The 57,671-nt window shown below is 56.2% G+C and carries 44 protein-coding genes (2 of these 44 only partly in view); 25 read left to right on the plus strand and 19 right to left on the minus strand.

The window, feature by feature from the left end:
* The 3 genes from DFO52_RS08915 to DFO52_RS08925 form a co-directional block, all read left to right on the plus strand.
* Positions 1-2,099, plus strand: partial view of a glycosyl hydrolase family 18 protein gene (locus DFO52_RS08915; RefSeq protein WP_133550162.1) — the 3' portion only. The gene continues 670 nt to the left of window position 1, outside the view; only the last 2,099 of its 2,769 coding nucleotides appear in the window; the start codon falls outside the window, past its left edge; the stop codon is at positions 2,097-2,099.
* A gap of 133 nt (positions 2,100-2,232) precedes the next feature.
* A complete protein-coding gene (iagB, locus tag DFO52_RS08920; protein WP_029739471.1) occupies positions 2,233-2,685 on the plus strand; it encodes a type III secretion system invasion protein IagB in 453 nt (150 codons plus the stop codon).
* A gap of 141 nt (positions 2,686-2,826) precedes the next feature.
* A complete protein-coding gene (locus tag DFO52_RS08925) occupies positions 2,827-4,656 on the plus strand; it encodes a chitinase (RefSeq protein ID WP_133550164.1) in 1,830 nt (609 codons plus the stop codon).
* Between the two features lie 69 nt (positions 4,657-4,725).
* On the opposite strand, the gene DFO52_RS08930 is transcribed toward DFO52_RS08925, so the two are convergent.
* The 4 genes from DFO52_RS08930 to poxB form a co-directional block, all read right to left on the minus strand.
* Positions 4,726-5,739 carry an NAD(P)-dependent oxidoreductase gene (locus DFO52_RS08930; RefSeq protein ID WP_029739473.1) on the minus strand — a complete coding sequence of 338 codons (1,014 nt, stop codon included), beginning with the start codon at positions 5,737-5,739 and terminating at the stop codon, positions 4,726-4,728.
* 92 nt (positions 5,740-5,831) lie between these two features.
* Positions 5,832-7,268, minus strand: a complete 1,437-nt coding sequence (locus DFO52_RS08935; RefSeq protein ID WP_133550166.1) for an SDR family oxidoreductase — start codon at positions 7,266-7,268, stop codon at positions 5,832-5,834.
* Positions 7,269-7,278: 10 nt separating this feature from the next.
* The gene (gene ltaE / locus DFO52_RS08940; RefSeq protein ID WP_047648197.1) at positions 7,279-8,280 is read right to left on the minus strand and encodes a low-specificity L-threonine aldolase; all 1,002 of its coding nucleotides are present in this window, start codon (positions 8,278-8,280) and stop codon (positions 7,279-7,281) included.
* 38 nt (positions 8,281-8,318) lie between these two features.
* Entirely contained in the window at positions 8,319-10,037 is a 1,719-nt protein-coding gene (poxB, locus tag DFO52_RS08945; RefSeq protein WP_047346936.1) for a ubiquinone-dependent pyruvate dehydrogenase, read from the minus strand.
* A 151-nt stretch (positions 10,038-10,188) separates the two neighbouring features.
* Between poxB and DFO52_RS08950 the strand changes: the two genes are divergently transcribed.
* On the plus strand, positions 10,189-10,623 hold the full coding sequence (locus DFO52_RS08950) for a DoxX family protein (protein WP_029739477.1): 435 nt from the start codon (positions 10,189-10,191) through the stop codon (positions 10,621-10,623).
* 90 nt (positions 10,624-10,713) lie between these two features.
* Here the strand turns inward: DFO52_RS08950 and hcr are convergent, their stop codons facing one another.
* The 4 genes from hcr to aqpZ all read right to left on the minus strand — a co-directional run bounded on the left by hcr (position 10,714) and on the right by aqpZ (position 15,266).
* Entirely contained in the window at positions 10,714-11,682 is a 969-nt protein-coding gene (gene hcr, locus DFO52_RS08955; RefSeq protein ID WP_133550168.1) for an NADH oxidoreductase, read from the minus strand.
* Positions 11,683-11,692: 10 nt separating this feature from the next.
* Positions 11,693-13,345, minus strand: coding sequence for a hydroxylamine reductase (gene hcp, locus DFO52_RS08960; RefSeq protein ID WP_133550170.1), 1,653 nt, complete (start codon positions 13,343-13,345; stop codon positions 11,693-11,695).
* A 144-nt stretch (positions 13,346-13,489) separates the two neighbouring features.
* Positions 13,490-14,389 carry a lysine exporter LysO family protein gene (locus DFO52_RS08965; protein ID WP_133550172.1) on the minus strand — a complete coding sequence of 300 codons (900 nt, stop codon included), beginning with the start codon at positions 14,387-14,389 and terminating at the stop codon, positions 13,490-13,492.
* A gap of 181 nt (positions 14,390-14,570) precedes the next feature.
* Positions 14,571-15,266 (minus strand): aquaporin Z, encoded by a 696-nt coding sequence (aqpZ, locus tag DFO52_RS08970; RefSeq protein WP_014883193.1) that lies wholly within the window; start codon positions 15,264-15,266, stop codon positions 14,571-14,573.
* A gap of 372 nt (positions 15,267-15,638) precedes the next feature.
* On the opposite strand from aqpZ, the gene DFO52_RS08975 reads away from it, so the two are divergent.
* Positions 15,639-17,297, plus strand: a complete 1,659-nt coding sequence (locus tag DFO52_RS08975) for an ATP-dependent endonuclease (RefSeq protein ID WP_029739481.1) — start codon at positions 15,639-15,641, stop codon at positions 17,295-17,297.
* On the opposite strand, the gene DFO52_RS08980 is transcribed toward DFO52_RS08975, so the two are convergent.
* Entirely contained in the window at positions 17,294-18,250 is a 957-nt protein-coding gene (locus tag DFO52_RS08980) for a VirK/YbjX family protein (RefSeq protein WP_047648190.1), read from the minus strand. The two genes, DFO52_RS08975 and DFO52_RS08980, sit on opposite strands and share 4 nt — an antisense overlap.
* Positions 18,251-18,409: 159 nt before the next feature.
* Between DFO52_RS08980 and macA the strand changes: the two genes are divergently transcribed.
* Both macA and macB read left to right on the plus strand, forming a co-directional pair.
* Positions 18,410-19,525, plus strand: a complete 1,116-nt coding sequence (gene macA, locus DFO52_RS08985) for a macrolide transporter subunit MacA (protein WP_133550174.1) — start codon at positions 18,410-18,412, stop codon at positions 19,523-19,525.
* Positions 19,522-21,462, plus strand: coding sequence for a macrolide ABC transporter ATP-binding protein/permease MacB (gene macB, locus DFO52_RS08990; RefSeq protein ID WP_133550176.1), 1,941 nt, complete (start codon positions 19,522-19,524; stop codon positions 21,460-21,462). The genes macA and macB overlap by 4 nt, the downstream gene beginning before the upstream one ends.
* A gap of 70 nt (positions 21,463-21,532) precedes the next feature.
* On the opposite strand, the gene cspD is transcribed toward macB, so the two are convergent.
* Complete coding sequence (gene cspD / locus DFO52_RS08995; protein ID WP_006809408.1) at positions 21,533-21,754, minus strand: cold shock-like protein CspD; 222 nt, start codon at positions 21,752-21,754, stop codon at positions 21,533-21,535.
* 267 nt (positions 21,755-22,021) lie between these two features.
* Between cspD and clpS the strand changes: the two genes are divergently transcribed.
* The 3 genes from clpS (at position 22,022) to DFO52_RS09010 (ending at position 25,530) form a co-directional block, all read left to right on the plus strand.
* Positions 22,022-22,342 (plus strand): ATP-dependent Clp protease adapter ClpS, encoded by a 321-nt coding sequence (gene clpS / locus DFO52_RS09000; RefSeq protein WP_006174393.1) that lies wholly within the window; start codon positions 22,022-22,024, stop codon positions 22,340-22,342.
* Positions 22,343-22,369: 27 nt separating this feature from the next.
* Positions 22,370-24,649 (plus strand): ATP-dependent Clp protease ATP-binding subunit ClpA, encoded by a 2,280-nt coding sequence (gene clpA / locus DFO52_RS09005; RefSeq protein ID WP_023335109.1) that lies wholly within the window; start codon positions 22,370-22,372, stop codon positions 24,647-24,649.
* Between the two features lie 434 nt (positions 24,650-25,083).
* Positions 25,084-25,530: a hypothetical protein gene (locus DFO52_RS09010; RefSeq protein WP_133550178.1), complete on the plus strand. Its 447-nt coding sequence runs from the start codon at positions 25,084-25,086 to the stop codon at positions 25,528-25,530.
* 71 nt (positions 25,531-25,601) lie between these two features.
* On the opposite strand, the gene infA is transcribed toward DFO52_RS09010, so the two are convergent.
* From infA to trxB, 5 genes are all read right to left on the minus strand, one after another.
* Complete coding sequence (infA, locus tag DFO52_RS09015; protein WP_002211347.1) at positions 25,602-25,820, minus strand: translation initiation factor IF-1; 219 nt, start codon at positions 25,818-25,820, stop codon at positions 25,602-25,604.
* A 284-nt stretch (positions 25,821-26,104) separates the two neighbouring features.
* On the minus strand, positions 26,105-26,809 hold the full coding sequence (gene aat / locus DFO52_RS09020; protein ID WP_029739486.1) for a leucyl/phenylalanyl-tRNA--protein transferase: 705 nt from the start codon (positions 26,807-26,809) through the stop codon (positions 26,105-26,107).
* A gap of 45 nt (positions 26,810-26,854) precedes the next feature.
* Positions 26,855-28,576, minus strand: a complete 1,722-nt coding sequence (gene cydC / locus DFO52_RS09025) for a cysteine/glutathione ABC transporter ATP-binding protein/permease CydC (protein ID WP_133550180.1) — start codon at positions 28,574-28,576, stop codon at positions 26,855-26,857.
* On the minus strand, positions 28,576-30,342 hold the full coding sequence (gene cydD / locus DFO52_RS09030; RefSeq protein WP_133550183.1) for a cysteine/glutathione ABC transporter permease/ATP-binding protein CydD: 1,767 nt from the start codon (positions 30,340-30,342) through the stop codon (positions 28,576-28,578). The genes cydC and cydD overlap by 1 nt, the downstream gene beginning before the upstream one ends.
* A gap of 114 nt (positions 30,343-30,456) precedes the next feature.
* Positions 30,457-31,425, minus strand: coding sequence for a thioredoxin-disulfide reductase (trxB, locus tag DFO52_RS09035; RefSeq protein ID WP_023616696.1), 969 nt, complete (start codon positions 31,423-31,425; stop codon positions 30,457-30,459).
* A gap of 545 nt (positions 31,426-31,970) precedes the next feature.
* On the opposite strand from trxB, the gene lrp reads away from it, so the two are divergent.
* The 10 genes from lrp to DFO52_RS09090 all read left to right on the plus strand — a co-directional run bounded on the left by lrp (position 31,971) and on the right by DFO52_RS09090 (position 45,983).
* Positions 31,971-32,465, plus strand: a complete 495-nt coding sequence (gene lrp, locus DFO52_RS09045; protein WP_000228469.1) for a leucine-responsive transcriptional regulator Lrp — start codon at positions 31,971-31,973, stop codon at positions 32,463-32,465.
* A 135-nt stretch (positions 32,466-32,600) separates the two neighbouring features.
* Positions 32,601-36,284 (plus strand): DNA translocase FtsK 4TM domain-containing protein, encoded by a 3,684-nt coding sequence (locus DFO52_RS09050; protein ID WP_133550185.1) that lies wholly within the window; start codon positions 32,601-32,603, stop codon positions 36,282-36,284.
* Between the two features lie 128 nt (positions 36,285-36,412).
* The gene (gene lolA / locus DFO52_RS09055) at positions 36,413-37,027 is read left to right on the plus strand and encodes an outer membrane lipoprotein chaperone LolA (RefSeq protein WP_023310983.1); all 615 of its coding nucleotides are present in this window, start codon (positions 36,413-36,415) and stop codon (positions 37,025-37,027) included.
* Between the two features lie 9 nt (positions 37,028-37,036).
* Positions 37,037-38,380, plus strand: a complete 1,344-nt coding sequence (gene rarA / locus DFO52_RS09060; protein WP_029739490.1) for a replication-associated recombination protein RarA — start codon at positions 37,037-37,039, stop codon at positions 38,378-38,380.
* A gap of 92 nt (positions 38,381-38,472) precedes the next feature.
* Positions 38,473-39,765, plus strand: coding sequence for a serine--tRNA ligase (serS, locus tag DFO52_RS09065; protein WP_133550187.1), 1,293 nt, complete (start codon positions 38,473-38,475; stop codon positions 39,763-39,765).
* A 211-nt stretch (positions 39,766-39,976) separates the two neighbouring features.
* Complete coding sequence (gene dmsA, locus DFO52_RS09070) at positions 39,977-42,421, plus strand: dimethylsulfoxide reductase subunit A (RefSeq protein ID WP_133550190.1); 2,445 nt, start codon at positions 39,977-39,979, stop codon at positions 42,419-42,421.
* A gap of 10 nt (positions 42,422-42,431) precedes the next feature.
* The gene (locus DFO52_RS09075; protein ID WP_133550192.1) at positions 42,432-43,049 is read left to right on the plus strand and encodes a DMSO/selenate family reductase complex B subunit; all 618 of its coding nucleotides are present in this window, start codon (positions 42,432-42,434) and stop codon (positions 43,047-43,049) included.
* Position 43,050: 1 nt separating this feature from the next.
* A complete protein-coding gene (locus tag DFO52_RS09080; RefSeq protein ID WP_029739492.1) occupies positions 43,051-43,914 on the plus strand; it encodes a dimethyl sulfoxide reductase anchor subunit family protein in 864 nt (287 codons plus the stop codon).
* Between the two features lie 275 nt (positions 43,915-44,189).
* Positions 44,190-45,338 carry an MFS transporter gene (locus tag DFO52_RS09085; RefSeq protein ID WP_133550194.1) on the plus strand — a complete coding sequence of 383 codons (1,149 nt, stop codon included), beginning with the start codon at positions 44,190-44,192 and terminating at the stop codon, positions 45,336-45,338.
* A gap of 123 nt (positions 45,339-45,461) precedes the next feature.
* Positions 45,462-45,983: an anti-virulence regulator CigR family protein gene (locus tag DFO52_RS09090; RefSeq protein ID WP_133550196.1), complete on the plus strand. Its 522-nt coding sequence runs from the start codon at positions 45,462-45,464 to the stop codon at positions 45,981-45,983.
* Positions 45,984-46,019: 36 nt separating this feature from the next.
* Here the strand turns inward: DFO52_RS09090 and pflA are convergent, their stop codons facing one another.
* The 4 genes from pflA to ycaO all read right to left on the minus strand — a co-directional run bounded on the left by pflA (position 46,020) and on the right by ycaO (position 52,323).
* Positions 46,020-46,760 carry a pyruvate formate lyase 1-activating protein gene (gene pflA, locus DFO52_RS09095; protein ID WP_023310991.1) on the minus strand — a complete coding sequence of 247 codons (741 nt, stop codon included), beginning with the start codon at positions 46,758-46,760 and terminating at the stop codon, positions 46,020-46,022.
* A 204-nt stretch (positions 46,761-46,964) separates the two neighbouring features.
* Positions 46,965-49,247, minus strand: a complete 2,283-nt coding sequence (gene pflB / locus DFO52_RS09100; RefSeq protein WP_029739495.1) for a formate C-acetyltransferase — start codon at positions 49,245-49,247, stop codon at positions 46,965-46,967.
* Positions 49,248-49,298: 51 nt separating this feature from the next.
* The gene (gene focA / locus DFO52_RS09105; RefSeq protein ID WP_008499974.1) at positions 49,299-50,156 is read right to left on the minus strand and encodes a formate transporter FocA; all 858 of its coding nucleotides are present in this window, start codon (positions 50,154-50,156) and stop codon (positions 49,299-49,301) included.
* Between the two features lie 406 nt (positions 50,157-50,562).
* On the minus strand, positions 50,563-52,323 hold the full coding sequence (gene ycaO, locus DFO52_RS09110; RefSeq protein WP_032658203.1) for a 30S ribosomal protein S12 methylthiotransferase accessory factor YcaO: 1,761 nt from the start codon (positions 52,321-52,323) through the stop codon (positions 50,563-50,565).
* Between the two features lie 127 nt (positions 52,324-52,450).
* On the opposite strand from ycaO, the gene DFO52_RS09115 reads away from it, so the two are divergent.
* From DFO52_RS09115 to rpsA, 5 genes are all read left to right on the plus strand, one after another.
* Positions 52,451-53,143 (plus strand): DUF421 domain-containing protein, encoded by a 693-nt coding sequence (locus DFO52_RS09115; RefSeq protein ID WP_023310994.1) that lies wholly within the window; start codon positions 52,451-52,453, stop codon positions 53,141-53,143.
* Between the two features lie 162 nt (positions 53,144-53,305).
* Positions 53,306-54,394, plus strand: a complete 1,089-nt coding sequence (gene serC, locus DFO52_RS09120) for a 3-phosphoserine/phosphohydroxythreonine transaminase (RefSeq protein WP_029739497.1) — start codon at positions 53,306-53,308, stop codon at positions 54,392-54,394.
* 69 nt (positions 54,395-54,463) lie between these two features.
* Complete coding sequence (gene aroA / locus DFO52_RS09125) at positions 54,464-55,747, plus strand: 3-phosphoshikimate 1-carboxyvinyltransferase (RefSeq protein WP_029739498.1); 1,284 nt, start codon at positions 54,464-54,466, stop codon at positions 55,745-55,747.
* 185 nt (positions 55,748-55,932) lie between these two features.
* Entirely contained in the window at positions 55,933-56,616 is a 684-nt protein-coding gene (cmk, locus tag DFO52_RS09130) for a (d)CMP kinase (protein WP_013097305.1), read from the plus strand.
* A 111-nt stretch (positions 56,617-56,727) separates the two neighbouring features.
* Positions 56,728-57,671: the 5' portion of a 30S ribosomal protein S1 gene (gene rpsA / locus DFO52_RS09135; RefSeq protein ID WP_014169387.1), read on the plus strand. It continues 730 nt past the right edge of the window; the window shows 944 of its 1,674 coding nt (coding positions 1-944); it begins with the start codon at positions 56,728-56,730; its stop codon lies off the right edge, out of view.

Below are 57,671 nucleotides of genomic sequence, written 5' to 3' on the forward strand. Positions count from 1 at the left end.
TCCAGGTGGCGATTCACGACCCGTGGGCCGCACTGCAGAAACCTCAGGCTGGCGTCAGCAGCTGGGACGACCCCTACAAAGGCAACTTCGGCCAGCTGATGGCAATGAAGAAAGCCAATCCAGGGCTGAAGGTACTGCCGTCTATCGGCGGTTGGACCCTCTCCGATCCGTTCTTCAAAATGCATGACAAAGCGATCCGCGATCGCTTTGTGGCTTCTGTGAAAGATTTCCTGAAAACCTGGAAATTCTTCGACGGCGTGGACATCGACTGGGAATTCCCGGGCGGCGGCGGTCAGAACGAAACGCTGGGCAACCCGCAGCAGGATAAAGAGACGTATACCGCACTGATGCGCGAACTGCGCGCCATGATGAATGAACTGTCAGCCGAAACCGGCCGTACCTTTGAGCTGACCTCAGCAATCGGTTCAGGCAGCGACAAAATTGAAGACGTTGATTACACCACTGCCCAGCAGTACATGGATCACATCTTCCTGATGAGCTACGACTTCTACGGCGGCTGGAGCAACACCGATCTGGGTCACCAGGCGGCACTGCGTGCGCCGGCAAACAAACCGGATACCAATTACACCACCGAAAACGGCGTGAATGCGCTGCTGGCGCAGGGTGTACAGCCCGGCAAAATCGTCGTGGGGACGGCCATGTATGGTCGCGGCTGGACCGGCGTTCACGGTTACAGCAATAACAACCCGTTCACCGGCACGGCAACGGGCATGGTGAAAGGGACCTGGGAACCGGGCGTGGTTGACTATCGTCAGATCGTTAACGAGTACAAAGGTAAAGCGGGCTGGGAATACAACTATGATGCTACCGCTGAAGCGCCGTATCTGTTTAACAAAACCACCGGCGATCTGATCACCTATGAAGATGCGCGTTCCGCAACGGCGAAAGGTCAGTATGTGCTGGCGAAAAATCTGGGCGGTCTGTTTGCCTGGTCTATCGACTCCGATACCGGAGACATTCTGAACGCGATGAATGAAAGCCTGACAGGCGGCGGCGCTGCGCCGGTTGATCCGGTGGTGACCAACCATGCGCCGGTGGCGACATCCGCTGACCAGAGCGTAACCGGTCCGGCGACGGTGACCCTGGACGGCTCGGCTTCCACCGATCCGGATGGCGATGCCATCACCTACAAGTGGACGCAGATCTCTGGCCCGTCGGTGACCATCACCAACAGCACCAAAGCGAAAGCGACCTTCAACGTTGCCGCTGTCACCAGTAACCAGACTCTGGCGTTCCGCCTGACGGTCACTGACGCGAAAGGGTTGAGCAGCACCGCTGACGTACAGGTCGTGAACAAAGCGCCGAAAGCAAACCAGGCGCCGGTCGTGAACCAGATGGAAGCCGTGACGCTGGAAGCGGGCCAGAGCTACTCTCTGCACGCTCAGGCTAACGATCCTGATGGCGACGCGCTGACCTACTCCTGGAGCGTTCCTGCGAATATGCAGGCCACAGGCGCAGATACCGCGAACCTGAACATCACCGCGCCGGACGTGGACACCGAATCTACTTACACGCTGACCGTGGTGGTAAGCGATGGCAAGTCCAGCGTACAGACTAACGTACAGGTGACGGTAACGCCTAAAGCGGCGGAAACCCCGTCTGACGAGGGCAATACCCCTTCCGATGAAGGCAACACTCCGTCTGACGAAGGCAATACCCCGTCTGACGAAGGCAATACCCCGTCTGACGAAGGTAACACCCCATCCGATGAAGGCAATACGCCGTCTGACGAAGGTTCTGCCTCCAATAGCTGCGATAAGCCTGTTGACGCCAACGCCAGTAAATATGCTGCCTGGAGCGCAAGCAAGGTTTACAACGCGGGCAATACCGTCAGCTTCGACAACCTGGTCTGGAAAGCAAAATACTGGACTCAGGGCAACCAGCCGGGCTTCGGCGTGGATGCATGGGAGCTGGTAAGTCAGGTGAAATTCAACTGGCGCTCCGACGTGGTCTATAACGGCGGCGACACCACTACCTACAACGGTTACACCTACACCGCGAAATGGTGGACGAAAGGTGATAAACCCGGTAGCAGCGATGTCTGGGTGAAAAAAGGCCCTGCGGCTGACTGCCAGTAAGTCACTGCCATAACGATGCGGGTAAGGAACTTGCCCGCCATCACGGTCCACGTCCCGTGACGGACGTGGACCGTAAATCAGGAAACAGAGCAATAAGCGCGTAAGGAGACAATGAAAAAGAGCCGGACTGAAAATGAAAACGTTATTTTTATTGTTGCTGATAATAAGTCATAGCGTCTTTGCCAACTGCTGGGATAAAGCCGCCAGTTATTACCATGTGGATCCTTATCTGCTGTATGCCATTGCTAATGTTGAATCGGGAATGAATCCCAATGCGATTGGACAGAATAATGATGGCACGCGTGATGTCGGCCTGATGCAGATTAACAGTTCACATTTTTCCGAGCTGGAGCGAAAAGGCATTAATGAGTACCGGTTAATTACCGAGCCCTGCACCTCGATTATGGTTGGCGCATCGATATTATCCGGAATGATTAAAGTTTATGGCTATAACTGGGAGGCGGTCGGCGCCTATAACGCGGGTCTGAAAAAAGAGAATTACCCGCAGCGTATGGTCTATGCCCGTAAGGTCTGGAATAAATATCAGAAGTTAAAACGTAGCACCCGTAACCGTTATTATTATTGATTTTTGTTTTTTGAAGAGTACCGGCTGGTGTTCTTCATAAAACGAAAACTGCTCCCGGGTTTATTTATTAAATGATTAATAAATAAACCGCGAAACAATTAACTTTTATAGACCCTTAATATAATTAAGAGGACCATTGACATGAACAAAAGAACATTACTCAGTGTTCTTATTGCGGGCGCATGTGTTGCACCGTTTATGGCTCAGGCAACCCAGCTGCAGGCCAGCAGCGAACCTTACACCGTTAAGGCCAGCGATCTGCAGAAGAAAGAGCAGGAGTTGACCAACTTCCCGCTGATGGCTTCAGTGAAGTCAACCATCCGCACGCTGGACAACAGCCTGGTGGAACAAATTGAGCCGGGTAAATCGACAAACCCGGAAAACGTCAAGCGCGTGGAAGGGATTATCAAGGCCAGCGACTGGGAATACCTCTTCCCACTGCGTGCGCCGGAATATACCTACAGCAACTTCCTGAAAGCGGTCGGTAAATTCCCGGCGCTGTGCCAGACCTATACCGATGGTCGTAACAGCGATGCCATCTGCCGTAAGTCTCTGGCAACCATGTTCGCGCACTTCGCGCAGGAAACCGGCGGCCACGAGTCCTGGCGTCCGGAAGCCGAGTGGCGTCAGGCGCTGGTTTACGTGCGTGAGATGGGCTGGAGCGAAGGTCAGAAGGGTGGCTATAACGGCGAATGTAACCCGGATGTCTGGCAGGGGCAGACCTGGCCGTGCGGTAAAGACAAAGATGGTGATTTCGTTAGCTACTTTGGTCGCGGTGCGAAACAGCTCTCCTATAACTACAACTACGGCCCGTTCTCTGAAGCGATGTACGGCGACGTCCGCGTACTGCTGGACAAACCTGAGCTGGTGGCGGACACCTGGCTGAACCTTGCTTCCGCGATCTTCTTCTTCGCCTACCCGCAGCCGCCAAAACCGAGCATGCTGCAGGTTATCGACGGCACCTGGCAGCCGAACGATCACGATAAGGCGAATGGTCTGGTTCCAGGCTTCGGCGTAACCACGCAGATCATCAACGGCGGCGTGGAGTGCGGTGGTCCGACAGAGATCGCCCAGTCTCAAAACCGTATCAAATACTACAAAGAGTTCGCCAACTATCTGAAAGTGCCTGTTCCGTCTAACGAAGTGCTGGGCTGCGCCAACATGAAGCAGTTCGACGAAGGCGGTGCCGGCGCGCTGAAGATCTACTGGGAACAGGACTGGGGATGGAGCGCGGATACCCCGTCAGGCCAGACCTACTCTTGCCAGCTGGTGGGTTACCAGACGCCATTCAGCGCCTTTAAAGAGGGTGACTACACCAAATGCGTGAAGCATTACTTCAACGTCAACGTGGTGGGTGAAGACGGGACTTCCGACGGCGGTAGCGTCACGCCAGCCCCGACGCCAACCCCTGTCGACCCAACGGACGAAGGCAATACCACGCCGGTGCCGGACGATAACACCCCGGCTCCGGAGGATACTACGCCAGCGCCGGTAAACCATGCGCCGGTAGCAAAAATCGCCGGTCCGGTGGGGGCGGTTGAAGCGGGTAAATCTGTTTCTCTGAACGCGTCTGGCTCGACTGACGAAGACGGTAACCACCTGACTTATACCTGGACGGCTCCGAACGGCCAGACCGTAAGCGGCGATGATAAAGCGATTATTACGTTCAATGCACCGGAAGTGGCGGCGGCGACGCAGTACCCGATCAACCTTACCGTCAGTGACGGCGAGCTGAGCAGCACCACAACCTATACGCTGAACGTACAGGCTAAGCAGACCAACGGCGGCCAGACCGGGACTTACCCGACCTGGACTTCCAAAACCAAATGGAAAGCAGGCGATATCGTTAACAACCGCGGCCAGCTGTTCCAGTGCAAACCTTATCCGTACAGCGGCTGGTGCAATAACGCGCCATCCTACTACGAGCCAGGTAAAGGGATTGCATGGCAGGACGCGTGGACTGCGCTGTAATCGGCAAAATGACAAACGGCAACCTTCGGGTTGCCGTTTTTTTCTCATCGCAAAAAGGCAGGACCCGATCTACCGATGGAGCTTCCCGTGATCCCGCAGCCACGCCGCCGTACGCGTAATCCCTTCATCCAGCGTCACAACCGGTTTATACCCAAGCTCGTTCTCCGCCCGCGAAATATCCAGCGTGAAATCAAAGTTAAGCTTTGATACGCCGTAATGCGTCAGCGCAGGCTCTTTGGCCGATTTACTGCCAAAACGCTCCATACTGCGGGCAATCATATCCAGCATCGGGTAAGGAACTGAACGGATGCGGCAGTCGATCTGCAGCTCATCAATTAAGCGCTGCACAATGCTGCGCAGCGTGCAGGGTTCGCCGTTCGTGATGTTGTAGGCGCGACCGGAGATCAGCTTATCGCAGTCCGGCTGGCTTGCCAGCCACATGGCGTGGACGGCGTTTTCGTAATAGGTCATATCCACCAGCGCATCGCCGCCGCGCGGCAGCAGCACGCTGCCGTAGTGGTGCATCATCTGCGCCAGGCGCGGAATAAACACTTTGTCGTGCGGCCCGAACAGGCTCTGGGGGCGCAGCACGGTAAAGCGCGTATGAGGGTTGGACTGTGCCAGCAGGTCAATCACCTCTTCGCTGGCCGCCTTGCTGCGGGCAAACTCACAGGCAAAGCGAGCAGGGCGGAAATCTTCCTGCACGTCACGATGGTGGTGATAGTCAAAATAGAGCGACGGTGACGAGATATGAATAAAGTTGCGCACGCCCCAGGCGACGGCCCATTCGCCCAGACGGCGGGTTGCCCGCACGTTGGCGAGATCGAAGGCTTCCTGGGTACCCCACGGGGAGGTGAAACTGGAGCAGTGCCACAGCGTGTCGATACCGGCAAGCATCACTTTCGCCTGAGAGGAAACCAGCTCCGTCAGGTCAGCATGGACGAACTCCGCGCCCATTTTTTGCAGCAGTTTTCCCATCGCTTCGTTGCGACCGGTAGCCCTGACGCTGATGCCCTTGTTGCGCAGAAATTCGACCGCATTTCGGCCTAAGCCGCTGGTCGCCCCGGTAACCAGTACCTTCATATCAATCCACTGTGTTGAAAAGAATTTCGTGCGCATTCTTTCGTGAATTACGGCGCTATGCAATGGGAAAGGTGAAAGAAAGAGAGTTTTATTTAGATCTTTTCCGTCTTTTGTTCTGCCCGTTGCGCAATCCGCTTTGCCATCCCGCGGAAGATAAACAGGTGTGCGGGGATCATCAACAGCCAGTAGAACAGACCGGGCATTCCGTGGGGATGCCACCAGGCGCGGACGTCCAGTTCACGACGATCGCCTTTGTCTTTCAGGGTAAAGCAGAGCCGGCCCAGCCCCGGGGCTTTCATGCCGAACAGCATCGCCAGCTGTTTTTCCGGCTCGACGATGATGACCTTCCAGCTGTCGACCGCATCGCCCACCTCAAGATACGGGCGTGCCGGGCGGCCTTTTGCCAGCCTGTGCCCCACCAGCAGATCCATTGCCCCGCGCGTTTGCCAGAGGATATTGCCGAAGAAATAACCGTCTTTGCCGCCAATCTGGTTCACGACTTCCCACAGATCTGCAAGGCTGGCGGAAGTTTTCACCGTGCAGCCCGCCTGTTTCGGGTAATAGCCGTACTCCGGCCGCCAGCGGGCAAACGCCTGGGCGTCGTAGCCCCAGTCGCTGGAGTTCACCAGCTGCTCTTCCTCTTTCAGCGTATTGCGCACGGCATCGTCAAAGCGGATCAGGTCCTGGGGAATGAGTGCCCTCAGCGCGCGATCGTCCGCCAGTAAATCGTGTTTGAGCCCCTGGATCAGCGCTTTGGCGGTCGTCGGCGGCACCGAGGTGATCACATTCAAAAACCACACCGAAATCCAGCGGGTTGGAAAGGGGATGGGGATCAGCCAGCGGCGGCGGCCGCTGACGCGCATGAAATGTTCGAACTGCTCCTGATAGCTCAGCACTTCAGGGCCTGCCGCCTCCAGCACGCGGTGTTGCTCCGCCGGGTGATCCAGCAGGGCCACCAGATAATGCAGTAAATTCTCCAGCGCAATCGGCGTGGTGCGCGAGCGCACCCAGCGCGGCGGCGTGAGTACCGGCAGGTTGTAGACCATATCGCGCATCACTTCGAAGGCGGCGGAGCCTGCACCGACGATGATCCCGGCGCGCAGTTCGGTGACGGGGATATTCGCCCCGCGCAGGGTTTCAGCCGTCAGCTGGCGGGCGCGCAGGTGATCGGACTGCTCGTGTTCAGGCGCCTGGAGCGAGCTTAAAAAAATGACCTGCTTCACCGGGGTTTGCAGCAGGGCATCGCGGACGTTCATCGCCACCTGCCGCTCGTGGGCGATAAAATCCCCGCCTTCGCCCATGCTGTGCACCAGGTAGTAAAGCGTGTCGACCCCTTCCAGCAGCGCGGGAAGCTCCTTCGGCCAGTTGAGGTCAATGCTGTGGCAGGTGACGCCGGGCAAGCTGAGTTTTTGCAGGCGTTCGGTGTTGCGTGCCGCTGCCAGCACCCGGTGTCCCTGCTGGCTTAACGCCGCGGTGAGATGCTGACCGATATACCCGCTGGCGCCGAGCACCAGAATGCGTTGCGGCACGTGATGCTCCTTATCGCTGTAAAAACGCCTGCCAGTGTTTCACCACGTCCGCCAGCTGTTCGCGGCTCACGTCGAGATGCATAACCAGGCGCACGACAGGTGAGGCGTTGATCAGCACGCCACGTGATTTCATAAATTCGCCCAGCGCGGCGGCGCGATCATCGCCCACGCGAACAAACAGCATGTTGGTGTCGTGGCGCATCACGTCGGCGCCAATTTCGCGCAGCTGCGTAGCCATCCACGCGGCGTTGTCGTGATCGTCCTTCAGGCGCGCCACGTTGTTTTTCAGGGCATACAGCCCGGCCGCCGCCAGAATACCCGCCTGACGCATGCCGCCGCCGGTCATTTTGCGCCAGCGGTTGGCGCGCTTGATGTAGTCCGCGTTGCCCACCAGCAGAGAGCCCACCGGCGTGCCCAGACCTTTAGAGAGGCAGATGGTGAACGAGTCGCAGTATTGCGCAATCTCTTTCAGCTCGCAGCCATACTCCACGATGGCGTTAAAGATACGCGCGCCGTCAACGTGCAGGCCGAGCCCGCGCTCGCGGGTGAATTCCCACGCTGCTTTCAGGTATTCGCGCGGCAGCACTTTGCCGTTGTGGGTGTTTTCGAGGCTGAGCAGCCGGGTGCGGGCGAAGTGAATATCGTCGGCTTTGATTTTCGCCGCGACCTTATCGAGCGGCAGGGAGCCGTCCGGCGCGGCGTCAATCGGCTGCGGCTGAATGCTGCCGAGCACCGCGGCACCGCCTGCTTCATACAGATAGTTATGCGCGCCCTGGCCGACGATATACTCTTCCCCGCGCTCGCAGTGGCTGAGCAGCGCCACCAGGTTAGCCTGCGTACCGGTTGGCAGGAACAGCGCGGCCTCCTTGCCGCTCAGTTCAGCCGCGTAGCGCTGCAGCTCGTTGACCGTCGGGTCATCGCCGTAGACGTCGTCCCCGACCGGGGCGGCCATCATCTCTTCGAGCATGGCGCGGCTCGGGCGGGTTACGGTATCACTGCGTAAATCGATCATGGCATGTCCTTATTATTAAAAAGGCGATGCCAGATGTTTTACCTGAGCCAGTTGGTTTTTGCCAGTTCGATCACCTCATCGCCGCGTCCGCTGATGATGGCGCGCAGCATATACAGGCTAAAGCCTTTGGCCTGTTCCAGCTTGATCTGCGGCGGGATCGCCAGCTCTTCTTTGGCGACGACGACATCCACCAGCACCGGACCGTCGATGGAAAACGCGCGCTGCAGGGCTTCATCCACCTCTGAGGCTTTCTCCACGCGAATACCGGTGATGCCGCAGGCCTCGGCGATGCGCGCGAAGTTGGTGTCGTGCAGCTCGGTGCCGTCCGTCAGGTAGCCTCCGGCCTTCATCTCCATCGCCACGAAGCCCAGCACGCTGTTGTTGAAGACCACAATTTTCAGCGGGAGCTTCATCTGCACCACCGACAGGAAATCCCCCATCAGCATGCTGAACCCGCCGTCGCCGCACATCGCTACCACCTGACGCTCCGGGGCCGTCGCTTTTGCGCCCAGCGCCTGCGGCATGGCGTTGGCCATCGAGCCGTGGTTAAACGAGCCGAGCAGGCGGCGCTTGCCGTTCATCTTCAGATAGCGTGCCGCCCAGACGGTTGGCGTGCCCACGTCGCAGGTAAAGATGGCGTCGTCGTCCGCGAAATGGCTGATCTGCTGCGCCAGATACTGCGGGTGAATGGCTTTGTCGCTCGGTTTGGCGAGGTCGTCCAGCCCCTTGCGGGCGTCGCGATAGTCACTCAGGGCCTTATCAAGGAACTTGCGGTCCGTTTTTTCTTCCAGCAGCGGCAGCAGGGCGGCAAGGGTAGATTTGATGTCGCCCACCAGCGCCATATCGACCTTGCTGTGCGCGCCGATGCTGGCCGGGTTGATATCAATCTGAATGATTTTGGCATCCGCCGGATAGAACGGACGATACGGGAACTGGGTGCCGAGCAGGATCAGCGTGTCGGCGTTCATCATGGTGTGGAAGCCGCTGGAAAAACCGATCAGCCCGGTCATCCCCACGTCGTAAGGGTTGTCGTACTCGACGTGCTCTTTGCCGCGCAGGGCGTGGACAATCGGCGATTTCAGCTTACCGGCAAATTCAAGCAGCTCCTTGTGGGCGCCAGCGCAGCCGCTGCCGCACATCAGGGCGATATTGCTGGAGTACCGCAGCAGCTGAGCCAGCTTTTTCAGCTCCTCTTCGGCAGGCGTTACCACGGGCTGTGGGGCGTGATACCAGTGGGTGCTGGCCCCTTCCGGCGCGGCCTTGAGGGCCACATCGCCCGGGATAACGACCACGGAAACGCCGCGGTTCAGCACGGCCTTGCGCATGGCGATCGCCAGCACCTGCGGGATCTGCTCCGGGGATGAAACCAGCTCGCAATAGTGGCTGCATTCACGGAACAGCTCCTGCGGATGCGTCTCCTGAAAATAGCCGCTGCCGATTTCGGAAGAGGGGATATGGGCGGCAATCGCCAGCACCGGCACGTGATTGCGGTGACAGTCGAACAGCCCGTTGATCAGATGCAGGTTGCCGGGACCGCACGAGCCCGCACACACGGCCAGTTCCCCCGTAAGCTGTGCTTCAGCGCCTGCGGCGAAGGCGGCAACCTCTTCATGGCGGGTTGGCATCCATTCGATAGTCTTCATCTTGTTGAGGCTGTCGCTAAGTCCGTTCAGGGAATCGCCGGTTACGCCCCAGATACGTTTCACGCCAGCCTGTTCGAGCGTTTTCGCTATATATGCAGCCACGGTTTGTTTCATGGTTTTCCGTCTCCTTTTTGTGATTTCGCTTACAAGCTTAGAAGAAAGTCTCCGTATTGCCCGTCGCATCCCCCCAATTAAAAGGTGCTTTTCACGCGCAATTATTCGGCATAATCTGGTGATGTCTCGGTGAAAACAGGAATAATTTCAAATGGTTAAATCATTGTTAATTGCTGTTAATGAAAAGCTATCGTGCGACGATCTTGGCAAACTCTTGTTACGACTTGCCGTCGGCGGGCTGATGCTTTTTCACGGTTTGCACAAGCTTTTTGGCGGCGTGGGCTTTATTAGCGGCATGCTGGTGGAAAAAGGGCTGCCGGGATTTATCGCCTACGGCGTGTTGGTTGGAGAAGTGGTGGCACCGGTTCTGATTATTGTCGGGCTTTTTACGCGTCCGGCCGCGCTGGTGCTGGCCTTTACGATGATTGTGGCGTGGCTGATGGTGGGAATGGGTGAAACGCTCGCCCTCGATAAAGTAGGCGCATGGGCGATTGAAAGCCTGGTGTACTTCTTTATCGGCTCGCTGGCGGTCGCGTTTTTAGGCGCAGGGCGGTTTGCGCTGGGTAAAGCGCCCGCATGGCGGTAGGGTTGTTGTAGGTCGGGTAAACGTAGCGCCACCCGACAAAAAGCCCGGTGGCGCTAACGCTTACCGGGCCTACGATCGAACGTTTAACCCTTATGCGAGGACCAGATCGCCCTGCGGGTGGCACGAGCACGCCAGCACGTAACCCTCGGCAATTTCCGCGTCGGACAGCGTCATGGTGCTGGTGACGGTATATTTTCCGGAAACGACCTTCGTCTTACAGCAGCCGCACACGCCCGCGCGGCAGGCCGCCGCTACCGGCACCTTGTTGCTTTCCAGCGCCTCCAGCAGCGTGGTACCCACGCGACCAAAGAAGGTCTGCGCAGGCTGCAGCTTGGTGAACTTCACGCCGCTGGTTGCGGCTTCCGCCACCGGCGTGAAGAACTGCTCTTTGAAGAAGCGGGTCACGCCAAGCGCTTTCACCTCTTTCTCGACGATATCCATGTAAGGCGCCGGGCCACAGGTCATCACGGTGCGGTTCGCCATATCCGGCACGCTTTGCAGCAGCTCGCGGCTCAGGCGACCGGGCACAAAGCCGTGGGTCGCGTTGTGCTCCGCCACCAGCGTCACTGGATAATCACGCCACTCCTCGGCAAAAATCACGTCTTCCGGGGAACGTACGCTGAAAATAACCTGCACGTCGGCCAGCGGGCGGTTCTTCGCCAGCCAGCGGCGCATCGACATAATCGGCGTCACGCCACAGCCCGCCGCCAGCAGCAGGAATTTATCGTCTGCTTTGTCGTCACAGGTGAAATCACCCTGCGCGTCAGACAGCCAGATATAATCCCCGCGCTTCACGTCCCGCGTCAGCCACTGCGAGCCCGCGCCGTCCTCAATGCGGCGGACGGTGAGCGTAATGTACTCGCTCACCCCCGGCGTTGAGGAGATCGTGTAGGCGCGCAGGGTGTCCGCCGAATTGCGAACGCTGACCAGCGCGTACTGGCCTGAACGGTACGGATAGTAGTCATGGCACAGCAGCGACAGCGTCCACACATCCGGCGTCTCCTGATGGATGTGATGAACCTGCATCCGCCATGGACATTGTGAGGTTGGCATGGTCATGAATAACTCCTTACGCGCTCAGCAGCTGTTTCATATCATCTTCAACGTTGGTCACGGAACGCAGGCCGAATTTCTCGTTCAGCACCGCCAGCAGGTCCGGCGTCAGGAAGCCTGGCGCGGTCGGGCCGGTCACGATGTTAGTGACGCCGAGAGAGAGCAGGGTCAGCAGGATGACAATCGCTTTCTGCTCGAACCATGACAGCACCAGCGACAGCGGCAGGTCGTTCACGCCGCAGCCCAGTTTCTCCGCCAGGGTGACCGCCAGAATGATGGCCGAGTAAGCATCGTTACACTGGCCCGCATCGATCAGGCGCGGCAGACCTTCGATCTCGCCGAAGTCCAGCTTGTTGAAACGGTATTTGCCGCACGCCAGGGTCAGGATCAGGCAGTCTTCCGGCACGCTTGTGGCGAAATCGGTGAAGTAGTTACGCTCGCCGCGCGCGCCGTCGCAGCCGCCGACGAGGAAAATGTGGCGCAGCTTTTCACGGCTGACGAGATCGATCAGCGAATCAGCGGCGCCGAGCAGGGTTTCACGACCAAAGCCGACGGTAATGAGGTGCGGGATCTCGCTGTACGGGAAGCCTGCCATCTGCTGCGCCTGGGCGATAACCGGACCGAAATCGTCACCTTCAAGATGGCTCACGCCAGGCCAGCCGACGATGCTGCGGGTCCAGATGCGGTCATCATACGCGCCGACGGTAGGGTCGATGATGCAGTTAGAGGTCATCACGATAGGGCCAGGGAAGCGGGCAAACTCCATCTGCTGGTTCTGCCAGCCGCTCCCGTAGTTACCGATCAGATGCTTAAATTTACGCAGCTCCGGGTAGCCGTGCGCCGGGAGCATTTCGCCGTGGGTATAGACGTTAACGCCGGTGCCTTCGGTTTGCTTCAGCAGGTTGTAGAGATCTTTCAGGTCGTGACCGGAAATCAGGATGCACTTGCCTTCGGTCGCCTTGACGTTGACCTGAGTCGGCGTCGGGTGGCCGTAGGTGCTGGTTTCACCGGCATCCAGAATGCTCATCACGCGGAAGTTCATCTGACCGATTTCCATTGAGCATTCCAGCAGCGCGTTCATATCGGCAGGCCAGGTGCCCAGCCACGCCATGATTTTGTGGTACCGGGCGTAGATGTCGTTGTCGTACTGGCCGAGCACGTGCGCGTGTTCCATATAGGCCGCAGCGCCTTTCAGGCCGTACAGGCACAGCAGGCGCAGGCCGAGAATGTTCTCGCCAATCGCCGCTTTGTCTTTATTCGGGGTGAATTCTGCCGCCTGACGCTGGAGCTCGCCGAGATCGTCGCTGACCAGCTGCAGTTCAGACATCGGATTTTCCACGCGCGCGCCGGCATCCGCCTTCAGGCACTGGGCTTTCAGCGCTTCACGCAGGGCAATCGCTTCGCGGGCGTAGCCGACAATGCGCGGAGAGTCGAAGTTAACGTTGGTCAGCGTGGAGAAAAACGCGCGCGGGGCGAAGCTGTCGACGTAGTGGTCGACAATGCCGTATTCGCGGGCTTTGAACGCCCATGCGGAAAGGCCTTGCAGGGCGGCAATCAGCAGGTCCTGCAGGTCAGATGTTTCTGCGGTTTTGCCGCACATACCCTGTGCGTAAGAGCAGCCATTGCCTGCCGGGGTACGGATGGTTTGTTCACATTGCACACAAAACATAATCACACCTGTTAAAGTTATATTTGATATACATGTTTAAGATTATGCCTGTGCCAGAACGGAGAAAAGGGCTTTCTGCTACAAAATAGAGGGAGATTGATATAGCGCAATTTTGGCGGCAGGAAACCTACCGCCAAAGAAGTATCAGGCAGAGAAGAAGGCCATCATGATCGGAACCAGCAGGCTTAAAATAAAGCCGTGCACGATAGCCGCGGGCACCATCTCCAGCCCTCCGGAGCGCTGGAGTACCGGCAGGGTAAAGTCCATCGACGTCGCGCCGCACAGGCCCAGCGCGGTAGAACGACTGCGGCGAACCAGGCCTGGGATCAGCATGATGGCAATCAGCTCGCGCGCCAGATCGTTAAAGAAGGCGGCGCTGCCGATCACCGGGCCGAATGATTCGGTTAGCAGAATACCGGAGAGGGAGTACCAGCCAAAACCTGACGCCATCGCCAGGCCGGTTTTCAGCGGCAGATCGAGAATAAAGGCATTAATGACGCCCGCCACCATTGAACTGGCGACAACAATCACCGCAACCATCATTCCCCGACGGTTCAGGACAATTTGTTTCAGCGTCATGCCATTATTTCGCAGCTGAATACCAATCAGGAACAGCAGGAAGATCAGCGTATATTCACTGGCCTCTGTCGCGTGCTGTAAAAATGCCCAACCGGTCAGCCCAAGAAGAAAGCCGAGCACCACGACGCCGCATAATTTTAATGATTCAAGCGCCATTGCAATTCGAGAAGGGAGCTTTTCCTGATGATGGTGATTTTTCCATGGAATAGTGCGTTCCAGCCACAGCAGCGCGGCAATATTGCACAGCAAAATAACCACCACGGTGACGACAGAATAATGGAGGATGGAGAGTAAATTCGCCGACAGGTTGTCCAGAAATGCCAGGCTAATCCCCATAAAGAAAAGAATAACGTAAACAATCCAGCTGAGAAAACGGTTGATAAGCCGTAATGCGGATTCCTGATGCAGTGGGATAAGGTAGCCCGCAATCAGGGGCAGCAGAATAATGAGGAGTCCTGAAAACATGAACAGCCGGTCCTTTTTAGTATCGGTTAAGCGCCAGTGACACTACCCAATAAAGGCTGTTCAGTAAAGCGGCAAAAGAAAGCCGGGTGGCGGCTGCGCCTTACCCGGCTTGTGTCAATGTGGGGTGTGCGGCCTGTGGCCCTCACCCCGGCCCTCTCCCACGGGGAGAGGGAGGGAAAGATTAATCGCGTTTTTCCAGCAGGGTGCGATACAGCACGCCGCCCAGGATACCGCCGATAATTGGCATTACCCAGAACAGCCACAGCTGCTCAAGCGCCCAGCCGCCCTGGAAGATAGCGACGGCGGTGCTGCGTGCCGGGTTAACGGAGGTGTTGGTGACCGGAATAGAAATCAGGTGGATCAGCGTCAGCGCCAGACCAATCGCAATCGGGGCAAAACCGGCCGGCGCGTGTTTGTCCGTTGCGCCGTGGATCACCAGCAGGAAGCCGGCGGTAAGCACGATTTCAATCACGATGGCAGACAGCATGGAGTAGCCGCCCGGAGAGTGTTCGCCGAAGCCGTTAGAGGCAAAGCCGCTGGCCGCCGCGTCGAAGCCGGCTTTACCGCTGGCAATCACGTACAGAACGCCTGCCGCAATAATACCGCCAACTACCTGCGCCACAATGTAGCCAATCACGTCTTTCGCCGGGAAACGGCCGCCCGCCCATAAACCTAACGTCACTGCCGGGTTAAAATGACCGCCGGAAATATGTCCCACGGCAAACGCCATGGTTAATACGGTTAAACCAAACGCCAGCGCGACGCCGACAAAACCGATACCTAATTCCGGGAATGCTGCTGCCAGAACGGCGCTACCGCAGCCACCAAATACCAGCCAGAATGTACCAAAGCATTCTGCTGCCAATTTTCTAAACATAACCACCTCAAATAATTATCCGCACGCATTCCCGCGTGGGGGATATATCGCCATAAAGGGATGACGACTCAAAGAGCTCGTATTTTAAAAACCAACAACACCCCTTCGCCACTTAAATAAATTCGATTAATTTGATTTAAGGCAATGTGATGTCAATCCTTGTTCAAACTGGAGGTAAATAGAGCATAGTCCAATTTGCGGGCGGTAGTATCTTGCGAGATGAGGGTTATTTCAAATGAAACCTGATGGATAAATTCTGAATTTTTCGTGCTTCCGCCAGGTTATGGAGGCGGATTGCAGTGTCAAGCCTGTATGCATCCCGCTATACTGCTGATTACTTGAAGGAAAAAGTGATCATTTGTCGGGGGATTTATGCTTCTCGAACGTGTGGAAATTGTCGGGTTTCGCGGTATTAACCGTCTGTCGCTGCAGCTGGAGCAGAACAACGTCCTGATCGGCGAGAACGCGTGGGGTAAGTCCAGCCTGCTGGATGCGTTGACGCTACTGCTTTCGCCCGAAGACGATCTGTATCACTTCGTCCGCGACGATTTCTGGTTCCCGCCCGGCGACGTGACGGGGCGCGAGAAGCACCTGCATATCATCCTGACGTTCCGCGAATCCGAGCCCGGACGTCACCGCGTGCGTCGCTTCCGCCCGCTGTCACCCTGCTGGGTGCCGTGCGACGACGGTTTCCACCGGATTTTCTATCGGCTGGAAGGCGAGATGGCGGAGAACGAAGGGGTACTCACCCTGCGTGATTTTCTCGATGAGAAAGCCAACCCGATCCCGCTGGACAATATCGACGATCTGGCCCGTCACCTGATCCGCCTGACGCCGGTTTTACGCCTGCGCGATGCGCGTTTTATGCGGCGTATTCGTAACGGTACCGTACCCAATATGCCGGAAGTGGAGGTCACCGCCCGCGAGCTGGATTTTCTGGCAAGAGAGCTGGTGTCGCGTCCGCAGAATCTGACCGATGGTCAAATCCGACAGGGGTTGTCCGCAATGGTGCAACTTCTGGAGCACTATTTTTCCGAGCAGGGAACCTCGGAGTCGCGCCATCGTCTGATGCGCCGCCGCTCTCATGATGAGCAGCGAAGCTGGCGTTATCTCGACATCATTAACCGGATGATCGACCGGCCCGGCGGTCGTACCCATCGGGTGATTCTGCTGGGGCTGTTTTCTACGCTTCTGCAGGCCAAAGGCACCGTTCGTCTTGACCGGGACGCCCGGCCGCTGCTGCTGGTGGAAGACCCGGAAACGCGCCTGCATCCCATCATGCTCTCCGTGGCCTGGCATCTGCTGAATCTGCTGCCGCTCCAGCGCATTACGACCACCAATTCCGGAGAGTTATTATCGCTGACGCCGGTAGAACACGTCTGTCGCCTGGTGCGTGAATCCTCCCGCGTCTCCGCTTTCCGGCTTGGGCCGGGCGGTTTGAATGCGGAAGACGGGCGACGCATCGCGTTTCATATTCGCTTTAATCGGGCGTCGTCGCTCTTTGCCCGCTGCTGGCTGCTGGTGGAGGGGGAAACGGAAACCTGGGTCATCAACGAGCTGGCGCGCCAGTGCGGCCACCATTTTGATGCGGAAGGCATTAAGGTGATTGAATTCGCCCAGTCGGGATTAAAGCCGCTGATAAAATTTGCCCGCCGGATGGGGATCGAGTGGCACGTGCTGGTAGACGGTGATGAGGCGGGTAAAAAATATGCCTCGACCGTGCGGAGCCTGCTGAATAACGAGCGCGAGGAAGAGCGCGATCATTTAACCATGCTCCCCGCGATGGACATGGAACACTTTATGTATCGTCAGGGGTTCGACGACGTCTTCCACCGCATTGCCATGGTGCCGGTCGATGTCCCGATGAACATGCGGCGGGTGATCGCCAAAGCCATTCACCGTTCGTCAAAACCGGATTTAGCCATTGAAGTGGCGACGGAAGCGGGTAGGCGGGGCGTGGAGGCGGTACCGACCCTGCTGCGGAAGATGTTCTCCCGCGTGCTGTGGCTGGCACGCGGGAAAGCGGATTAGCGTTGGGTCGCCTGTTTCATCTGCTGAATCAGGCTATCCAGCAGCGCGTAGCGGCGGCGATATTCGGCGCGTTTTTTGCTGGCGATCTCTTCCATCGGTTTACGCGGCATGACGAGCGGCAGCATAAAGTTACCGTTGTCCTGTTTTTCACCGCCGATGGAGAGCCAGAAACTGTCGTAATCGGCCAACAGTTTGCCCTCTTTTTTCTTGCGGTAGCGCCAGCTGCGATAAATATGGGTATCGTTACTGACGGCGACAATCTGCTCTACCGGGAACGCGGCGCCGAGCGTCATTGCGGCCTCGACCAGCAGACGTTTCGGGAACAGACCGTGGCAGGCTTTCGTCGCTCCCTGGATCAGCTCATGGGGAACATGCGCTTTTGCGCCCTGCAAACCGCCAATGAACAGCGTCGATTTTCCCTCAAACTGGCACAGCGTAAAGGTCATCTCCGCCAGCGCCGTATTTTGACCGTCACAGAAAACGAGGGTAGCTTCTCCCTCTTTATCCATAAACGCGTCGGCACACAGGCGGACGCTAAATTGCTGTTCATCTTTTCCGGTTAAGGTCAGCAGAGTCACGCCCTGTTTTGAAAGGTAACCATGAGTCAGCGTCGCCGGCAGCTGACGACACATCGTCTGATAGTGCCAGGACAGCGATTCCAGCACATGCTGTCGATCCATATTGACCGTCAGCCACGGGCGATGAAGGCGGCAGGGCAGCCCTGGCTGAACCTGGAGCATTTGCATCAGGTGCGGATGTTTCGCAAGATCAGACAGCAGGCGAGCGGTGCTGAGCGGTGTCGCCAGTGAACGCAGCATGAACTTGCGTCGATAGGCGGTTTTTTCCCATGCCAGCCCGGGTGCGATCTCACCGAAAGCCAGGTTTTTGAAGAGCTGCCAGCCGGATTTTGGCTGCGGCAGGTTTGAAAGTGATGTATCGACGATAGAAGACATGGTAGATCCTGATCCTTTTGGAATATCGCTATTTCAGCAGGAGAAATGTCAACATCTCGTAAACAAATTAGGACGATTTCGGATAACAGGGCTTTCGTTGAAGAGTCGTTTAGTTAGAATCAACGCTTATCATTGCCAGAACATTTATTTGGAATATTTATGAACCTCAAGGGAAAACGCAGAACGCTGTTTCTGCTGCTGGCGGTCGCGATTTTAGCCGGTGGGTACTGGCTATGGCAGGTGCTGAATGCGCCGGTGCCGCAGTATCAGACACTGATTGTTCGCCCGGGCGAACTGCAGCAAAACGTCCTCGCGACGGGCAAGCTTGACGCGCTGCGCAAGGTTGACGTCGGCGCTCAGGTCAGCGGCCAGCTGAAAACGCTGTCGGTTGAGATTGGCGACAAGGTGAAAAAAGGCCAGCTGCTAGGCGTTATCGATCCTGAGCAGGCTGAGAACCAGATCCGCGAGGTGGAAGCCACGCTGATGGAGCTGCGCGCGCAGCGTGCGCAGGCGCAGGCAGAACGTAACCTGGCCCAGGTAACGCTGACCCGTCAGCAGGCGCTGGCCAAAACCCAGGCTATTTCGAAACAGGATTTAGATACTGCCACCACTGAACTGGCGGTGAAACAGGCGCAGATTGGCACGATTGACGCGCAGATCAAACGCAATCAGGCCTCGCTGGATACGGCAAAAACCAACCTCGATTACACCAAAATCGTCGCGCCGATGGCGGGCGAAGTCACCCAGATCACCACGCTGCAGGGCCAGACGGTGATTGCCGCGCAGCAGGCGCCAAACATCCTGACGCTGGCTGACATGAGCACCATGCTGGTCAAAGCCCAGGTCTCAGAGGCGGATGTGATCCATCTTAAGCCGGGGCAGAACGCCTGGTTTACGGTGCTTGGCGACCCGCAGACGCGCTACGAAGGCGTGCTGAAAGACATTCTGCCGACGCCGGAAAAAGTGAACGACGCAATCTTCTACTATGCCCGCTTTGAGGTGCCAAACCCTCAGGGCGTGCTGCGTCTGGATATGACCGCGCAGGTGCATATCCAGCTGACCGGCGTGAAGAACGTGCTGACCATTCCGCTCTCTGCGCTCGGTGAATCCGCCGGGGAGAGCCGTTATAAAGTGAAAGTGCTGCGCAACGGCGAAACGCGCGAGCGCGAGGTCGTGATTGGCGCGCGCAACGACACCGACGTGGTGGTGGTGAAAGGGCTGGAAGAGGGCGAGGAGGTTGTTGTCAGCGAAAGCCTGCCCGGAGCCGCTAAATGACGGCGCTGCTTGAGCTGAATAACATTCGTCGCAGCTATCCGTCAGGCGACGGCCCGGTGGAGGTGCTGAAGGGCATCTCCCTGCGCGTGGAGGCGGGCGAGATGGTGGCCATTGTCGGCGCGTCGGGTTCCGGTAAATCGACGCTGATGAACATTCTCGGCTGCCTGGATAAACCGACCAGCGGGACCTATCGCGTGGCCGGGACGGATGTCTCCACGCTGGACGGCGACGCGCTGGCGAAGCTGCGCCGGGAACACTTCGGCTTTATCTTCCAGCGTTACCATCTGCTTTCTCACCTTAACGCGGCCCAGAACGTGGAAGTGCCTGCGGTGTATGCGGGCGTCGAGCGTAAAAAGCGCCTTGAGCGCGCGCAGATGCTGCTGACGCGTCTGGGGCTGGCGGAGCGGGTGGAGTATCAGCCCTCGCAGCTTTCCGGCGGCCAGCAGCAGCGCGTGAGTATTGCCCGCGCCCTGATGAACGGCGGGCAGGTGATCCTCGCGGATGAACCGACCGGCGCGCTCGACAGCCATTCCGGCGAAGAGGTGATGGCGATCCTCCATCAGCTTCGCGATCAGGGGCACACGGTGATTATCGTTACCCACGATCCGCAGGTAGCGGCGCAGGCGGAACGCATTATTGAGATCCACGACGGCGAGCTGGTCAGCAACCCGCCGCCGCGTGAGTCCAGGGCTGCGGCGCCGAAAGAAGTGCTACCGGCATCAACCGGATGGGGACAGTTCTCCAGCGGCTTTCGCGAGGCGCTGACCATGGCCTGGCTGGCGATGGCGGCCAACAAAATGCGCACCCTGCTGACGATGCTCGGCATCATAATCGGTATCGCCTCGGTGGTGTCGATCGTGGTGGTGGGCGACGCGGCCAAGCAGCTGGTGCTGGCCGATATCCGCGCCATCGGCACTAATACCATTGACGTTTATCCCGGCAAAGACTTTGGCGACGACGAGCCGCAGTATCAGCAGGCGCTAAAATACGACGACCTGGCGGCGATTCAGAAGCAGCCGTGGGTGAACTCCGCCACGCCTGCGGTTTCGCAGAACCTGCGTCTGCGCGTGGGCAACGTTGACGTGGCCGCCAGCGCTAATGGCGTGAGCGGAGACTATTTCAACGTCTACGGCATGACCTTCAGCGAAGGCGCCACCTTCAACGCCGAGCAGCTGGCGGGCAGGGCGCAGGTGGTGGTGCTCGACGCCAACTCGCGCAGGCAGCTTTTCCCCAATAAAGCCAGCGTGGTAGGCGAAGTGATCCTGGTTGGCAACATGCCTGCCACGGTCATCGGCGTGGCGGAAGAGAAGCAGTCGATGTTTGGCAGCAGCAAGATCCTGCGCGTCTGGCTGCCCTACACCACCATCTCAGGGCGGATTATGGGGCAGTCCTGGCTCAACTCCATCACCGTGCGCGTGAAGGAGGGCTACGATAGCGCGCTCGCCGAACAGCAGCTTGAGCGGCTGTTAACCCTGCGTCACGGGAAGAAAGATTTCTTCACCTGGAATATGGACGGCCTCTTGAAAACGGCGGAAAAGACCACACGTACTCTTCAGCTGTTCCTCACGCTGGTGGCGGTGATCTCGCTGGTCGTCGGCGGCATCGGGGTGATGAATATCATGCTGGTGTCGGTAACCGAGCGCACCCGGGAGATCGGCATCCGCATGGCGGTCGGGGCCCGGGCCAGCGACGTGCTGCAGCAGTTTTTGATTGAAGCGGTACTGGTGTGTCTGGTCGGCGGGGCGATGGGCATTGCGCTTTCGATGATGATCGCCTTTGCGCTCCAGATCTTTTTACCCGGCTGGGAGATTGGCTTCTCGCCGGTTGCCATTATTACCGCATTTTTGTGTTCGACCTTTACCGGCATTTTGTTTGGCTGGTTGCCCGCCCGCAACGCGGCGCGACTGGATCCGGTGGACGCGCTGGCTCGGGAATAACCCGAAAATAAAAATGCCAGCCGATCGGGCTGGCATTTTGACTGCGGGATGTACACAATAAAACAGAGAGCTATGCAACCGTCTCTGCTTCAACGGGTACGATTAGGCTGGCATGATTGCCTTTTGGACCCTGATGTACATCGAACCGGACGGACTGCCCGGCTTTGAGCGTTCTGTAACCATCCATCTGAATGGTGGAATAGTGAGCGAAGATATCCTCGCCGCCGCCTTCGGGGCAGATGAAGCCAAACCCTTTGGCGTTGTTGAACCACTTAACAGTACCCATTTCCATGCTTCGACATCCTTCGTAAATCTTATAAGTTAAGATGGAATGAACCGGTGGTGGAGTGGGGGCTGTTCAAAACCTCGCCATCTCACGCTTGTACAATTTAGAGAAACGAAAGAAGTCGTCAAGCGTTTGGCGCTGGAGATGGGACAATAATCAACCAAAGTTTGAAGCAGTTAACGCTATTGCAACAGTTTGTGACAGACATCGCGGATGACAGTAATAGATGATTGTTATCTAACATCTGAGGTAGATTCAAAGTGGTTATGCATAATGGGTAAGACCAACGATTGGCTGGATTTTGACCAGCTGGCGGAAGATAAAGTGCGCGACGCGCTAAAACCGCCATCTATGTATAAAGTTATGTTAATGAACGATGATTACACGCCGATGGAATTTGTTATTGACGTGCTACAAAAGTTCTTTTCTTATGATGTAGAACGTGCAACGCAACTGATGCTTACCGTTCATTATCGTGGCAAAGCTATCTGCGGCATCTTCACAGCCGAAGTGGCGGAAACCAAAGTGGCGATGGTGAACGACTATGCGAGGGAGAACGAGCATCCGTTGCTGTGTACGCTGGAAAAGGCCTGATAAGGCATAAAATTGGGGGAGGTGCCTATGCTCAATCAAGAACTGGAACTCAGTTTAAACATGGCTTTCGCCAGAGCGCGTGAGCACCGACATGAGTTTATGACCGTCGAGCATTTACTGCTCGCACTGCTTAGCAACCCATCTGCCCGCGAAGCGCTGGAAGCCTGCTCCGTGGATCTGGTGGCGCTACGTCAGGAACTCGAAGCCTTCATCGAACAAACCACACCGGTGCTGCCAGCCAGTGAAGAAGAGCGCGACACGCAGCCGACGCTCAGCTTCCAGCGCGTGCTGCAGCGCGCGGTATTCCACGTCCAGTCTTCCGGACGTAGCGAAGTGACTGGCGCAAACGTCTTAGTCGCCATCTTCAGCGAGCAGGAGTCACAGGCTGCCTACCTGCTGCGCAAACACGAAGTCAGCCGCCTCGACGTGGTTAACTTTATTTCTCACGGAACGCGCAAAGACGAGCCTAACCAGGCATCGGATTCCAGCAATCAGGTCAATAACAATGAAGAGCAAGCAGGCGGGGAGGATCGTATGGAAAACTTCACCACCAACCTTAACCAGCTTGCTCGCGTTGGCGGTATCGACCCGCTGATTGGTCGCGATAAAGAGCTGGAGCGCGCGATCCAGGTGCTGTGCCGTCGCCGCAAGAACAACCCGCTGCTGGTGGGTGAGTCAGGCGTGGGTAAAACCGCGATTGCCGAAGGGCTTGCCTGGCGCATCGTGCAGGGCGACGTGCCGGAAGTGATTGCCGACTGCACCATCTACTCGCTGGATATCGGCTCGCTGCTGGCGGGCACCAAATACCGCGGTGATTTTGAAAAACGCTTCAAGGCGCTGTTAAAACAGCTGGAGCAGGACACCAACAGCATCCTGTTTATCGATGAGATCCACACCATCATCGGCGCAGGTGCGGCCTCCGGTGGCCAGGTGGATGCCGCGAACCTGATCAAACCGCTGCTCTCCAGCGGCAAGATCCGCGTGATTGGCTCCACGACCTACCAGGAGTTCAGCAACATCTTTGAGAAAGACCGTGCGCTGGCGCGCCGCTTCCAGAAAATCGACGTGACCGAGCCGTCCGTCGAGGAAACGGTGCAGATCATCAACGGCCTGAAGCCGAAGTACGAAGCGCACCACGACGTGCGTTACACCGCGAAAGCGGTCCGTGCGGCGGTGGAGCTGGCGGTGAAATACATCAACGACCGTCATCTGCCGGATAAGGCGATTGACGTGATTGATGAGGCAGGGGCGCGTGCGCGCCTGATGCCGGCCAGCAAGCGTAAGAAAACCGTTAACGTGGCGGATATCGAGTCCGTGGTGGCCCGCATCGCGCGTATCCCTGAGAAGAGCGTTTCTCAGAGCGACCGCGACACGCTGCGCACCCTCGGCAATCGCCTGAAAATGCTGGTCTTTGGTCAGGATAAGGCCATTGAGGCCTTAACCGAAGCGATCAAGATGGCCCGCGCCGGACTGGGGCATGACCACAAGCCTGTCGGTTCTTTCCTGTTCGCTGGCCCGACCGGCGTGGGGAAAACCGAGGTGACGGTTCAGCTCTCCAAAGCGCTGGGCATTGAGCTGCTGCGCTTTGATATGTCCGAGTATATGGAGCGTCACACCGTCAGCCGTTTGATTGGTGCGCCTCCGGGCTACGTGGGCTTTGACCAGGGCGGCCTGCTCACCGACGCGGTGATCAAGCATCCGCATGCGGTCCTGCTGCTCGATGAAATCGAGAAGGCGCACCCGGACGTGTTCAACATCCTGTTACAGGTGATGGACAACGGGACGCTGACCGACAACAACGGGCGCAAGGCGGACTTCCGCAACGTGGTGCTGGTGATGACCACCAACGCCGGGGTGCGTGAAACCGAGCGTAAATCCATCGGCCTGATCCACCAGGATAACAGCACCGATGCGATGGAGGAGATCAAGAAGATCTTCACGCCTGAGTTCCGTAACCGTCTGGACAACATTATCTGGTTCGATCACCTGTCTACCGACGTGATCCATCAGGTGGTGGACAAGTTCATCGTCGAACTGCAGGTTCAGCTGGATCAGAAAGGCGTGTCGCTGGAAGTGAGCCAGGAGGCCCGCAACTGGCTGGCCGAGAAAGGCTACGACCGTGCGATGGGTGCCCGTCCGATGGCGCGCGTGATTCAGGACAACCTGAAGAAACCGCTGGCGAACGAGCTGCTGTTTGGCTCGCTGGTGGACGGCGGCCAGGTGACCGTGGCGCTGGATCAGGCGAAGAACGAACTGACGTACGATTTCCAGAGTGCGGCGAAGCACAAGCCGGAAGCGGCTCACTGAGTTGTAAGATAAAAGCAAAACGGCAACTTCGGTTGCCGTTTTTTTTGTTTTCTCCCTCTACCCGTGGGAGAGGGCCGGGGTGAGGGCATCAGGCCGCAGAGGAATTTTGCGAGGCGCTTTCCAGTTTCTTTCGAAGTCAGTTGCTGGATAAATCCACAGTAATAAAATGGCGGCGCACCTGCAAAATCAGGTGCCGGGATTGGCGTCCTGATTACACACGAGAAATGATATTGATACGTCAACTATCATCAGGTTCGTTCACACTTTTGAAAGCTAGCGATATAATCCGCAGACTCAATTATGGTGGGCTGAACCGGGGCTTCTTTTGAAGCGCCGATTTTCCCGTGTGGGTCGGTACGCCAAACCGGTTCAGTCTGCCACCTGAGTTGGCGTTCGGGTGGAGATCTCATCATTTCACACGGAGTCATAATCAAATGGAACATAACAATCTTTCTCTGCTCTACACCGAACTCTCCCTCAACCCCGATCTCCCAACCCTGGCCGAGCGCTGCAAACTGCTCACCGAAATCCTCCTCGACTGCAAATCACTCCCGCAAACGCAGCCCGTTTGCCGCTGTCTCGGAGCCTACCTGGAAGAGATGAAATCCGGCCTCACAGAATCCATGCGTGATTTTCAGATAGTGGAATTTGAGGGAGAAGCGGAACAACCGCGACAAAAAGAGTGGTTACTTGAAGATACAGAAACGAAATGTGACTACTGCCGGGCGTTAAACCATGTGCTGCTGGTATCTCATTTTGACCGCGATATGTTGCCGCACCTTACGGGATTACTCCATGACATGGCTCATTCTATGGCGGGGGATTTAATCGCTCCTATACAACCGTGGATGACAATACATCTTCCTACTCAGCAACACTAAAGCCATAAATAAAAAAGGCCGGGATAATCCCGACCTTTTAAATATTCATCTGCCATTACAGGCGAAAACAATTAGCGACTACGGAAGACAATGCGGCCTTTGCTCAGGTCGTACGGGGTCAGTTCAACAGTCACTTTGTCGCCCGTCAAAATGCGGATATAGTTTTTGCGCATTTTACCGGAGATGTGCGCAGTTACCACGTGACCGTTTTCCAGCTCTACGCGAAACATGGTATTAGGCAACGTATCAAGTACGGTACCCTGCATTTCAATATTGTCTTCTTTGGCCATCTAATCCTCTGGGGTATCACTACCAAGTTTTGAACCGGCAAGATAATGCCGAAATTCATCAATTAAGTAAAGAATTGCGCGATTAAAACGCAGCAAAACAGTTTCGGCGCATTGCCCAAGCGTCACGGTACAACCGAACAGGAAGCGCATTCGTAAAGGGGAGACAACAGGATAAACGTCAGGACGTTATCTGAAGCGAGGGTCCCAAACGGCGGCGGGGCAACAGGCAGAAGCTACTCTGCGGCATAATTATAACACCCTCACAAAAAATATGCGGAAAACATTTAGGCATTGGGCATAAAGAGCGTTCCCGGTATCCAGAAGTCGCGCGGGAGCTTCTCCTGACGGCTGGCATCCAGTTGTTCGATGTACTGGCGTCGCGGAATTTCAACCGCACCCAGGGAGGCCGTATGCTCGTTGAGCACCTGACAATCGATCAGGCGTCCGCCGCGCTGAGCAAACGCCTCGCAGAAGACCAGCAGCGCGGTTTTCGAGGCGTTAACCGCACGAGAGAACATCGACTCGCCGCAAAACAGCGTCCCCTGCGCCACGCCGTACATGCCGCCGACGAGCGCTCCGCCTTCCCACACCTCTATGGAGTGGGCGTAGCCAAGCTCATGGAGCTGGTGGTAGGCGGTAATGATATCGCGGGTTATCCATGTCCCTTCATAGCGGTCTTCAGCGCAGCCTTCAATGACCTGACCAAAAGCGTGGTTGAGGGTGACGCGATAGGGTGATTTCGCATGGAAACGCTTCATGCTGCGGCTCACGTGAAACTGCGCTGGCCACAGCACGGCGCGCGGATCGGGGGACCACCATAAAATCGGATCGCCGGGGGAAAACCAGGGGAAGATACCGCGCTGGTACGCCATTAATAGCCGCGCGGGACTGAGGTCACCACCAAGGGCCAGCAGCCCGTTGGGCTCACGCAGCGCCCCTTCCGGAGAAGGGAACGCGATGTTATGACGAGAAAGCTGGACCAGGCGCATGACAGCAAAACTCCAGTACGCGAGTAAGGACGCTACAAATATAGTCTACAGACGCTGTTTAAACTGGTAGTAGCGACCCTGTTTCGCCAACAGCTCTGCGTGACTACCTTGCTCAATAATGTGTCCGTTGTCCATCACAATTATCTGATCAAAACTAGCCAGTCCGCGCAGGCGGTGTGTGACCATCAGCACGGTTTTGCCGGCCATGACATTCGCCAGTAAATCAAGGATTTGGCTCTCAGTCGTGGCGTCCAGCCCTTCGGTGGGTTCGTCGAGTAGCATCAGCGGCGCATCGTGCAGCAGCGCGCGCGCAATGGCCAGACGGCGCAGCTCGCCGCCGGAGAGCTGACGGCCGCCTTCGCCCAGCCAGCCGTTCAGCCCGTCGTCCTCAAGCAGTTTTTGCAGTCCGACCTGCTCCAGCACGGCGCGAAGCGCATCATCAGAGGCCCCTGGCGCGGCCAGCAGCAGGTTATCACGCAGGGTGGCGCTAAACAGATGCACGCGCTGCGGAACGACGCTCACCGTCTTGCGCAGGGCCTGCTCGCTGAAATCGGTCAGCAACGTGTTATTAAAACGAATATGACCGCGCTGCGGATCCCAGGCGCGGGTCAGCAACTGCAGCAGCGTCGATTTACCGCAGCCGGTACGGCCGAGGATCGCAATCCGCTGTCCTGCCTTAACAGAAAGGTTGATACCTTCCAGCGCGTTCTGCGCCTGCTTGTCGTAGGCGAAGGTGACATCTTCAAGCGTCAGCGCAACCTGCTCTGGTACAGCGGTTTGCCCGGCACTGAACGTAACTTCGGGCTCCTGCTCCGCAATCTGGGTGATGCGCAGGGCAGAGGCGATCACCTGACCCAGATGCTGGAAGGCGCCCGTCACCGGGGCCAGCGCTTCAAACGCCGCCAGCGCGCAGAAGACGAAAAGGGCAATAAGAGGACCCGGCTGTGAATTTCCCCCGACATCGCCGGAAGCCAGCCACAGCATGGCAATCACCGCCACGCCGCCGATTAACATCATCAGCGCCTGAGAGAAGGCCGTCAGCTCCGACTGGCGGCGCTGGGCCTCATGCCAGTTAAGCTCCGTACTTTCCATTCGCGCACGGTAGCGCTTGCTGGCGCCAAAAATCGTCAGCTCTGCCTGCCCCTGAAGCCAGGAGGTGAGCTGCTGGCGGTAGTCCCCGCGCAGGCGCGTCAGGTTTTCCCCGGTGGATTTCCCGGCGCGGTAAAACAGCGGCGGCAGAATGATGAGCGTCAGCAGCATGATCCCGCCCAGCGTCAGCGCAACGGGAACATCCAGAACAGACAGCCCCAGCGTGACTACCACAATCACCACAAACGCGCCCACGATCGGGGAAATCACGCGCAGGTAAAGGTGATCCAGCGTGTCGACATCCGCAACAACACGGTTAAGTAATTCACCCTGACGAAAACGCGCCAGCCCGGCAGGGGAGAGGGGCTGCAGTTTGCTGAAGGTGTAGATGCGCAGATGCTGCAGCACGCGGAAAGTGGCGTCGTGGCTGACCAGCCGTTCGAAATAGCGTCCGGCAGTCCGCGTGATGGCGGTACCGCGAACACCGGCAGCCGGGAGCATATAGTTGAAGCTGTATAAACCGGCAAAGCCCGCGACGGCCGAGGCCGACAGGAACCAGCCGGAAAGCGTGAGCAGGCCAATGCTGGCGAGCAGCGTGACAATCGCCAGCACAATCCCCAGCGTCAGCATCCATTTGTGGCGTTTATAGAGCGCAAGATAAGGCAGCAGAGCACGCATCAGATGTCCTCCTGACGGTTCGCCAGCAGGGCGGCAAACGGTCCCTGCGCGGCAACGAGAGAGGCGTAATCGCCTTGCTCAACAATACGGCCGTTCTCCATGACCCAGATCTGGTCCCAGTCGGCAATCCCCTCAAGCTGATGGGTAACCATCAGGGTGGTTTGCTGCCGGGAGGCGGCGTTCAGGGCCTCCATTACGCGCTGCTCGCTGTGGGCGTCCAGGCTGGAAGCGGGCTCATCCAGCAGCATCAGCTGGCATGGATTAAGCAGTGCGCGGGCAACGGCTACGCGCTGCGCCTGTCCGACCGACAGCCCGGCGGATTGATCGCCGACCACGGTATCTACCCCCTGCGGAAGCAGCGGCAGAAACTCGCTGACCCAGGCGCGGTCGAGCACCGATTGCAGTTCATCTTCACGCGCGTCCGGGCGCGCCAGCAGAACGTTTTCACGCAGCGTAGAGGCTGGAAGCTGTGGGTTTTGTCCTACCCAACTGAGCTGTTTACGCCAGGCGTCAGGATCGAGGTTGCGCAGTTCGGTTTTGTTGATCCGCAGTGAACCCGTGTAGGCCATAAAACCGGATAGCGCATTCAGCAGAGAACTTTTCCCGGAACCGCTGGTGCCGACGAGCACCACCCGTTGTCCGGCAGGTAAGGTAAAGTTCAGCGGACCCGCGAGCACTTTGCCTTCCGGTGACAGAATAGAAAAGTCCTGCGCTTCAATGGTCACGGGGTCTTTAGCATTCAGCGTCACGTCCCCCCGCTCCGGGTGAGCCAGCGGCGTTTCAAGGAACGTTTTCAGGCTATCGGCTGCGCCAACCGCCTGCGCTTTGGCGTGATAGAAGGTTCCCAGATCGCGAAGCGGCTGGAAAAACTCCGGGGCCAGGATCAGCGCCAGGAAACCGGCAGAAAGGGTCACCGCCGTGCCGTAATGGCCGAAATCCAGCGCGCCAAGGTAGGAGAAGCCAAAGTAGACCGCCACGAGGGCAATCGACAGTGAGGTAAAGAATTCCAGTACGCCGGAAGACAGGAAGGCGAGGCGTAACACTTCCATGGTGCGCTGACGGAAGTCCTGCGATGCCTGGCGAATATTTTCGGTTTCCGCTTCACCGCGGCCAAAAATGCGTAACGTCTCCATGCCGCGCAGACGATCGAGGAAATGGCCGCTCAGGCGACCCAGTGCCAGGAAGTTACGGCGGTTGGCATCCGCTGCCCCCATGCCGACCAGCGCCATAAACAGCGGGATCAGCGGGGCGGTGCCCATCAGAATCAGCGCAGCCATCCAGTTCACCGGGAAGATGGCGATTACGATCAGCAGCGGAAAGAAGACGGCAAGGGCCATTTGCGGCAGATAGCGCGCATAGTAGTCGTGCATATCGTCAATCTGCTCAAGGATCAGCGTCGCCCAGCTACCGGCCGGTTTACCCTGGATCCACGCGGGCCCGGCTTCCTGAAGGCGATCCAGCACCTGACGGCGGATCTCGTAGCGGATATGCTGTCCGGCGTGAAAACCGACGCGCTCACGCAGCCACACCACCCAGGCGCGCAGGATAAAAATCAGGATCAGGACAATAAAGGGCAGCAACAGCGCTTCGCGCGGGATGTTCTCCATGATCATGTGATTAAGAATGCGGGCCAGCAGCCATGCCTGGGCAACAATCAACAGACCGCTAACGAATCCCAGGAGACGGGAAATCGTAAGCCAGCGGCGGGAAATAACGCTTTGCTGTTTCAGCCAGCGTGTTAACTCTTGTTGACGGGTTTTTTCCATTGCGTACTTTGCAGGTGACGTTATTAGAAATTGGGCAGCGCAATGTTACAACGGGGAGACAATAAAGGCGACTTATCGCCGCCTTTATTTACGTTTGTTACTGACTTGTAAAGATTATTTACCTTGTTCAGCCAGTCCATCGAGGTAGCGTTCAGCGTCCAGAGCGGCCATACAGCCGGTGCCCGCAGAGGTAATCGCCTGACGATAAATGTGGTCCATCACGTCGCCAGCCGCGAACACGCCCGGGATGCTGGTCTGGGTCGCATTACCGTGAATGCCGGACTGCACTTTGATGTAGCCGTTTTCCAGCTCCAGCTGACCGTCGAAGATTGCGGTGTTCGGGCTGTGGCCGATCGCCACAAACAGACCCGCCACTTCAAGCGTTTCGACGTTATCGGTGTTCTGGGTATCACGGATACGCAGACCGGCAACGCCCATCTGGTCGCCCGTCACCTCTTCCAGGGTACGGTTGGTATGCAGCACGATGTTGCCGCTTGCCACTTTATCCATCAGGCGTTTGATCAGGATCTTCTCCGCGCGGAAGGTTTCGCGACGGTGGATCAGGTGCACTTCAGAGGCAATGTTCGCCAGGTAGAGCGCTTCTTCCACTGCGGTGTTGCCGCCGCCGATGACCGCGACTTTCTGATTACGGTAGAAGAAACCGTCACAGGTTGCGCAGGCAGAGACGCCGCGGCCTTTGAATGCTTCTTCGGATGGCAGACCGAGGTAACGGGCAGAGGCGCCGGTGGCGACGATCAGCGCATCACAGGTGTATTCGCCGCTGTCGCCCGTCAGGCGGAACGGACGGTTCTGCAGATCGACCTTATTGATGTGGTCGAACAGAATTTCAGTTTCGAATTTAGCGGCATGCTCGTGCATACGTTCCATCAGCAGCGGCCCGGTCAGGTCGTTCGGGTCCCCTGGCCAGTTTTCCACTTCGGTGGTGGTGGTCAGCTGACCGCCTTTTTCCATACCGGTGATGAGTACCGGGTGCAGGTTAGCGCGTGCAGCATAGACCGCTGCGGTATATCCCGCAGGTCCAGAACCAAGGATTAGCAGCTTACTGTGTTTGGCCGTGCCCATGAGATCCCCATTGTTGTTGGCAGACATTTGGCTGGATTGTAGGGAATTTGTTGTCGTAAAAAAAGAGCGCAGCAATTTTGATATCAATCTGTGTAATAGCCACGGACGATGAGTGGCGCGCTATAACATCACGCTTTCGCCTGAAAACCGGTCGTTTGTAAGGCAATAAAATGAGGATTAATACCCTGCCGTAATGAATATCCGGCATGTTGTACTAAAAAACGATGTTTTGCTTTGACAATCCCCTGCGCTTTTGCGAAAACATTCAAGGAAGAAAAAAAAACCGCGTTAACCGTATGCCGCATAGGCATGCACGTAAATGCCATTTTTACCGGGTCAGTGAAATCTACGCATGGCGTGGACAGACGCCATACGTGATGTCGGTGACTGCCTTCGGGCAACGGTCTTCTTACCAACAGAACCCGAATCCGCATCGCGTCTAATACAAAACCAGGCGATGTGATGACTAACGGGTACAGGCTCTGAACAGTGATGTGCACAGGGTCCAGGCAGGAGTAGGGAAGGAATACAGAGAGACAATAATAATGGTAGATAGCAAGAAGCGCCCTGGCAAAGATCTCGACCGTATCGATCGTAACATTCTTAATGAATTGCAAAAGGATGGGCGTATTTCCAACGTCGAGCTTTCAAAACGTGTGGGACTTTCCCCGACGCCGTGCCTTGAGCGTGTGCGCCGACTGGAAAGACAGGGTTTCATTCAGGGCTATACTGCTCTGCTGAACCCGCATTATCTGGATGCCTCACTTCTGGTATTTGTTGAGATTACTCTGAATCGTGGTGCGCCGGATGTGTTTGAGCAATTTAACGCCGCTGTACAAAAACTTGAAGAAATTCAAGAGTGTCACCTGGTGTCCGGTGATTTCGACTACCTGTTGAAAACCCGTGTGCCTGATATGTCCGCCTACCGTAAGCTGCTGGGGGAAACCCTGCTGCGTCTGCCAGGCGTGAACGACACCCGTACGTATGTGGTGATGGAAGAGGTCAAACAGAGCAATCGTCTGGTTATTAAGACGCGCTAACACGGAACAGGTGCAAAATCAGCGTAGTTTGATTACACTCCTGTTAATCCATACAGCAACAGTGCCGGGGAGTCCCGGCGCTGTTGTCCGTTTTAGCAAAAAGGCAGGATATGCCTGATACCTGGAGAGCCTTTTTTGAGCCAGGAATACACTGAAGACAAAGAAGTCACACTATCGAAGCTAAGCAGCGGACGTCGTCTCCTCGAGGCTTTGCTGATTGTTATTGCCCTTTTTGCCGTCTGGCTGATGGCAGCCTTACTCAGTTTCAACCCCTCAGATCCCAGCTGGTCACAAACTGCATGGCATGAGCCTATCCATAATTTAGGCGGTGTCCCCGGTGCCTGGCTGGCGGACACGCTGTTCTTCATTTTCGGTGTGATGGCCTACACCCTTCCCGTCATTATCATTGGCGGATGCTGGTTTGCGTGGCGTCATCGTCAGAACGATGATTACATCGACTATTTTGCCGTGTCGCTGCGCCTGATTGGCGCGCTGGCGCTGATCCTCACCTCGTGCGGGCTGGCGGCAATCAATGCGGATGATATCTGGTACTTCGCCTCTGGCGGGGTGATCGGCAGTTTACTCAGTTCTGCGCTGCAGCCGATGCTGCACAGCAGCGGCGGCACGCTGGCGCTGCTGTGTATCTGGGCGGCCGGGCTGACGCTGTTTACCGGCTGGTCCTGGGTGAGCATTGCCGAGAAGATCGGAAGTTTTATCCTCACCATTCTGACTTTCGCCAGCAACCGTACTCGCCGTGACGATACGTGGGTTGATGAAGAAGAATACGAAGATGAAGAGGAAGATGACGCGCCTGTGAAGCGTCGCGAGTCTCGTCGTGCGCGTATTCTGCGCGGCGCGCTGGCCCGTCGTCAGCGTGTTGCTGAGAAATTTGCCAACCCGCTGGGTCGTAAAACCGATGCGGCGCTCTTCTCCGGTAAACGCATGGATGAAGACGAGCAGGTAGCGTATCGCGCGGCGGGTGTCGCCGTCGATCCTGACGATGTGCTCTTCTCCGGCAGCCGGGCCACTCCGGGTGACTTCGACGAATACGATCCGCTGTTAAATGGCCATTCGGTTACCGAGCCGGTTGCGGCCGCCGCAGCCGCGACGACCGCTGCGCAGGCGTATGCCGCGCCTGTCGACGCCGTGATGCCATCCGCGCCGGTTTCGCCACCGGAATCCGTTATTCAGCAGCCTCAGGTTGACTGGCAGACTGCGCCAGGCGTTCACACGCCGGAGCCGGTTATCGCGCCTGAACCTGAAAGCTACATCCCTGTGCAGCAGGAGCAGTGGCAGCAGCCCGCGTATGAACCGCAAGATTACCCGCACTATGAACAGCCTGTGGCCCAACCTTATCAGGAGTATGTGCCTGAGCCGGTTGAACCTGTGCAGCTTTATGTAGAGCCGCAGCCTGAACCTGAAATCGTGGAAGAGGTAAAACCCTCTCGTCCACCGATGTACTATTTTGAAGAAGTTGAAGAGCGTCGTGCGCGTGAACGCGAGCAGCTGGCGGCCTGGTACCAGCCTGTGCCTGAACCGGTGCAGGAGCCGGTGACGAAAGCGCCTTCTGTTTCCGTTCCACCGATCGACCCGACGCCTGCAGTCGCACCCGTAGCGGAAAGCTTGAAGCAGGCTACCGCGGCCGCTGCCGTAGCTGCACCTGTCTTTAGCCTGGCAACCGGGGGCACGCCACGTCCTCAGGTGAAGGAGGGGATTGGTCCGCAACTGCCTCGCCCTAACCGCGTTCGCGTTCCAACCCGCCGTGAGCTTGCCTCTTATGGCATCAAGCTGCCTTCCCAGCGTATGGCCGAAGAGAAAGCGCGCGAGCCTGAGTACGAAGATGACGCCGATGAAATGCAGCAGGACGAGCTGGCCCGTCAGTTCGCTGCGCAGCAGAATCAGCGCTACGGTGAAGAATATCAGCACGATGAACCTATGCTGGAAGACGAAGAGGACGCGGCTGAAGCAGAACTGGCGCGCCAGTTCGCCGCCACCCAGCAGCAGCGCTATTCCGGTGAGCAACCGGCTGGCGCAAATCCGTTCTCGCTGTCTGATTTTGAATTCTCGCCAATGAAGGATCTGGTGGATGATGGCCCGAGCGAGCCTTTATTTACCCCGAGCGTGATGCCGGAAGCGGAGCCTGTGCGCCAGCAGCCAGCACCACAAGCCTACGTGCAGCCGCAGCAGCCTGTTCAGCAGCCGTATGCGCAGCCGCATCAACCTGTTCAGCAACCGCAGCAGCCACCACAGTTCCAGCAGCCTGCGCCTCAGCCGCAGGAAAGTCTGATTCACCCGCTGCTGATGCGTAACGGTGACAGCCGTCCGCTGCAGCGTCCAAGCACGCCGCTGCCGTCTCTGGATCTGTTAACGCCGCCGCCGTCAGAAGTGGAGCCGGTTGATACCTTCGCGCTTGAGCAGATGGCGCGTCTGGTGGAAGCGCGTCTGGCTGACTTCCGCATCAAGGCGGACGTGGTGAACTACTCCCCGGGTCCTGTTATCACCCGTTTTGAACTGAACCTGGCGCCTGGCGTTAAAGCCGCGCGTATTTCCAACCTGTCCCGCGACCTGGCGCGTTCTCTGTCGACCGTTGCGGTGCGTGTGGTGGAAGTGATCCCAGGCAAGCCTTACGTTGGCCTCGAGCTGCCGAACAAGAAACGTCAGACCGTCTACCTGCGTGAAGTGCTGGATAACACCAAGTTCCGCGATAACCCGTCCCCGCTGACCGTGGTGCTGGGTAAAGATATCGCGGGCGATCCGGTGGTGGCAGATCTCGCCAAAATGCCTCACCTGCTGGTCGCGGGTACTACCGGTTCCGGTAAGTCTGTCGGGGTGAACGCCATGATCCTCAGCATGCTCTATAAAGCGCAGCCGGAAGATGTGCGTTTCATCATGATCGACCCGAAAATGCTCGAACTGTCGGTCTACGAAGGCATCCCACATCTGCTGACCGAAGTGGTTACCGACATGAAGGACGCCGCCAACGCCTTGCGCTGGAGCGTCAACGAGATGGAACGCCGCTACAAGCTGATGTCTGCGTTGGGCGTGCGTAACCTGGCCGGCTATAACGAGAAAATTGCCCAGGCTGTGCGCATGGGACGTCCAATCCCGGATCCTTACTGGAAGCCGGGTGACAGCATGGATGCCCAGCATCCGGTGCTGGAAAAACTGCCTTATATCGTCGTGCTGGTCGATGAATTTGCTGACCTGATGATGACCGTCGGTAAGAAAGTGGAAGAGCTGATTGCCCGTCTGGCGCAGAAAGCGCGTGCGGCCGGTATTCACCTTGTGCTCGCGACCCAGCGTCCTTCCGTGGACGTTATCACCGGTCTTATCAAAGCGAACATCCCGACGCGTATCGCCTTTACCGTATCCAGTAAAATTGACTCACGTACCATTCTTGATCAGGGCGGCGCAGAGTCGCTGCTGGGTATGGGTGATATGCTCTATTCCGGCCCGAACTCCACCTCTCCGGTGCGTGTCCACGGTGCGTTCGTCCGCGATGAGGAAGTACACGCCGTCGTGCAGGACTGGAAGGCGCGCGGTCGTCCGCAATACGTTGACGGTATTACCAGCGACACGGAAAGCGAAGGCGGCGGCGGTGGCTTCGACGGCGGCGAAGAGCTGGATCCGTTATTCGATCAGGCGGTTAACTTCGTTACCGAAAAACGCAAAGCGTCCATCTCAGGCGTGCAGCGTCAGTTCCGCATCGGCTATAACCGCGCGGCGCGCATCATTGAGCAGATGGAAGCGCAGGGCATTGTGAGCGAGCAGGGGCATAACGGTAACCGCGAGGTGCTGGCGCCGCCGCCGTTTGATTAACCTTCAGCGATTGCAAAGAAGGGTAAATCAGCCAAAATTAAGCATTTTCTTCTGTCGCCTGCCTTCGGGCAGGTCCAGAATAGAAGACGGAAACCCCATATCGGGAAGACGTATTTTAAGGAATAACAATGAAAAAAATCGCCATCGCCTGTGCATTACTCACCAGTTTTGTCGCCAGCAGCGTCTGGGCTGATGCAGCCAGCGACCTTAAAAGCCGACTGGATAAAGTAAGCAGCTTCCACGCCAGCTTCACGCAAAAAGTGACGGACGGCAGCGGCAACGCGGTGCAGGAAGGTCAGGGAGATTTGTGGGTAAAACGCCCGAATCTGTTCAACTGGCACATGACCCAGCCGGATGAAAGCATCCTGGTCTCTGACGGTAAAACCTTATGGTTCTTCAACCCGTTCGTTGAGCAGGCAACGGCGACCTGGCTGAAAGATGCCACCAGCAATACACCGTTTATGCTGATTGCCCGTAACCAGTCCAGCGACTGGCAGCAGTACAATATTAAACAGACGGGTGACGAGTTTGTCCTGACGCCGAAAGGCAGCAACGGCAACCTGAAGCAGTTCACCATTAACGTAAGCACCAACGGTACCATTAATCAGTTCGGCGCGGTTGAGCAGGACGATCAGCGCAGCAGCTACCAGCTTAAATCTCAGCAGAACGGCGCCGTTGATGCATCGAAATTCACCTTTACCCCGCCGCAGGGCGTAACGGTGGACGACCAACGCAATAAGTAAGAGGCGTGAGTGGGCAATCTGTCGCTCGATTTTTCAGATAACGCGTTTCAACCTCTGGCCGCTCGTATGCGGCCAGAAAATTTAGCGCAGTACATCGGCCAGCAGCACCTGCTGGCTGCCGGTAAGCCATTGCCGCGCGCCATTGAGGCCGGGCATCTTCACTCCATGATTCTCTGGGGCCCCCCTGGCACCGGCAAGACCACGCTTGCAGAAGTGATCGCCCGCTATGCCAACGCGGACGTTGAACGCATTTCGGCGGTCACCTCCGGCGTGAAGGAGATCCGTGAGGCGATCGAGCGTGCGCGGCAGAACCGCAATGCCGGACGGCGCACCATCCTCTTCGTGGACGAAGTCCACCGCTTCAACAAGAGCCAGCAGGATGCCTTCCTGCCGCATATTGAAGACGGCACGATCTTCTTCATCGGTGCGACCACCGAAAACCCATCGTTTGAACTGAACTCGGCGCTGCTATCCCGCGCGCGCGTTTACCTGCTCAAATCGCTGACCACCGAGGATATCGAAAAGGTTCTCACCCAGGCGATGGACGACAAAGCGCGCGGCTACGGCGGGCAGGATATCGTTCTGCCTGACGACACGCGTCGTGCGATCGCCGAGCTGGTCAACGGCGATGCGCGTCGTGCGCTGAATACGCTGGAAATGATGGCCGATATGGCCGAAGTCGACGATGCCGGGAAGCGGGTGCTGAAGCAGGAACTGCTCACCGAAATTGCGGGTGAACGCAGCGCGCGTTTCGATAACAAAGGCGACCGTTTTTACGACCTGATCTCGGCGCTGCATAAGTCCGTGCGCGGCAGCGCGCCAGATGCGGCGCTTTACTGGTACGCGCGCATTATCACTGCGGGTGGCGATCCTTTATATGTCGCGCGTCGCTGTCTGGCGATTGCGTCAGAAGATGTCGGCAATGCCGATCCTCGCGCCATGCAGGTCGCGCTGTCGGCCTGGGACTGCTTCACCCGCGTTGGACCTGCGGAAGGCGAACGTGCCATTGCGCAGGCGATTGTGTATCTGGCCTGCGCGCCGAAAAGTAATGCAGTTTATACCGCTTTCAAAGCGGCGATGTCAGACGCGCGTGAACGCCCGGACTACGATGTGCCGGTTCATCTGCGTAACGCGCCGACTAAACTGATGAAAGAGATGGGGTATGGGCAGGAGTATCGTTACGCTCATGATGAACCCAACGCCTACGCTGCCGGAGAGGAATATTTCCCGCAGGAGATGGCACAAACGCGCTATTATCACCCCACAAACAGAGGTCTTGAAGGCAAGATTGGTGAAAAGCTCACCTGGCTCGCCGGACAGGATCAAAATAGCCCTATAAAACGCTACCGTTAGTTCAATCGTTGCGGTAATGTTGGCAATGTATCCTTGTGGCCGCAGGCTGTGGTCACATTTTCCTATTTTAATTCGATAAGCACAGGATAAGCATGCTCGATCCCAATCTGCTGCGTAATGAGCCAGACGCAGTCGCTGAAAAACTGGCACGCCGGGGCTTTAAGCTGGATGTAGATAAGCTGCGCGCTCTTGAAGAGCGTCGTAAAGTACTGCAGGTACAAACTGAAAATCTGCAGGCAGAGCGTAACTCTCGATCGAAATCCATCGGCCAGGCGAAAGCGCGCGGGGAAGATATTGAGCCATTACGCCTGGAAGTGAACAAACTGGGTGAAGAACTGGATCAGGCGAAAGCTGAGCTGGACGTTCTTCAGGCCGAGATTCGTGATATTGCCCTGGCTATCCCGAATATTCCTGACGACAGCGTGCCTGTCGGCAAAGATGAAAACGACAACGTTGAAGTGAAACGCTGGGGTACGCCTCGTGAGTTTGACTTCGAAGTGCGCGATCACGTGACGCTGGGCGAAATGCACGCGGGCCTGGACTTTGCGGCAGCGGTTAAGCTGACCGGCTCCCGTTTTGTGGTGCTGAAAGGCCAGATTGCCCATCTGCACCGCGCGCTGGCGCAGTTCATGCTGGATCTGCACACCGAGCAGCATGGCTACAGCGAAACCTACGTGCCGTATCTGGTCAACCACGATACGCTGTACGGTACGGGTCAGCTGCCGAAATTTGCAGGCGACCTGTTCCATACCCGTCCGCTGGACGAGGAAGCAGACAGCAGCAACTACGCGCTGATCCCAACCGCTGAAGTGCCGCTGACTAACCTCGTGCGTGATGAGATCATCGATGAAGACGACCTGCCAATTAAGCTGACGGCACACTCTCCGTGCTTCCGTTCTGAAGCAGGTTCTTACGGTCGCGACACGCGCGGTCTGATCCGTATGCACCAGTTCGACAAAGTTGAGATGGTGCAGATCGTCCGTCCCGAAGAGTCCATGGACGCGCTGGAAGAGATGACCGGCCACGCTGAAAAAGTGCTGGAGCTGCTGGGTCTGCCGTACCGTCGTATGGCCCTGTGCACCGGTGATATGGGCTTTGGCGCCTGCAAAACCTTCGATCTGGAAGTGTGGGTGCCTGCGCAGAACACCTACCGTGAAATCTCCTCCTGCTCTAACGTCTGGGATTTCCAGGCGCGTCGTATGCAGGCACGCTGCCGCAGCAAATCTGACAAGAAAACCCGTCTGGTGCATACCCTGAACGGTTCTGGTCTGGCTGTGGGCCGTACGCTGGTTGCCGTGCTGGAAAACTATCAGCAGGCAGACGGTCGTATTGAGATCCCTGAAGTGTTGCGTCCATACATGAAAGGCCAGCAGTACATCGGCTAATTCTTTGCCTCACAACAAAAAAGCGCCTTTAGGCGCTTTTTTTATGCCGCTGAATTGACACGACGCAATACCCCCTCCCTCTAAAGTAGTAATACTCCTCCGAATGAAAGTCAGTATAAAAAGCTGATTACGTAAAAATTCGTTGTATATAAAACTACATAGCGGTTTGCGCCGCCACTCTTTTCTTTGTGAGCAACCAAAGTGAGTCTCTATGAAAATCAACGCGCCTGAAGCATTAATGGCTGCCGAGGTCACTCGCCGTGGGTTGATGAAAACCACGGCAATAGGCGGCCTGGCCGTAGCCAGCAGCGCTTTCACGCTCCCTTTTACCCGACTGGCTTCAGCGGCGGATGCATTATCCCCCGCTTCAGCTCCGGAAAAAGTGGTGTGGAGTGCCTGTACCGTTAACTGCGGTAGCCGTTGTCCGCTGCGTATGCACGTGGTGGATGGCGAAATTAAATATGTCGAAACCGACAATACCGGGGACGATAACTATGAAGGGTTACATCAGGTTCGCGCCTGTCTGCGCGGCCGCTCCATGCGTCGTCGCGTGTATAATCCGGACCGCCTGAAATATCCGATGAAGCGCGTCGGTAAGCGTGGGGAAGGGAAGTTCGAGCGCATTAGCTGGGACGAAGCCTACGACATCATCGCCACCAATATGCAGCGCCTTATCAAAGAGTACGGCAACGAATCCATCTACCTGAACTACGGCACCGGGACGCTCGGCGGCACGCTGACCCGCTCCTGGCCGCCGGGAAAAACGCTGGTGGCGCGCCTGATGAACTGCTGCGGCGGTTATCTTAATCACTACGGCGACTACTCATCGGCGCAGATTGCTGCTGGCCTGAACTACACATACGGCGGCTGGGCGGACGGCAACAGCCCGTCCGATATCGAAAACAGTAAGCTGGTCGTGCTGTTTGGTAACAACCCGGGCGAAACCCGCATGAGCGGCGGCGGGGTAACCTACTACCTGGAACAGGCCCGCGCAAAATCCAATGCCCGCATGATCATCATCGATCCGCGCTATACCGACACCGGCGCCGGACGTGAAGACGAGTGGATCCCAATCCGTCCGGGTACCGATGCGGCATTAGTGTCAGCGCTGGCATGGGTGATGATCACTGAAAACCTCGTCGATCAGGCTTTCCTGGATAAATACTGCGTCGGCTATGACGAGAAAACCCTGCCAGCCAGCGCGCCTGCAAATGGCCATTACAAGGCCTATATTCTCGGTCAGGGCAGCGACGGCGTGGCGAAAACGCCCGAGTGGGCGTCCACCATCACCGGTATTCCGGCCGAGCGTATCGTTCAGCTGGCGCGCGAGATTGGCTCGGCCAAACCGGCCTATATCAGCCAGGGCTGGGGACCGCAGCGCCATGCGAACGGCGAAATCGCGACCCGTGCCATCTCCATGCTCTCCATTCTAACCGGCAACGTCGGTATTCACGGCGGTAACACCGGCGCGCGTGAAGGCTCGTATGAAGTGCCGTTTGAACGTATGCCGACGCTGGATAACCCTGTTCAGACCAGCATCTCCATGTTTATGTGGACCGATGCGATCGAACGCGGCCCGGAAATGACCGCCCTGCGCGACGGCGTGCGCGGCAAGGACAAGCTGGACGTGCCAATCAAGATGATCTGGAACTATGCCGGTAACTGTCTCATCAACCAGCACTCCGAAATAAACCGCACCCATGAAATCCTGCAGGATGATAAGAAGTGCGAGATGATTGTGGTGATCGACTGCCACATGACCTCCTCGGCGAAATACGCCGATATCCTGCTGCCGGACTGCACCGCCTCTGAGCAGATGGATTTCGCGCTGGACGCCTCCTGCGGCAACATGTCCTACGTGATTTTTACGGATCAGGCCATCAAACCGCGCTTCGAGTGCAAAACCATCTATGAGATGACCTCTGAGCTGGCGAAACGTCTTGGCGTTGAGCAGCAGTTTACCGAGGGGCGTACACAGGAAGGGTGGATGCGCCATCTGCATGAACTCTCCCGTAAGGCGGTCCCTGACCTGCCTGATTTCGATACCTTCCGCAAGCAGGGTATGTACAAACAGCGCGATCCGGAAGGGCACCACGTGGCGTACAAAGCGTTCCGTGAAGATCCGCAGGCGAACCCGCTGACCACGCCGTCGGGCAAAATCGAAATCTACTCCGAAGAGCTGGCAAAAATCGCGTCGACCTGGGAGCTGCCGGAAGGGGACGTTATCGATCCGCTGCCAATCTACACGCCGGGTTTTGAGAACTACAACGATCCGCTGACGGCGAAATTCCCGCTGCAGCTGACCGGTTTCCACTACAAAGCGCGCGTGCACTCCACCTACGGCAACGTCGACGTACTTAAGGCCGCCTGCCGTCAGGAGATGTGGATCAACCCGATGGATGCCAAAGCACGCGGCATCAGCAATGGCGATCGCGTGCGTATCTTCAACGGGCGCGGCGAGGTGCACATTGAAGCCAAAGTGACGCCGCGCATGATGCCAGGCGTGGTGGCGCTGGGGGAAGGGGCCTGGTACAGCCCTGATGCCAACCGCATCGACCAGGCGGGCAGTATTAACGTGCTGACCACGCAGCGTCCGTCGCCGCTGGCGAAGGGCAACCCATCCCACACAAACCTTGTCCAGGTTGAAAAGGTTTAAGGAGTAGCCGATGACAACCCAGTATGGATTTTTTATTGATTCCAGCCGTTGCACCGGGTGCAAAACCTGCGAGCTGGCCTGTAAAGATTACAAAGACCTGACTCCTGACGTCAGCTTCCGACGCATCTACGAATACGCCGGGGGCGACTGGCAGGAAGATAAGGGCGTCTGGCATCAGAACGTCTTTGCCTATTACCTGTCGATTGCCTGCAACCACTGTGAAGATCCGGCCTGCACCAAGGTCTGCCCGAGCGGGGCGATGCACAAGCGTGAAGACGGCTTTGTGGTGGTGGATGAAGATGTCTGCATCGGCTGTCGGTACTGCCACATGGCGTGCCCGTACGGCGCGCCGCAGTACAACGCCGCCAAAGGTCATATGACCAAATGCGACGGTTGCCACACCCGCGTGGCGGATGGCAAAAAGCCGATTTGCGTCGAGTCCTGCCCGCTGCGCGCGCTGGACTTCGGCCCGATTGAAGAGCTGCGTCAAAAACATGGTCAGCTTGCCGCAGTGGCGCCGCTGCCGTCTGCGCACTTCACGAAGCCGAGCATTGTGATTAAACCTAACGCCAACAGCCGTCCTACTGGTGACACCACCGGCTACCTGGCAAACCCGAAGGAGGTGTGAGATGGGAAGTGGATGGCATGAATGGCCGCTGATGATCTTCACGGTCTTTGGTCAGTGCGTGGCGGGCGGTTTCATTGTGCTCGCGCTGGCGCTGTTAAAAGGGAACCTCAATGCCGAACAGCAGCAGCGTCTGGTGTTGAGCATGTTTGGCCTGTGGGTGCTGATGGGAATTGGCTTTATCGCCTCTACGCTGCACCTGGGTTCGCCGATGCGCGCGTTTAACTCTCTGAACCGCGTAGGGGCATCGTCCCTCAGTAACGAGATTGCCAGCGGGGCAATTTTCTTTGCCGTCGGTGGGCTGGGCTGGCTGCTGGCCGCTTTGAAGAAATTGCCTGCGGGTCTGCGCAGCCTGTGGCTGATCGTGACGATGGTTCTGGGCGTGGTGTTCGTGTGGATGATGGTGCGCGTCTATAACACTATCGATACCGTTCCAACCTGGTACAGCGTCTGGACGCCGATGAGCTTCTTCCTGACGATGTTTATCGGCGGACCGCTGCTGGGCTACCTGCTGCTGCGCGTGGCGGGCGTAGACGGTTGGGCAATGCGTTTGCTGCCCGCTGTTTCGCTGCTGGCGCTGGTGGTGAGTGCGATGGTCGCCCTGATGCAGGGGGCTGAACTGGCAACCATTCACAGCTCTATTCAGCAGGCTTCTGCCCTGGTGCCGGACTACGGTTCTCTGATGGCCTGGCGCATCGTTCTGCTGGTCGCGGCGTTGGTATTCTGGATCGCTCCTCAGCTTAAAGGCTATCAGCCCGCACTGCCGCTGCTGTCCCTGGCCTTTGTGCTGGTCCTGGCGGGGGAACTGATTGGCCGCGGCGTGTTCTACGGGTTGCATATGACCGTAGGTATGGCTATCGCCAGCTAACGTTGCATTTCGTTATATCAAGCCGGGCCTGAGTGCCCGGCTTTTTCTTTTTTCGATCATGAAATTTTTCGACTGTCGTTTTGTTTTAATTTTGCCCATTAATAAATAAAAACAGACACATAATTAATATCTATAGCAGGCGTGGCATTAGCAGGATAAGTTTTTTAAATCGACAGGGAACATATTGTGCGAGGCGGCTAAGTCAGTGGATTGACTTTGTTTTTGCCAGTGGCATGATGCGCACGAAATCTGAACTTCCTCACGGTTTTTAATCCATGACCACCTATACCCGGCCAGTGCTTCTGTTGCTCTGTGGCCTGCTTCTGTTGACCCTGGCGATCGCAGTGTTAAATACGCTCGTCCCGCTGTGGCTCGCCCATGAAAACTTACCGACCTGGCAGGTGGGTATGGTCAGCTCGTCCTTTTTTACCGGGAACCTGCTGGGTACGCTGGTGACCGGGAGCCTGATTAAGCGCTTTGGCTTTAATCGCAGCTATTATATGGCTTCGCTGATTTTCGCCGCCGGGTGTGCCGGGCTGGGCCTGATGGTCGGCTTCTGGAGCTGGATGGCGTGGCGCTTTATCGCTGGCGTAGGCTGCGCGATGATTTGGGTGGTGGTTGAAAGTGCGCTGATGTGCAGCGGCACCTCCCGCAACCGCGGACGCCTGCTGGCGGCCTACATGATGGTTTATTATGTCGGCACCGTGCTGGGGCAACTGATGGTCAGCAAGCTGCCAACCGACCTGATGAGCGTTCTGCCGTGGGTCACGGGCATGGTGCTGGCCGCAATCCTGCCGCTGCTCTTCACGCGCATTGTGAACCAGAACAGCGAGCATCAGGAAGCGACCCACGTCTGGCCAATGCTCAGACTGCGCCAGGCGCGTCTGGGCGTTAACGGCTGCATTATCTCGGGGATTGTACTGGGCTCGCTCTACGGCCTGATGCCGCTCTATCTGAATCATCAGGGCGTCAGCGATTCCGGAATTGGTTTCTGGATGGCGGTCATGGTGAGTGCGGGGATCGTCGGGCAGTGGCCAATTGGCCGACTGGCGGATCGTTTCGGCCGTCTGCTGGTGCTGCGCGTTCAGGTCTTTGTGGTGATTATGGGATGCCTTGCCATGCTCAGCAACGCCGCGATGGCGCCTGCGCTGTTTATTCTCGGGGCCGCCGGCTTTACGCTCTATCCGGTTGCGATGGCCTGGGCCTGTGAGAAAGTTGAACATCACCAGCTGGTGGCAATGAACCAGGCGCTGTTACTGAGCTATACCATCGGCAGCTTATTAGGGCCGACGTTTACCGCGATGCTGATGCAGAATTACTCTGATAATTTATTGTTTATCATGATCGCCAGCGTATCGTTTATTTATCTCTTAATGCTGCTGCGCAAAGTGGGCGAACACCCAACGCCTGTGGCTCATGCCTGATTAATTAAAAGCCTGTCGATGACAGGCTTTTTTGTCCCTGTCACAACTAAGAGTTTTACTTATTGTTTGTTTATTGCGCCAGGCGATAATTCATGTGAGTCCTACCACTATAAGGCAGCAATCATGTCTATTCGTCGTTTTTCCACTACCGCACTTGCCGTAGTGTTGTCTTTAACGTTTGCAACGGCTCCGGTCATGGCTAATCCTGGAAACGGGAATGGCGGTGGTCACGGAAACGGTGGCGGGCAAGGTAATGGCGGCAATCATGGTAACGGGAATTCTGGTAACCATGGCAATAAGCAAAATAACGGTCAGGATAACCCTGGAAAATCGGATAAGAGCTTTAAAAACAGTAGAGATGTCGGTAACGATGTCGACGCGCGCGTGAGCTTCGATCATGCCCGCCATCTGGCGCTGAATTATGGCTTAACGGGCTATGATTCTCTGCCTCCGGGGATCGCGAAAAACCTGGCGCGCGGTAAGCCGTTGCCTCCGGGCATTGCGAAGAAAACCGTACCGGCCTCAATGCTGGGTCAGCTTCCTTCCTACCCAGGCTATGAATGGCGCGTGGTCGGAGACGACCTGGTCTTAATTGCGCTGAGCACTGCGATTGTGACGTCCGTTATTAACGGCGTCTTTAAATAGAATATAAAAAGGCCCGGTTCTCACCGGGCCTTTTCTTTAATACATCACCTTGTGGCCGTACTGTTCAAGAATACCTTTGACGCGTTCCATCGTCTCTTTCTTCGGCGGCTTCACGCCATCAAGTTTGTACTCTTCGCCCATCGCCACCCATTTATGTTTACCCAGCTCGTGATAGGGCAGAAGCTCGATTTTCTCGACGTTGCCCATGTCGCGGGTAAATTCCCCGAGGCGGTGCGCGGAGTCGTCGTCATCTGACCAGCCGGGAACAACTACGTAGCGGATCCAGGTTTTGATGCCTTTATCGGCAATGTATTTGGCGAATTCCAGCGTGCGGTGGTTGGAGACGCCAACGAGGTTCTGGTGGATCTCATCGTTCATCTGTTTAAGATCGAGCATGACCAGATCGGTCACTTCGAGCAGCTCGTCGATAACCGGATCGTAGCGGCGTACGAAGCCGTTGGTGTCCAGGCAGGTATGAATGCCTTCTTTGTGGCAGGCACGGAACCAGTCGCGGACAAATTCAGCCTGCAGAATGGCTTCACCCCCGGATGCGGTGACGCCGCCGCCGGATGCGTTCATAAAGTGGCGGTAGGTCACCACCTCTTTCATCAAGTCTTCAACGGTCACTTCTTTACCGCCGTGCGTATCCCAGGTGTCACGGTTATGGCAGTACAGGCAGCGCATCAGGCAGCCCTGGAAAAAAGTGATGAAGCGGATGCCCGGGCCATCGACGGTGCCACAGGATTCAAAGGAGTGAATGCGACCAATAATTGACATTGCGGTGATATCTCCAGCATCGGCCCGTCCGGGGCCTGAGTATGCACAGCTCAAAGCCGGCTGTGTTGAAGTCTGTTTTGGCTGATATCCATAGAGTATAGATAGCGGACAAAAGAGACTGAGGTGGAGAGGGTGCTAAAAAGGCCCCACTGACGTGGAGCCTTTATTGTACGCTTTTTAACGCGTGATTTCAGTCAATTCCACTTACATGGACTGAGTGAAAGTACGGGTGATAACGTCCTGCTGCTGTTCTTTAGTCAGGGAGTTAAAACGTACTGCGTAGCCAGATACGCGGATGGTCAGCTGAGGATATTTCTCAGGGTGTTCCATCGCGTCGAGCAACATTTCACGGTTCATTACGTTCACGTTCAGGTGCTGACCACCTTCGATGGACGCTTCGTGGTGGAAGTAACCATCCATCAGACCCGCGAGGTTAGTTTTACGCACTTCGTCGTCTTTACCCAGCGCGTTTGGCACGATAGAGAAGGTGTAAGAGATCCCATCTTTCGCGTAAGCAAACGGCAGTTTAGCAACGGAGGTCAGAGAGGCAACCGCACCTTTCTGGTCACGACCGTGCATTGGGTTAGCACCTGGGCCGAATGGCGCGCCAGCACGACGACCGTCTGGGGTGTTACCGGTTTTCTTACCATACACAACGTTTGAGGTGATGGTCAGAACAGACTGAGTCGGGATAGCGTTACGGTAAGTAGTCAGTTTCTGAATTTTCTTCATGAAACGTTCTACCAGGTCAACCGCCATGTCATCAACGCGAGAGTCGTTGTTACCAAACTGCGGATATTCACCTTCGATTTCGAAGTCTACAGCCAGGCCGTCTTCGTCACGAATTGGTTTAACTTTCGCATATTTGATTGCAGACAGGGAGTCAGCAGCAACGGACAGACCAGCGATACCACACGCCATGGTGCGGACAACGTCACGGTCGTGCAGCGCCATCAGAGAGGCTTCGTAGCTGTACTTGTCGTGCATGTAGTGGATAACGTTCAGTGCAGTGACGTACTGTTTAGCCAGCCAGTCCATGAAGTGATCCATACGCTCCATCACTTCGTCGAAGTTCAGAACGTCGCCTTTGATCGGCTCAGACTTAGGACCAACCTGCATTTTCAGTTTTTCATCAACGCCGCCGTTGATTGCGTACAGCATGGTTTTCGCCAGGTTTGCACGCGCACCGAAGAACTGCATTTGTTTACCAACAACCATTGGGCTTACGCAGCAAGCGATAGCGTAATCGTCGTTGTTGAAGTCCGGACGCATCAGGTCATCGTTCTCGTACTGCAGAGAAGAGGTATCGATGGACACTTTAGCGGCGAATTTCTTGAAGTTCAGAGGCAGTTTTTCAGACCACAGAACGGTGATGTTCGGCTCCGGAGAAGGACCCATGGTGTACAGGGTGTTCAGGAAGCGGAAGCTGTTTTTGGTTACCAGAGTACGGCCGTCAACGCCCATACCACCGATTGATTCTGTTGCCCAGATTGGGTCACCAGAGAACAGCTCATCGTATTCAGGGGTGCGCAGGAAGCGAACCATACGCAGTTTCATGACCAGGTGGTCAATCATTTCCTGAGCGTCTTGCTCGGTGATTTTGCCTGCTTTGATGTCGCGTTCGATGTATGCATCCAGGAAGGTGGATACGCGACCGAAGGACATGGCTGCACCGTTCTGAGACTTAACCGCGGCCAGGTAGCCGAAGTAGGTCCACTGGATAGCTTCCTGAGCGTTGGTCGCAGGACCAGAGATATCGCAGCCATATTTCGCCGCCATCTCTTTGATCTGACCCAGCGCGCGGTGCTGTTCAGCGATTTCTTCACGCAGACGGATAGTCGCTTCCAGGTTTACGCCGTTTTCCAGATCGGACTGCAGGGAAACAAACTGCGCGTACTTGTCTTTCATCAGGAAGTCGATACCGTACAGCGCAACGCGACGGTAGTCACCGATGATACGGCCACGGCCATACGCATCTGGCAGACCGGTCAGAACGCCAGATTTACGGCAGTTCAGAATGTCTTTGGTGTAAACATCGAATACGCCCTGGTTGTGGGTTTTGCGGTATTCGGTGAAGATTTTTTTCAGCATTGGGTCCAGCTCGCGGTTATACGCTTTGCAGGAACCTTCAACCATTTTAATACCACCGAACGGGATGATTGCGCGTTTCAGTGGTGCTTCAGTCTGCAGACCAACGATTTTCTCAAGGGCTTTGTTGATGTAGCCAGCATCGTGAGAAGTGATGGTGGAAGCAACGGAGGTGTCAAAATCAACTGGCGCGTGAGTGCGGTTTTCCAGTTTAACGCCTTCCATTACGCTGTCCCACAGCTTGGTGGTCGCGTCAGTTGCGCCAGCCAGGAAGGATTCGTCACCTTCATACGGGGTATAGTTTTTCTGAATGAAGTCACGTACGTTTACTTCATTCTGCCAGTCACCTTTCGCAAAACCTTCCCAGGCTGTGGCTAACTTTTCATTAAGCTCGGACATGTAACACCTACCTTCTTAAGTGGATTTTTTATTTACTGCCTGAGAAAACCATCAATGATGATCGTCGCCACGCAGGTAAATGACCCAGTATGTCAACCCAACTAACAGACCCCCACCGATAATGTTCCCGATAGTGACAGGGATCAGGTTATCAGTAATGAAATTCATAATAGTCAGGTGAGAGAAACTTTCCGGGGATGAACCAACTGCGGTCCAGAACTCCGGGCTCGCAAAGTCGCGGATAACAATGCCCATTGGGATCATGAACATATTCGCGATACTGTGCTCAAAGCCGCTGGCAACAAACATCGCAACCGGCAGAACCATAATTAAGGCTTTGTCCATCAGGCTACGACCCGAGTAGCTCATCCATACAGCCAGGCAGACCATCAGGTTAGCGAGGATGCCGAGAGCAACGGCTTCGATAAATGTGTGGTGCATTTTGTGGTCGGCGGTTTGCAGGACGTTAAGGCCCCAGCCACCGTTGGCGGTCATGTACTCGCCAGAAAGCCACATCAACAAAACAAAGAGCAGACAGCCAACCAGGTTACCCACGTAGACGTTAAGCCAGTTACGTGCCAGCTGACCCCAGGTAATTCTTCCGCTGGCCTTTGCCACGACAATCAGCACCGTTGAGGTGAAGAGGTCGGCGCCGCAGATGACGCAGAGAATCAGACCCAGTGAGAAGCAAATGCCGCCAATCAGTTTGGCCATGCCGAAAGGCATTCCGGCAGTACCGGTGGTGGCGGTGATGTAGAAGACGAAAGCGATAGAGATGAACACACCAGCCGTGATCGCCAGATAGAACGTCTTCATCGGGTGTTTCGTTGCTTTATAGACACCCGCTTCTTCGGCAACTTTGGCCATCGCAGCAGGGAGTAAAAGATCAAAAGGGTTGTCAGCTTTCACACTAACTCTCTCTTTATTAAGTCGGCGACGAGATACTAACAAAGCATTATAGAAGAGAAATTGATATAGATCATATCTCGCCTGGCTTATAGGCCCGCAGTGTGTATGGTTTTACAACAAATGCGGAGTAAGTAATTGATTATCCGTATAAAAATAAATTTTAAAAGTTATGAAAAGAGTTGAATTTTTTCGTTCGGCCACCCCTGACGCAGTTAATTAATATGGAGTATTTACCATAAAAAGTAACAGTAAAGCCCAGGTAAATATTATTATATTTACCCATGTTTAACTTTATTATTACAATCAACAGTCATTGCCGAAGAAAATAAAAAACGGGGCAATGAAATTGCCCCGTAATATAGCCCAGACGATTGAATACGCCTACTGCTGGTAATGTTATCTGCGCTTATTTTGACCAGTAAGCGGCTTTTGCTTTCTGCAGCTTTTCGTAGGCCTTCAGCAGCGACTGATGCGCCGGGAAGGCTTTCAGATCGCTATCAACAGCCTGCAGGCCATAGAACGGCGCTTCGCCGCTCAGGGCCGCGCTGGCTGCTTCAACGGCTTCAGCTCCGTACATACGCACGAAAGCGTTCAGGTATTGCAGCGGCTCGCGATCGTCTTCCTGGGCCAGCAGCAACAGGGTTTGCAGGCAGCGGTAATAATTGGTGCGTTCGGCAGAGAAGACAGACTGGTTGAATTCCATGGTCCACTCGGTCCAGGCCAGCGCCTGATCCAAATCGCCACCCGCCAGGGCCAGCATCGCTTTCAGCTCACCGATGCGCAGGGTATACCAGCCGTTGTCTTTACCGGTCGCCAGGCCCAGCAGTTCGCGTACGCGGGTGAAGTCATCGTGGCCTTCTTCGTCCAGTTGGGCGATCAGGTTCAGATAATCTTCTTTCTCCCACTCGCTGCCCGGCAGAGCCAGCAGCGTTTCGCGCAGGTGCGCGCCCATGCTGTTATTCGCCAGCCACAGATCTTCAGCCGGGTAGATGTCGGACATGCCCGGAACAATAATGCGGCATGCGTAGACGCCAAGGTGTTCGTAGTCGGCAATATAAACTTCCTGATCTTCCGCGTTGAAGATAGCCATCAGCGTGGCGAACTCTTCTTCCGTGGTACCGGCAAAGCTCCAGTCCACGAACGGATAGTCGGCGTCCTGCTTGAACATATCCCAGGAAATTAAACCGCTGGAGTCAATGAAGTGGGTTTCAAGGTTGGTATGCTCGGCCACTTCTTCATCGTCAAACGTTGGCGGAGTGAAGACGTCGAGATCTTTCAGGCTACGGCCCTGCAGCAGCTCGGTAACGGTACGCTCCAGCGCCACGCCGAAGTCAGGGTGCGCACCGAATGAGGCGAAGCAGGTGCCGTTGGCCGGGTTAAACAGCACCACGCAGATAACCGGATACTTGCCGCCCAGCGAGCCGTCATAGGCAAAGATTGGGAAACCTTCTGCTTCCAGCTTAGCGATGGACTCCACTACGCCCGGATAGCGCGCCAGCACGTCTGCCGGAATTTCTGGCAGGCTGATGGATTCAGCGATGATGCGGTTTTTAATGTGGCGTTCAAAGACTTCAGACAGACCCTGCACGCGCGCTTCATTGCGGGTGTTACCGGCGGACATACCGTTGGACACATACAGGTTGCCGACGATGTTCATCGGAATATACACGGTCTGCTCGTCAGACTGACGGGTGAACGGCAGGGCGCAGATACCGCGATCCTCGTTACCGGACTGGAGATCGATCAGCATGCTGGCAGTCAGTTCGCTGTCTGGATCGTAGAAGGCACGCAGGCGCGCGTCGAGAATACCTTCCGGCAGCTCGTCATCTTCGGTCAGCGGGAACCATTTTTCATTTGGATAGTGAACGAACGGACCGTTAGCGATGGTCTCGCCCAGCCAGAAGTCTGCGAAGAAATAGTTGGTGGACAGACGCTCAAAATACTCACCCAGCGCAGAGGCCAGTGCCGCTTTTTTTGTCGCGCCTTTACCGTTGGTAAAGCACAGGGCACAGTCTTTATCGCGAATATGCACGGACCAGACATGAGGCACCGGATTGAGCCAGGAGGCTTCTTCGATGTTAAAACCCAGGTCGGTCAGTTTCTGCTGGAAGCGAGCGATGGAATCTTCCAGAGCGGCGTCTTTGCCGGGGATAAACGTTTGAGTCATGGCGTTCACTTTTATCGTACGTAAAGCGCGCAATGATACGGGTTTTGCGTGACGGGTGCTATCTTCGGCGAAAATAAAAGGCTGGACTATGCTTAGTGGCAGTAACTGACTGTTAAGGCATAGAAAAATGAAAGCATTTGATCTCCAGCGGATGGCGTTTGATAAAGTTCCTCCTGAATTTCTGGGCGAAGTGGCGCTGCGCAGCCTGTATACCTTCGTACTCGTCTTCCTGTTTCTAAAAATCACCGGCCGCCGCGGCGTGCGGCAGATGTCGCTCTTTGAGGTGTTGATCATCCTGACGCTGGGGTCTGCGGCGGGGGACGTCGCCTTTTATGACGACGTGCCGATGGTGCCGGTGTTTATCGTTTTTGTCTCACTGGCGCTACTTTACCGTCTTGTCATGTGGCTGATGTCGAAAAGCGAAAAGCTGGAAGATCTGCTTGAAGGGAAGCCGGTCGTTATCGTCGAGGACGGACAGCTGGCCTGGGAAAATGTACAAAGCGCCAATATGACCGAGTTTGAGTTCTTTATGGAGCTACGCCTGAATAGCGTTGAACAGCTCGGGCAGGTGCGTCTGGCGATCATGGAAACCAACGGGCAGATCAGCGTCTATTACTATTCTGACGACGAGGTGAAGCCGGGACTGTGTATCCTGCCGGATATGCTCATTGAGCGTTTCAGAACGGTACCGGAATCAGGCGAGTATGCATGCGTAAGATGTAGCCATGTAGTCGCGATGCAGCCGGGGGATCGTCAATTATGCCCCCGCTGTGCAAATCCGGAATGGACGAAGGTTAGCCGGGCCAAACGTATCACCTGACAGCCATTTTGTCGGTTTTGTCTTAGCGAGGCGGCAGATTGTTTTGTGTGACGCGGGCCACATTTCACGGGTCATAAGTTTTAGACATTGCGGCGCGTGTCACTGAATGATAAAACCGATATCCACAGTTATAACTTATGGCTTTTAGCGTGGTGAGGGGAAATGGCTCAAGTCTTTAATTTCAGTTCAGGTCCGGCAATGTTACCGGCAGACGTGCTTAAACAGGCTCAACAGGAACTTTGTGACTGGAACGGTCTCGGTACGTCGGTGATGGAAATCAGCCACCGTGGTAAAGAGTTTATTCAGGTGGCGGAAGAGGCAGAAAAGGATTTTCGCGATCTGCTGAATATTCCCTCGAACTACAAAGTATTGTTCTGCCACGGCGGTGGACGCGGCCAGTTTGCAGGCGTTCCGCTGAATATTCTCGGTGACAAAACGACGGCTGACTACGTTGACGCGGGTTACTGGGCAGCAAGCGCCGTTAAAGAAGCGCATAAATACTGCACGCCGAATGTTATCGACGCCAAAGTGACCGTTGACGGTCTGCGCGCCGTGAAGCCAATGAGCGAGTGGCAGCTTTCTGATAACGCAGCGTATCTGCACTACTGCCCGAACGAAACCATTGATGGGATTGCCATCGACGAGACGCCAAACTTCGGCAGCGATGTCGTGGTTGCCGCCGATTTCTCCTCCACCATTCTGTCTGCGCCAATTGATGTCAGCCGCTACGGCGTTATCTATGCGGGCGCGCAGAAAAATATTGGTCCGGCCGGTTTGACTATCGTCGTCGTGCGTGAAGACCTGCTGGGTAAAGCGCATAAATCCTGCCCGTCGATTCTCGATTACACCGTGCTGAACGATAACGACTCTATGTTCAACACCCCACCAACGTTTGCCTGGTATCTCTCCGGCCTGGTCTTCAAATGGCTGAAGCAAAACGGCGGCGTGGCGCAGATGGACAAGGTCAATCAGCAGAAAGCTGAACTGCTGTATGGCGTGATCGACAAGAGCGATTTCTACCGCAACGATGTGGCGAAAGCTAACCGTTCCCGCATGAACGTGCCGTTCCAGCTGGCGGACAGCAGCCTGGACAAAGTATTCCTGGAAGAGTCCTTCGCGGCAGGCCTGCATGCGCTCAAGGGCCACCGTGTCGTTGGCGGCATGCGTGCCTCCATCTATAACGCGATGCCGCTGGAAGGCGTTAAAGCCCTGACGGATTTCATGATCGACTTCGAACGTCGTCACGGTTAATTTGCTGTTTTTCACCCCCGCAGCGTCCCTGCGGGGTTTTTATTATGTTGAGTTGAGAGTTTAGTTTTCATGGAATCCCTGACGTTACAACCTATCGCGCGGGTAGATGGCACCATTAATCTGCCTGGTTCAAAAAGTGTCTCGAACCGCGCTCTGCTGCTGGCAGCTCTGGCAAACGGCACCACCGTCCTCACAAACCTGCTGGACAGCGATGACGTGCGCCATATGCTCAATGCGCTGAAAGCGTTGGGCGTTCATTACACTCTCTCTGACGATCGTACCCGCTGCGAAGTGACCGGTAACGGCGGCGCGCTGCGCTCGGGCGAAGAGCTTGAGCTGTTTCTGGGCAACGCGGGTACCGCGATGCGTCCGCTGGCAGCGGCCCTGTGCCTGGGGAGCAACAACATTGTGCTGACCGGCGAGCCGCGCATGAAAGAGCGTCCGATTGGTCACCTGGTGGATGCCCTGCGTCAGGGCGGCGCGCAGGTTGAGTATCTGGAGCAGGAAAACTATCCGCCACTGCGTCTGCGCGGTGGTTTTACCGGCGGTCACGTCGAGGTGGACGGCAGCGTTTCCAGCCAGTTCCTGACGGCACTGCTGATGACCGCACCGCTGGCACCGCAGGATACGGTTATCACCATTAAAGGTGAACTGGTCTCCAAACCGTACATTGATATCACCCTGCACCTGATGAAAACCTTCGGCGTTGAGGTGGAAAACCAGTCTTATCAGCGCTTCGTGGTGCGCGGCGCGCAGCAGTACCAGTCTCCGGGCAACTACCTGGTTGAAGGAGATGCGTCATCCGCGTCCTACTTCCTGGCCGCGGGTGCGATTAAAGGCGGCACGGTAAAAGTGACCGGTATTGGCCGTAACAGCGTGCAGGGCGACATCCGTTTTGCGGACGTGCTGGAAAAGATGGGTGCCATTGTCACGTGGGGCGATGACTTCATCTCCTGTACCCACGGTGAGCTGAACGCCATCGACATGGACATGAACCATATCCCGGATGCGGCGATGACCATTGCCACGGCGGCGCTGTTTGCCAAAGGCACCACCACGCTGCGTAACATCTACAACTGGCGCGTAAAAGAGACGGACCGCCTGTTCGCGATGGCGACCGAGCTGCGAAAAGTCGGTGCCGAGGTGGAAGAGGGCGAAGACTACATTCGCGTGACCCCTCCGGCAAAACTGCAGTTTGCGGAAATCGGCACCTACAACGATCACCGCATGGCGATGTGCTTCTCGCTGGTGGCGCTGTCAGACACGCCTGTCACCATTCTTGACCCGAAATGTACCGCGAAAACCTTCCCGGACTACTTCGAACAGCTGGCACGCATTAGTACGCTGGCCTGATAACGTATTGCCGCATCGTCCGATGCGGCATTTGCTTACGCTTCATTACGAACACCTCCGCTCATTTCTTCTACACTCTGCTTCAATCATTCCGTAATTTGCACGCAAAGGTAACAGTTGCGCACGTTGGCGCGTATAATGCGCGGCGTTCATGTAAACGGTATGCCTTATTTAAGGAGAAAAAGATGACGGCAGTTGCCCCGGTAATCACCATTGATGGGCCGAGTGGCGCAGGGAAAGGTACTCTGTGCAAAGCGATGGCGGAAGCATTGCAATGGCATCTTTTAGATTCGGGAGCAATCTATCGCGTGCTGGCGCTGGCCGCGCTGCATCATCACGTGGATGTCGCGTCTGAAGAGGCGCTGGTTCCGCTGGCCGCGCATCTGGATGTGCGTTTCGTGTCGACCGATGGCAACCTGGAAGTCATCCTTGAAGGGGAAGACGTGAGCGGCGAAATCCGTACTCAGGAAGTGGCGAATGCAGCCTCCCAGGTCGCGGCGTTTCCGCGCGTTCGAGAGGCGCTGCTGCGCCGTCAGCGCGCGTTCCGTGAAGCCCCGGGTCTGATCGCTGACGGACGCGATATGGGAACGGTGGTATTCCCTGATGCGCCAGTGAAAATTTTCCTTGACGCCTCTTCGGAAGAACGTGCTCAACGCCGCATGCTTCAGTTGCAGGAAAAGGGGTTTAGTGTTAACTTTGATCGCCTTTTATCCGAGATAAAAGAGCGCGATGACCGCGATCGTAACCGCGCCGTCGCCCCACTTGTTCCTGCAGAAGATGCATTAGTTCTGGATTCAACCAGTTTAACTATTGAGCAAGTGATTGAAAAAGCGCTACAATATGCGCGCCAAAAACTGGCACTCGCGTAATCGCGACCGATTTAGTAGTACCCCCGCTGCAATGGATTGACGGCGGGTATGTGAAACAACCCCATCCGGCACGGAGCCAGGTGGACGTTAATATTAACCTGAAGATTAAACATGACTGAATCTTTTGCTCAACTGTTTGAAGAATCCTTAAAAACAATCGAAACCCGCCCGGGTTCCATCGTTCGCGGTGTTGTTGTTGCTATCGACAAAGACGTAGTACTGGTTGACGCCGGTCTGAAATCTGAGTCCGCCATTCCGGCAGAGCAGTTCAAAAACGCCCAGGGCGAGCTGGAAATCCAGGTAGGTGACGAAGTTGACGTTGCTCTGGACGCAGTAGAAGACGGCTTCGGTGAAACCCTGCTTTCTCGTGAGAAAGCTAAACGTCACGAAGCATGGATCACGCTGGAAAAAGCTTACGAAGAAGCTGAAACTGTGGTCGGTGTTATCAACGGCAAAGTTAAAGGTGGCTTCACTGTTGAGCTGAATGGTATTCGTGCGTTCCTGCCAGGTTCTCTGGTAGACGTTCGTCCAGTTCGTGACACTCTGCACCTGGAAGGCAAAGAGCTTGAGTTCAAAGTAATCAAGCTGGACCAGAAGCGTAACAACGTTGTTGTTTCCCGTCGTGCCGTTATCGAATCCGAAAACAGCGCAGAACGCGATCAGCTGCTGGAAAACCTGCAGGAAGGCATGGAAGTCAAAGGTATCGTTAAGAACCTCACTGACTACGGCGCATTCGTTGACCTGGGCGGCGTTGATGGCCTGCTGCACATCACCGACATGGCGTGGAAACGCGTTAAGCACCCAAGCGAAATCGTGAACGTGGGCGACGAAATCACTGTTAAAGTGCTGAAGTTCGACCGCGAGCGTACTCGTGTATCCCTCGGCCTGAAACAGCTGGGCGAAGATCCATGGGTAGCTATCGCTAAGCGTTATCCAGAAGGTACTAAACTGACTGGTCGCGTAACCAACCTGACTGACTACGGCTGCTTCGTTGAAATCGAAGAAGGCGTTGAAGGCCTGGTGCACGTTTCCGAAATGGACTGGACCAACAAAAA

Source organism: Enterobacter sp. AG326 (assembly GCF_004362415.1).
Classification (GTDB): Bacteria; Pseudomonadota; Gammaproteobacteria; order Enterobacterales; family Enterobacteriaceae; genus Enterobacter; species Enterobacter asburiae.

What these genes read in the sequence shown, in the direction of transcription:
- cspD (WP_006809408.1), bottom strand. Translation starts at nt 21,754, where the DNA reads ATGGAAATGGGTACTGTTAAGTGGTTCAACAACGCCAAAGGGTTTGGC.
- ycaO (WP_032658203.1), bottom strand. Translation starts at nt 52,323, where the DNA reads ATGACTCAAACGTTTATCCCCGGCAAAGACGCCGCTCTGGAAGATTCC.
- DFO52_RS08980 (WP_047648190.1), bottom strand. Translation starts at nt 18,250, where the DNA reads ATGTCTTCTATCGTCGATACATCACTTTCAAACCTGCCGCAGCCAAAA.
- pflA (WP_023310991.1), bottom strand. Translation starts at nt 46,760, where the DNA reads ATGTCAATTATTGGTCGCATTCACTCCTTTGAATCCTGTGGCACCGTC.
- trxB (WP_023616696.1), bottom strand. Translation starts at nt 31,425, where the DNA reads ATGGGCACGGCCAAACACAGTAAGCTGCTAATCCTTGGTTCTGGACCT.
- DFO52_RS08930 (WP_029739473.1), bottom strand. Translation starts at nt 5,739, where the DNA reads ATGAAGGTACTGGTTACCGGGGCGACCAGCGGCTTAGGCCGAAATGCG.
- aat (WP_029739486.1), bottom strand. Translation starts at nt 26,809, where the DNA reads ATGCGCCTGGTCCAGCTTTCTCGTCATAACATCGCGTTCCCTTCTCCG.
- ltaE (WP_047648197.1), bottom strand. Translation starts at nt 8,280, where the DNA reads ATGATCGATTTACGCAGTGATACCGTAACCCGCCCGAGCCGCGCCATG.
- hcp (WP_133550170.1), bottom strand. Translation starts at nt 13,345, where the DNA reads ATGTTTTGTGTGCAATGTGAACAAACCATCCGTACCCCGGCAGGCAAT.
- aqpZ (WP_014883193.1), bottom strand. Translation starts at nt 15,266, where the DNA reads ATGTTTAGAAAATTGGCAGCAGAATGCTTTGGTACATTCTGGCTGGTA.
- DFO52_RS09115 (WP_023310994.1), top strand. Translation starts at nt 52,451, where the DNA reads ATGAAAGCATTTGATCTCCAGCGGATGGCGTTTGATAAAGTTCCTCCT.
- lrp (WP_000228469.1), top strand. Translation starts at nt 31,971, where the DNA reads ATGGTAGATAGCAAGAAGCGCCCTGGCAAAGATCTCGACCGTATCGAT.
- aroA (WP_029739498.1), top strand. Translation starts at nt 54,464, where the DNA reads ATGGAATCCCTGACGTTACAACCTATCGCGCGGGTAGATGGCACCATT.
- DFO52_RS09085 (WP_133550194.1), top strand. Translation starts at nt 44,190, where the DNA reads ATGACCACCTATACCCGGCCAGTGCTTCTGTTGCTCTGTGGCCTGCTT.
- DFO52_RS08975 (WP_029739481.1), top strand. Translation starts at nt 15,639, where the DNA reads ATGCTTCTCGAACGTGTGGAAATTGTCGGGTTTCGCGGTATTAACCGT.
- infA (WP_002211347.1), bottom strand. Translation starts at nt 25,820, where the DNA reads ATGGCCAAAGAAGACAATATTGAAATGCAGGGTACCGTACTTGATACG.
- DFO52_RS09090 (WP_133550196.1), top strand. Translation starts at nt 45,462, where the DNA reads ATGTCTATTCGTCGTTTTTCCACTACCGCACTTGCCGTAGTGTTGTCT.
- serC (WP_029739497.1), top strand. Translation starts at nt 53,306, where the DNA reads ATGGCTCAAGTCTTTAATTTCAGTTCAGGTCCGGCAATGTTACCGGCA.
- pflB (WP_029739495.1), bottom strand. Translation starts at nt 49,247, where the DNA reads ATGTCCGAGCTTAATGAAAAGTTAGCCACAGCCTGGGAAGGTTTTGCG.
- DFO52_RS08925 (WP_133550164.1), top strand. Translation starts at nt 2,827, where the DNA reads ATGAACAAAAGAACATTACTCAGTGTTCTTATTGCGGGCGCATGTGTT.
- lolA (WP_023310983.1), top strand. Translation starts at nt 36,413, where the DNA reads ATGAAAAAAATCGCCATCGCCTGTGCATTACTCACCAGTTTTGTCGCC.
- cmk (WP_013097305.1), top strand. Translation starts at nt 55,933, where the DNA reads ATGACGGCAGTTGCCCCGGTAATCACCATTGATGGGCCGAGTGGCGCA.
- macA (WP_133550174.1), top strand. Translation starts at nt 18,410, where the DNA reads ATGAACCTCAAGGGAAAACGCAGAACGCTGTTTCTGCTGCTGGCGGTC.
- cydD (WP_133550183.1), bottom strand. Translation starts at nt 30,342, where the DNA reads ATGGAAAAAACCCGTCAACAAGAGTTAACACGCTGGCTGAAACAGCAA.
- macB (WP_133550176.1), top strand. Translation starts at nt 19,522, where the DNA reads ATGACGGCGCTGCTTGAGCTGAATAACATTCGTCGCAGCTATCCGTCA.
- iagB (WP_029739471.1), top strand. Translation starts at nt 2,233, where the DNA reads ATGAAAACGTTATTTTTATTGTTGCTGATAATAAGTCATAGCGTCTTT.
- clpS (WP_006174393.1), top strand. Translation starts at nt 22,022, where the DNA reads ATGGGTAAGACCAACGATTGGCTGGATTTTGACCAGCTGGCGGAAGAT.
- DFO52_RS09080 (WP_029739492.1), top strand. Translation starts at nt 43,051, where the DNA reads ATGGGAAGTGGATGGCATGAATGGCCGCTGATGATCTTCACGGTCTTT.
- DFO52_RS08950 (WP_029739477.1), top strand. Translation starts at nt 10,189, where the DNA reads ATGGTTAAATCATTGTTAATTGCTGTTAATGAAAAGCTATCGTGCGAC.
- cydC (WP_133550180.1), bottom strand. Translation starts at nt 28,576, where the DNA reads ATGCGTGCTCTGCTGCCTTATCTTGCGCTCTATAAACGCCACAAATGG.
- serS (WP_133550187.1), top strand. Translation starts at nt 38,473, where the DNA reads ATGCTCGATCCCAATCTGCTGCGTAATGAGCCAGACGCAGTCGCTGAA.
- hcr (WP_133550168.1), bottom strand. Translation starts at nt 11,682, where the DNA reads ATGACCATGCCAACCTCACAATGTCCATGGCGGATGCAGGTTCATCAC.
- poxB (WP_047346936.1), bottom strand. Translation starts at nt 10,037, where the DNA reads ATGAAACAAACCGTGGCTGCATATATAGCGAAAACGCTCGAACAGGCT.
- clpA (WP_023335109.1), top strand. Translation starts at nt 22,370, where the DNA reads ATGCTCAATCAAGAACTGGAACTCAGTTTAAACATGGCTTTCGCCAGA.
- DFO52_RS09010 (WP_133550178.1), top strand. Translation starts at nt 25,084, where the DNA reads ATGGAACATAACAATCTTTCTCTGCTCTACACCGAACTCTCCCTCAAC.
- DFO52_RS08965 (WP_133550172.1), bottom strand. Translation starts at nt 14,389, where the DNA reads ATGTTTTCAGGACTCCTCATTATTCTGCTGCCCCTGATTGCGGGCTAC.
- dmsA (WP_133550190.1), top strand. Translation starts at nt 39,977, where the DNA reads ATGAAAATCAACGCGCCTGAAGCATTAATGGCTGCCGAGGTCACTCGC.
- DFO52_RS09075 (WP_133550192.1), top strand. Translation starts at nt 42,432, where the DNA reads ATGACAACCCAGTATGGATTTTTTATTGATTCCAGCCGTTGCACCGGG.